General features: G+C 64.0%; 54 protein-coding genes, 1 tRNA gene and 1 pseudogene (1 of these 56 only partly in view). 28 read left to right on the top strand and 28 right to left on the bottom strand.

From position 1 onward, the window contains the following. Positions 1-383: glycosyltransferase (locus EOA49_RS04620; RefSeq protein WP_127243075.1), on the bottom strand; the 383-nt coding region annotated here is incomplete at its 3' end. 55 nt (positions 384-438) lie between these two features. Continuing rightward, positions 439-1,596: a nucleotidyltransferase family protein gene (locus EOA49_RS04625; protein ID WP_127239449.1), complete on the bottom strand. Its 1,158-nt coding sequence runs from the start codon at positions 1,594-1,596 to the stop codon at positions 439-441. Between EOA49_RS04625 and EOA49_RS04630 the strand changes: the two genes are divergently transcribed. The 7 genes from EOA49_RS04630 to EOA49_RS04660 all read left to right on the top strand — a co-directional run bounded on the left by EOA49_RS04630 (position 1,595) and on the right by EOA49_RS04660 (position 7,896). Continuing rightward, positions 1,595-1,807, top strand: coding sequence for a hypothetical protein (locus tag EOA49_RS04630; RefSeq protein WP_127215155.1), 213 nt, complete (start codon positions 1,595-1,597; stop codon positions 1,805-1,807). The genes EOA49_RS04625 and EOA49_RS04630 overlap by 2 nt on opposite strands. Before the next feature lie 291 nt (positions 1,808-2,098). Continuing rightward, positions 2,099-2,251, top strand: coding sequence for a lasso peptide (locus EOA49_RS04635; RefSeq protein ID WP_082953851.1), 153 nt, complete (start codon positions 2,099-2,101; stop codon positions 2,249-2,251). A 159-nt stretch (positions 2,252-2,410) separates the two neighbouring features. Then, a complete protein-coding gene (locus EOA49_RS04640) occupies positions 2,411-2,713 on the top strand; it encodes a PqqD family protein (RefSeq protein ID WP_127239450.1) in 303 nt (100 codons plus the stop codon). Next, entirely contained in the window at positions 2,697-3,113 is a 417-nt protein-coding gene (locus EOA49_RS04645; protein ID WP_095799205.1) for a lasso peptide biosynthesis B2 protein, read from the top strand. The genes EOA49_RS04640 and EOA49_RS04645 overlap by 17 nt, the downstream gene beginning before the upstream one ends. 3 nt (positions 3,114-3,116) lie before the next feature. Continuing rightward, entirely contained in the window at positions 3,117-5,036 is a 1,920-nt protein-coding gene (locus tag EOA49_RS04650) for a lasso peptide isopeptide bond-forming cyclase (RefSeq protein WP_127239451.1), read from the top strand. Then, positions 5,033-6,022 (top strand): serine kinase, encoded by a 990-nt coding sequence (locus tag EOA49_RS04655; protein ID WP_082953850.1) that lies wholly within the window; start codon positions 5,033-5,035, stop codon positions 6,020-6,022. Before EOA49_RS04650 ends, EOA49_RS04655 begins: the two co-directional genes overlap by 4 nt. 8 nt (positions 6,023-6,030) lie before the next feature. After that, entirely contained in the window at positions 6,031-7,896 is a 1,866-nt protein-coding gene (locus EOA49_RS04660; protein WP_127239452.1) for an ABC transporter ATP-binding protein, read from the top strand. A gap of 4 nt (positions 7,897-7,900) precedes the next feature. Here EOA49_RS04660 and EOA49_RS04665 read toward each other — a convergent pair whose 3' ends face one another. Further along, positions 7,901-8,167, bottom strand: a complete 267-nt coding sequence (locus EOA49_RS04665; RefSeq protein WP_067003432.1) for an exopolysaccharide production repressor exox — start codon at positions 8,165-8,167, stop codon at positions 7,901-7,903. Positions 8,168-8,773: 606 nt separating this feature from the next. Between EOA49_RS04665 and EOA49_RS04670 the strand changes: the two genes are divergently transcribed. From EOA49_RS04670 to EOA49_RS04680, 3 genes are all read left to right on the top strand, one after another. Further along, positions 8,774-9,451 (top strand): sugar transferase, encoded by a 678-nt coding sequence (locus EOA49_RS04670; protein WP_067003431.1) that lies wholly within the window; start codon positions 8,774-8,776, stop codon positions 9,449-9,451. Positions 9,452-9,626: 175 nt separating this feature from the next. Further along, the gene (locus EOA49_RS04675; protein ID WP_127239471.1) at positions 9,627-10,814 is read left to right on the top strand and encodes a polysaccharide biosynthesis/export family protein; all 1,188 of its coding nucleotides are present in this window, start codon (positions 9,627-9,629) and stop codon (positions 10,812-10,814) included. 106 nt (positions 10,815-10,920) lie between these two features. Beyond that, positions 10,921-12,015 (top strand): acyltransferase, encoded by a 1,095-nt coding sequence (locus tag EOA49_RS04680; RefSeq protein ID WP_095799199.1) that lies wholly within the window; start codon positions 10,921-10,923, stop codon positions 12,013-12,015. A gap of 111 nt (positions 12,016-12,126) precedes the next feature. Here EOA49_RS04680 and EOA49_RS04685 read toward each other — a convergent pair whose 3' ends face one another. Further along, on the bottom strand, positions 12,127-13,410 hold the full coding sequence (locus tag EOA49_RS04685; protein ID WP_127239453.1) for an O-antigen ligase: 1,284 nt from the start codon (positions 13,408-13,410) through the stop codon (positions 12,127-12,129). A 311-nt stretch (positions 13,411-13,721) separates the two neighbouring features. Further along, on the bottom strand, positions 13,722-13,955 hold the full coding sequence (locus EOA49_RS04690; protein ID WP_127239454.1) for a hypothetical protein: 234 nt from the start codon (positions 13,953-13,955) through the stop codon (positions 13,722-13,724). Positions 13,956-14,030: 75 nt separating this feature from the next. Here EOA49_RS04690 and EOA49_RS04695 point away from each other — a divergent pair, with 75 nt between their 5' ends. The 4 genes from EOA49_RS04695 to EOA49_RS04710 all read left to right on the top strand — a co-directional run bounded on the left by EOA49_RS04695 (position 14,031) and on the right by EOA49_RS04710 (position 19,442). Further along, complete coding sequence (locus EOA49_RS04695; protein ID WP_127239455.1) at positions 14,031-14,960, top strand: TIR domain-containing protein; 930 nt, start codon at positions 14,031-14,033, stop codon at positions 14,958-14,960. A gap of 101 nt (positions 14,961-15,061) precedes the next feature. Beyond that, the gene (locus EOA49_RS04700; protein WP_127239456.1) at positions 15,062-15,712 is read left to right on the top strand and encodes a bifunctional DNA primase/polymerase; all 651 of its coding nucleotides are present in this window, start codon (positions 15,062-15,064) and stop codon (positions 15,710-15,712) included. Then, positions 15,709-17,880 (top strand): glycosyltransferase, encoded by a 2,172-nt coding sequence (locus EOA49_RS04705; protein WP_127239457.1) that lies wholly within the window; start codon positions 15,709-15,711, stop codon positions 17,878-17,880. Before EOA49_RS04700 ends, EOA49_RS04705 begins: the two co-directional genes overlap by 4 nt. Next, positions 17,877-19,442, top strand: coding sequence for a glycosyltransferase (locus EOA49_RS04710; protein ID WP_127243076.1), 1,566 nt, complete (start codon positions 17,877-17,879; stop codon positions 19,440-19,442). The genes EOA49_RS04705 and EOA49_RS04710 overlap by 4 nt, the downstream gene beginning before the upstream one ends. A gap of 85 nt (positions 19,443-19,527) precedes the next feature. Here EOA49_RS04710 and EOA49_RS04715 read toward each other — a convergent pair whose 3' ends face one another. From EOA49_RS04715 to EOA49_RS04785, 14 genes and pseudogenes are all read right to left on the bottom strand, one after another. Continuing rightward, positions 19,528-20,109, bottom strand: a complete 582-nt coding sequence (locus EOA49_RS04715) for a DUF1349 domain-containing protein (protein WP_127239459.1) — start codon at positions 20,107-20,109, stop codon at positions 19,528-19,530. Positions 20,110-20,121: 12 nt separating this feature from the next. Beyond that, positions 20,122-21,561, bottom strand: coding sequence for an aldehyde dehydrogenase family protein (locus EOA49_RS04720; protein WP_127239460.1), 1,440 nt, complete (start codon positions 21,559-21,561; stop codon positions 20,122-20,124). 199 nt (positions 21,562-21,760) lie between these two features. Next, positions 21,761-22,246 (bottom strand): hypothetical protein, encoded by a 486-nt coding sequence (locus EOA49_RS04725; RefSeq protein ID WP_127239461.1) that lies wholly within the window; start codon positions 22,244-22,246, stop codon positions 21,761-21,763. A 102-nt stretch (positions 22,247-22,348) separates the two neighbouring features. Then, positions 22,349-22,506: pseudogene (locus EOA49_RS33340) on the bottom strand (sugar phosphate isomerase/epimerase); the annotation flags it as partial. A 131-nt stretch (positions 22,507-22,637) separates the two neighbouring features. Further along, positions 22,638-23,705, bottom strand: a complete 1,068-nt coding sequence (ugpC, locus tag EOA49_RS04740; protein WP_127243077.1) for a sn-glycerol-3-phosphate ABC transporter ATP-binding protein UgpC — start codon at positions 23,703-23,705, stop codon at positions 22,638-22,640. A gap of 3 nt (positions 23,706-23,708) precedes the next feature. Beyond that, positions 23,709-24,557 (bottom strand): carbohydrate ABC transporter permease, encoded by an 849-nt coding sequence (locus EOA49_RS04745; protein WP_127239462.1) that lies wholly within the window; start codon positions 24,555-24,557, stop codon positions 23,709-23,711. Continuing rightward, on the bottom strand, positions 24,557-25,480 hold the full coding sequence (locus EOA49_RS04750) for a sugar ABC transporter permease (protein WP_095777012.1): 924 nt from the start codon (positions 25,478-25,480) through the stop codon (positions 24,557-24,559). Before EOA49_RS04750 ends, EOA49_RS04745 begins: the two co-directional genes overlap by 1 nt. Positions 25,481-25,754: 274 nt before the next feature. Further along, complete coding sequence (locus EOA49_RS04755) at positions 25,755-27,032, bottom strand: sugar ABC transporter substrate-binding protein (protein WP_095824418.1); 1,278 nt, start codon at positions 27,030-27,032, stop codon at positions 25,755-25,757. Between the two features lie 25 nt (positions 27,033-27,057). After that, positions 27,058-28,260 carry a PLP-dependent transferase gene (locus EOA49_RS04760; protein ID WP_127239463.1) on the bottom strand — a complete coding sequence of 401 codons (1,203 nt, stop codon included), beginning with the start codon at positions 28,258-28,260 and terminating at the stop codon, positions 27,058-27,060. Beyond that, positions 28,257-28,988 (bottom strand): FadR/GntR family transcriptional regulator, encoded by a 732-nt coding sequence (locus EOA49_RS04765; protein WP_127239464.1) that lies wholly within the window; start codon positions 28,986-28,988, stop codon positions 28,257-28,259. The genes EOA49_RS04760 and EOA49_RS04765 overlap by 4 nt, the downstream gene beginning before the upstream one ends. Positions 28,989-29,118: 130 nt before the next feature. Beyond that, the gene (locus EOA49_RS04770) at positions 29,119-29,835 is read right to left on the bottom strand and encodes a DUF2161 family putative PD-(D/E)XK-type phosphodiesterase (protein ID WP_067324197.1); all 717 of its coding nucleotides are present in this window, start codon (positions 29,833-29,835) and stop codon (positions 29,119-29,121) included. Positions 29,836-29,897: 62 nt separating this feature from the next. Further along, complete coding sequence (locus tag EOA49_RS04775; RefSeq protein ID WP_245460529.1) at positions 29,898-30,248, bottom strand: hypothetical protein; 351 nt, start codon at positions 30,246-30,248, stop codon at positions 29,898-29,900. Positions 30,249-30,377: 129 nt separating this feature from the next. After that, positions 30,378-30,453: transfer RNA gene (locus tag EOA49_RS04780), tRNA-Ala, on the bottom strand. A 176-nt stretch (positions 30,454-30,629) separates the two neighbouring features. Then, complete coding sequence (locus EOA49_RS04785) at positions 30,630-31,025, bottom strand: TIGR02300 family protein (RefSeq protein ID WP_067003406.1); 396 nt, start codon at positions 31,023-31,025, stop codon at positions 30,630-30,632. A gap of 194 nt (positions 31,026-31,219) precedes the next feature. Between EOA49_RS04785 and aroA the strand changes: the two genes are divergently transcribed. Both aroA and cmk read left to right on the top strand, forming a co-directional pair. After that, positions 31,220-32,578, top strand: coding sequence for a 3-phosphoshikimate 1-carboxyvinyltransferase (gene aroA / locus EOA49_RS04790; RefSeq protein ID WP_127239465.1), 1,359 nt, complete (start codon positions 31,220-31,222; stop codon positions 32,576-32,578). A gap of 254 nt (positions 32,579-32,832) precedes the next feature. Further along, entirely contained in the window at positions 32,833-33,483 is a 651-nt protein-coding gene (gene cmk, locus EOA49_RS04800; protein ID WP_067003402.1) for a (d)CMP kinase, read from the top strand. Positions 33,484-33,492: 9 nt separating this feature from the next. Here cmk and EOA49_RS04805 read toward each other — a convergent pair whose 3' ends face one another. After that, a complete protein-coding gene (locus EOA49_RS04805) occupies positions 33,493-34,383 on the bottom strand; it encodes a bile acid:sodium symporter family protein (protein WP_127239466.1) in 891 nt (296 codons plus the stop codon). On the opposite strand from EOA49_RS04805, the gene EOA49_RS04810 reads away from it, so the two are divergent. Together EOA49_RS04810 and rpsA are read left to right on the top strand one after the other, a co-directional pair. Beyond that, the gene (locus EOA49_RS04810; protein WP_067003398.1) at positions 34,382-34,582 is read left to right on the top strand and encodes a hypothetical protein; all 201 of its coding nucleotides are present in this window, start codon (positions 34,382-34,384) and stop codon (positions 34,580-34,582) included. The two genes, EOA49_RS04805 and EOA49_RS04810, sit on opposite strands and share 2 nt — an antisense overlap. 203 nt (positions 34,583-34,785) lie before the next feature. Further along, the gene (gene rpsA / locus EOA49_RS04815) at positions 34,786-36,483 is read left to right on the top strand and encodes a 30S ribosomal protein S1 (protein WP_127239467.1); all 1,698 of its coding nucleotides are present in this window, start codon (positions 34,786-34,788) and stop codon (positions 36,481-36,483) included. Positions 36,484-36,560: 77 nt separating this feature from the next. Here rpsA and EOA49_RS04820 read toward each other — a convergent pair whose 3' ends face one another. The 4 genes from EOA49_RS04820 to EOA49_RS04835 all read right to left on the bottom strand — a co-directional run bounded on the left by EOA49_RS04820 (position 36,561) and on the right by EOA49_RS04835 (position 40,743). Further along, entirely contained in the window at positions 36,561-37,268 is a 708-nt protein-coding gene (locus tag EOA49_RS04820) for an SDR family NAD(P)-dependent oxidoreductase (protein ID WP_127239468.1), read from the bottom strand. A gap of 183 nt (positions 37,269-37,451) precedes the next feature. Then, the gene (locus tag EOA49_RS04825; RefSeq protein WP_127239469.1) at positions 37,452-39,032 is read right to left on the bottom strand and encodes a 5-guanidino-2-oxopentanoate decarboxylase; all 1,581 of its coding nucleotides are present in this window, start codon (positions 39,030-39,032) and stop codon (positions 37,452-37,454) included. 197 nt (positions 39,033-39,229) lie between these two features. Beyond that, positions 39,230-39,901, bottom strand: a complete 672-nt coding sequence (locus tag EOA49_RS04830) for a TetR family transcriptional regulator C-terminal domain-containing protein (RefSeq protein WP_127243078.1) — start codon at positions 39,899-39,901, stop codon at positions 39,230-39,232. Continuing rightward, on the bottom strand, positions 39,871-40,743 hold the full coding sequence (locus EOA49_RS04835; protein WP_127242073.1) for a dimethylarginine dimethylaminohydrolase family protein: 873 nt from the start codon (positions 40,741-40,743) through the stop codon (positions 39,871-39,873). The genes EOA49_RS04830 and EOA49_RS04835 overlap by 31 nt, the downstream gene beginning before the upstream one ends. A gap of 211 nt (positions 40,744-40,954) precedes the next feature. On the opposite strand from EOA49_RS04835, the gene EOA49_RS04840 reads away from it, so the two are divergent. The 7 genes from EOA49_RS04840 to EOA49_RS04870 all read left to right on the top strand — a co-directional run bounded on the left by EOA49_RS04840 (position 40,955) and on the right by EOA49_RS04870 (position 47,404). Beyond that, entirely contained in the window at positions 40,955-41,770 is an 816-nt protein-coding gene (locus tag EOA49_RS04840; RefSeq protein ID WP_095799183.1) for an ABC transporter ATP-binding protein, read from the top strand. Positions 41,771-41,825: 55 nt separating this feature from the next. Next, positions 41,826-42,620, top strand: coding sequence for a transporter substrate-binding domain-containing protein (locus tag EOA49_RS04845; protein WP_067324186.1), 795 nt, complete (start codon positions 41,826-41,828; stop codon positions 42,618-42,620). Positions 42,621-42,820: 200 nt separating this feature from the next. Further along, positions 42,821-43,486 (top strand): ABC transporter permease subunit, encoded by a 666-nt coding sequence (locus tag EOA49_RS04850; protein ID WP_127216003.1) that lies wholly within the window; start codon positions 42,821-42,823, stop codon positions 43,484-43,486. Next, positions 43,486-44,295 (top strand): ABC transporter permease, encoded by an 810-nt coding sequence (locus EOA49_RS04855; protein ID WP_127243079.1) that lies wholly within the window; start codon positions 43,486-43,488, stop codon positions 44,293-44,295. The genes EOA49_RS04850 and EOA49_RS04855 overlap by 1 nt, the downstream gene beginning before the upstream one ends. 133 nt (positions 44,296-44,428) lie before the next feature. After that, complete coding sequence (locus EOA49_RS04860; protein WP_095799181.1) at positions 44,429-45,430, top strand: Ldh family oxidoreductase; 1,002 nt, start codon at positions 44,429-44,431, stop codon at positions 45,428-45,430. 379 nt (positions 45,431-45,809) lie between these two features. Further along, on the top strand, positions 45,810-46,262 hold the full coding sequence (locus EOA49_RS04865; RefSeq protein WP_127240545.1) for a DoxX family protein: 453 nt from the start codon (positions 45,810-45,812) through the stop codon (positions 46,260-46,262). A gap of 158 nt (positions 46,263-46,420) precedes the next feature. Then, on the top strand, positions 46,421-47,404 hold the full coding sequence (locus tag EOA49_RS04870) for a complex I NDUFA9 subunit family protein (RefSeq protein ID WP_127240544.1): 984 nt from the start codon (positions 46,421-46,423) through the stop codon (positions 47,402-47,404). A 27-nt stretch (positions 47,405-47,431) separates the two neighbouring features. Here the strand turns inward: EOA49_RS04870 and EOA49_RS04875 are convergent, their stop codons facing one another. Continuing rightward, complete coding sequence (locus tag EOA49_RS04875; protein ID WP_127240543.1) at positions 47,432-48,802, bottom strand: cytochrome P450; 1,371 nt, start codon at positions 48,800-48,802, stop codon at positions 47,432-47,434. A gap of 180 nt (positions 48,803-48,982) precedes the next feature. Here EOA49_RS04875 and EOA49_RS04880 point away from each other — a divergent pair, with 180 nt between their 5' ends. The 3 genes from EOA49_RS04880 (at position 48,983) to EOA49_RS04890 (ending at position 53,417) form a co-directional block, all read left to right on the top strand. Beyond that, positions 48,983-49,564 (top strand): NADPH-dependent FMN reductase, encoded by a 582-nt coding sequence (locus tag EOA49_RS04880; RefSeq protein ID WP_127240542.1) that lies wholly within the window; start codon positions 48,983-48,985, stop codon positions 49,562-49,564. Positions 49,565-49,810: 246 nt separating this feature from the next. Continuing rightward, a complete protein-coding gene (gene gyrB, locus EOA49_RS04885; protein ID WP_067324174.1) occupies positions 49,811-52,282 on the top strand; it encodes a DNA topoisomerase (ATP-hydrolyzing) subunit B in 2,472 nt (823 codons plus the stop codon). Between the two features lie 217 nt (positions 52,283-52,499). Beyond that, positions 52,500-53,417, top strand: coding sequence for a hypothetical protein (locus EOA49_RS04890; protein WP_095776998.1), 918 nt, complete (start codon positions 52,500-52,502; stop codon positions 53,415-53,417). 76 nt (positions 53,418-53,493) lie between these two features. Here EOA49_RS04890 and EOA49_RS04895 read toward each other — a convergent pair whose 3' ends face one another. The 3 genes in view from EOA49_RS04895 to EOA49_RS04905 are tightly spaced (at most 1 nt apart) and all read right to left on the bottom strand, a layout consistent with a single transcriptional unit that may run on beyond the window. Further along, positions 53,494-54,891, bottom strand: a complete 1,398-nt coding sequence (locus tag EOA49_RS04895; protein WP_067324170.1) for an NAD(P)(+) transhydrogenase (Re/Si-specific) subunit beta — start codon at positions 54,889-54,891, stop codon at positions 53,494-53,496. A gap of 1 nt (position 54,892) precedes the next feature. Beyond that, complete coding sequence (locus EOA49_RS04900; protein WP_067003367.1) at positions 54,893-55,315, bottom strand: proton-translocating transhydrogenase family protein; 423 nt, start codon at positions 55,313-55,315, stop codon at positions 54,893-54,895. Then, positions 55,315-55,971, bottom strand: the 3' portion of a protein-coding gene (locus EOA49_RS04905) for a Re/Si-specific NAD(P)(+) transhydrogenase subunit alpha (RefSeq protein ID WP_127240541.1). It continues 612 nt past the right edge of the window; only the last 657 of its 1,269 coding nucleotides appear in the window; its start codon lies beyond the right edge, outside the window; it ends in the stop codon at positions 55,315-55,317. Before EOA49_RS04905 ends, EOA49_RS04900 begins: the two co-directional genes overlap by 1 nt.

Here is a 55,971-nt window from a genome sequence, read left to right on the forward strand (position 1 = left end):
GTCGCGGCATCGTCCCTGATCAGCATGATGTTGTCCGCCGCGAAATCCCAGTCGGGGCTGGCAAACAGCCGGCGGAAACGCCCTTCGAGGAAGAAATCGTCGGCGTCGAGGATGCTGATGAAAGGCGAAACGGAGGCTTTGATGGCGGCGTTGCGCGCAAAGGACGGCCCCCGGTTGACGTCGAGACGCATCACCTTGAGCCGGCCGCTGCCGTCATCGGCGGCGCGCGCCACGTTCTGTGTGTCGTCGGTGGAGGCGTCGTCGACCACGACGACTTCCGCCACCTCCGGCTCGCGCAGAGCCGAAGCGATGGCGACCGGTATGGTCCGCGCCGCGTTGCGGGCGGCGATGATGACGCAGACCCTTGGGGTCGTCACGGCCATGATTCACCTTTCGATTGCGTGAGTGACAGCCCGCCTATGAATGCAAAACCGATCTTCATGCGTTGCCCCGCACCGGCGCGGCCGCGGCCGGCCGCTCGAAGATCCGCCGGCTGAGATCGGCGGAAGCCGCCCAGCCGGCCTCCGCCAGATAGCGCACCGGCTCGCGACCGCAGAGCTCCCACAGCACCGTCCGCCGTTGCGGCCAGCGCAACGAGGAAAGCCAGGGCGCGATCACCATGTGGAAGAGGTCGGCATTGTCGATGCGCGCCAGGATCCGGGTGGCGCGGTCCGAAAGCAGCGTGCCAGTACCGCCAAGCAGAACATCGGCCGCGCGCAAAGCAAGTAGCAGCGTGTCGGCGAGGCCCTGCTCAGCGGCATGGTCGAGCAGTTTCTGCTGCTCGGCTTCGTTCAGCCGGCCGGCCGCGGCTCTGACGTCGCAGACATAGCCGGCGCAGGGCTCGCGGTTGAAGAAGGCTTTGGCGACGCTGATGCAGGACAAGAGCAACGTGTCGGACGCCGATATCAGGGGCATGGAGGCGCCCGCAACCTTGACCTCGCGCTTGCGGCGCAGGAAGCCGTCGATGTCGCGCGGGCTCGGCGAGCCCGGCTGCTGCAGCCGATAATGGAGATCGACCGTTGCGGCCCGCACGCCATCGTCGCGGACCATGTGCTGCTCGCCGAGGAAACGCACCCACCAGACGGACCGGGACTTGCCGGCGACCTCGTAGCCGGCCGAGCGAAGGGCCTCGCGGGCGGCAGCGAAGCCGGACGGGCAAACCAGAATATCGACGTCGCCGGACGGCTTCATGAAATGGTCGCCGTAGAGCAGTTGCTGCTGGAGCGGTCCCTTCAGGAAGACGAAGTCGATCTGCCTGTCCTGCAACACCTGATGGATGGCGATCGAATCGCCGATGCAGGCGGCATTCATCGACATGGTACGCCGGCGATAACCATCGAGCCATGCGAGCAATTCGGGAGGCGTCGCGCCGGTGGCCCCATGCGAGAGAGCCTTGAGCAAAAAGACCGCGACCTTGTTCAACCTCGCAATGTCGGTAACGTCGGCCACGCAGATTGCCGGAGCCGGCATACCGCCATGGTCGACTGCTCGCGCTGTTGGATTGAAGAACGGCCGCAGACAGGCCTGCACATAGGCGACTTCGTCGGCACTGCCGGCCGCGCGCAGCCTGTTGTAAGAAGCGTCCTGCACGGCCATGCCCGTTGTCGTCTCTCCGCAAAACCGCCCGCGGCGGCGTTTATACCGCAACTGCGAAGAAAAGCATCGCCAAAAAATCAGGAGCGCCATCCAGCGCCTTCCCAAGCCGCCTCGCGCCTGCAACCTGAGCGTTCATATTCGCTCATCGCCGATCACTTTTGAAGACAAATCCGGCGGCGGCGAAGTGAGCCGGCAATCTGCTATTTTCTGAAGTGTTTTCTTCGCAATTCCCACATAGCCACTTAAGCTTACGAACTTACCTCAATCAAATCATATGCTTACTTAGACGGCAAAAGGCGATGTTGAACGTTCGAGTGGTGTTCGCCCGAGATGCAAAAGCCGGCGGTGTCATCAACTGACGCGGGCCTGCGCAACCAAGAATTGATTACTGCCTGGTAAATCAGGCTTGACTCATAAATGTTGCCGTGCAGCAATTGCAATGCAGCATAGCAATATGCTGGCGGCATTCTGACGCCGCTTCCAGTCTTAATTGGAGAATAGAATGGAACAGAATGTTGAAAAGCAAGAGTACGAGACCCCAAGCCTGACGGTTCACGGTTCGATCGAAACGATCACGCAGGGTGCCTCCGGGACCACGGCGCTCGACGCGGCATTTCCCGCGCACACACCGGTCGGTGAGCTCACCTTCTCCTGAGCTTGTAGCGCCCGGAGTTGTCACAGTTGGGGCTCCGGGCGTTCCCTTTCTTCGAACACTGAGCCGGGGCCTCCTGCCCGGGCTACCTGGGCTCCCTGAGGATCGCAGGCAACCGATCCCGGTCGAGGTCACGCAAGCGTTCAACAATGAGGTTTTAGGATGCACTGGAACCCATCGAACAACCATGACCGCGTGGTCGCGAGCGGCGATGCCGTGGCTTGTGAATTCGGCAACGGACTGGCGCTGCTCCATCTCAAATCCAACATCTACTACAGCCTGAACGGCGTCGGCGCCTACATTTGGGAGCTGATCCAGGAGCCACGACCGATCCCCGACATAACAAGCGCGGTGCTCACCCGCTATGATGTCGATACAGAACGCTGCAAGGCCGATGTCGAGGGCTTGCTCAAGGGACTGATCGAAGCCGGGCTTGCGAGGTTCCACCATGAGGAACTGGCCTAGGGTCCTCTCGCTTAGCGGGCCGGAGGCGCTGTTTCTGGCGCGCTGCCTGGCAGTGGTCAGCCTCGTGCGGCTGGGGCTTACGCTTTCGTCCTATAATCGCATGCGCGCTCTGGTGACTCAACTGGAAGCGAGGAATGACGCTGCCATCGCCGATCTGCGGCGCGTCGCATGGGGCGTTGCCGCTGCTGCGCGATACGTGCCGGGCGCCAGCTGCCTTACCCAGGCGCTCGCCGGACAGTATCTGCTTGCCCGCCAGGGCAAGGCCTCCACGATCAGCATCGGCATCGCGCGCGACCCCGGCGCCGATCTCAAGGCGCATGCCTGGCTGATCAGCGGCGACCACATCGTGCTTGGCGGCTCCATCAACGGCTTTGCCCATCTTGTCGATCACGGACACTAGGCGATGAGCGGCGTCGCCGGAATTCTGCTCAGACAGGATGGCAGCCCAGCGGCGGCGGCCGACATCCAGCAGATGCTGGCGCGCATGCGCCACCGGGCGCGCGACGGCAGCTCATGGTGGACGGACAGACACGCAGCACTAGGTCATGCCTGGCTCAACACGACCGGCGAGCAGGGCCCTGGGCCGCTGACAATGGCCGGCGGCAAGCTCGCCATTACGGCCGATTGCCGGCTGGACAACCGCGAGGAGCTTCTGGCGCGGCTCGGTGTGCGCGACCGATCGGCCGCCGACGCCATACTGCTGATGCACGCCTATCTCAAATGGGGCGAGGCCTGTCCGACCTACCTGCAAGGCGATTTCGCCTTCGCGGTCTGGGACGCCGAGCGCCGGGCGCTGTTTTGCGCGCGCGACCATTTCGGCGTCAAACCTTTCTACTACCACTGCGCCGACAGGCGCTTTGCCTTCGCCTCGGAGATCGGCCCACTTCTGGCGCTGGATGGTGTCGGCAGGGCTCTCAGCGAGCATCAGATTTCCGGCTTTCTCGCCGGCCTGCCGGACGATCCACAATCCACGCTCTATGCCGAGATCTTTCGCTTGCCCGCTCGGCACAGCATGACGGTGACCAACAATCAGGTCGTGCTGAGCCGCTACTGGGAGGTTGAGCCGTCACAAAGGCCGCCGCGTTCGGATGCGGCGGACGAGTTCCTGCATCTTTTCGCGCGATCGGTTGAAAACCGGATGCGGGGCACTCCGTCCGTCGGTGCCATGCTGAGTGGTGGGCTCGATTCGTCCTCGATCGCCTGCATGGCCGGACTTCAAGCTGCGGCGACGCAGAAGCCGAAGCTCAAAACTTTCTCGCTGGTGTTCGAGAGGGGGTCTTCGATGGACGAGCGGCCCTTCATCGATGCAGTGCTGGAGCAATATGGGCTCGACGGCACGCTGATCGCGGTCGGCGACTATGCGCCCTTCGCCGAGTTTGATCGCATTCTGGAGGAACAGGAAGGGACCTTCCTGGCGCCCGGTCTGTCCTTGACCCGCAGCGTCTATCGCACCGCGAGCGCCAAGGGCGTCACAGTGCTTCTCGACGGCCACGGCGGTGACGAGGTCGTATCGCAAGGTCATGGGCATCTGCATGAGCTCGCCCATCGCGGCAGGTGGCTGGAGCTGTGGCGCGAGCTGCACAGTGCCGCCAACACCTATGGCGACGGGATGCTGCCTCTTTACTTCAAGTTCCTCGCCGCCTACGGGCCGGCCTGGCGGATTGCCAGGATGAGGGCGAAGGCCAGGCGCCTTCTCGGAAAACTGCGGCGCAGACGCTTCGATGCACCGCGCGCGGCGTGGGCAGGACTGGTCAATCCGGAGCTTGCCAGGCGTACCGATCTCGCCGAACGTTTCCATTGCGCGGCCTATATGCCCGCCTATGTCAGCACCAGCGAAGCGCTCACCCATCGCTGGCTTCTGTCCACCGGGCTGGTGCCCCATGCTTTCGAGGTTCTCGACAAGGCCGCCGCCAACTTCGCCATCGAACCGCGCTATCCGTTCTGGGACAAGCCGCTGGTCGAATTCTGCCTGGCACTGCCGGGCGAGGAAAAGCTGCGCAACGGCTTCGGCCGCCATGTGCTGCGCCGGGCGATGGAAGGCGTGCTGCCGCCGGCGGTGCAGTGGCGGCGCGACAAGATCGATTTCACCGCCAACCTGGTCAAAGGCATGATCGTCAACCATCGCGATCTCCTGGACCGGCTGCTGGTGTCGGACAACGACTTGATCGCGCCTTATGTCAATCTGCCCGAGGTGAACGCGGTCTATGCGCGCATGCTGCAGCGGCCCGAGCAGGCGACGCTGCCCGACGTCCAGCATATCTGGCGTTCGGCCTCACTGTCGCTATGGCTGCGGCAGGTCCAACAGCATGGAAGCCCTGCATGAACTCTCCAGCCGCTTCTCTTGCCGCGAGGCCCGGCTCCGCCATCGAAGCGGCCCCTCGAAACGGGCGTGCCCGTCGGTTCTACAAGGCGTACGGCCTGACGATCGGGTCGGAGGTGGCTTTGCCGGAACTGGAACCGACCGCGCCGGCAACACCGGACATCGAGATCGCTGTTGGGCCGATCGATTTTCCGGAGGCTGCATTGGCGAACGCCGCGGTCTTTCGCTTCGAGCCGACACGCCAGTACCTGTCCTGGCAAGCCGTCGGCACTTTCCTGATCAGCGATGCCTCCCGGATCGATGTCGATCCGGCGCCGGGCGTCGACGATCCGCTGCTTGCCTTCCCACTTTTGGGTCCGGTGCTGGCGCTCACGCTGCATCAGCGTGGCCTGCTCGTCCTCCACGCCAGCGCGATCGCCGTTGGCGGGCAAAGCGTGATCTTCATGGGCGACAAGGGTGCCGGCAAGTCGACCACGGCGGGCGCGATGATCCGCGCCGGTCATCTGCTGCTTACCGACGATGTCGTGGCGCTGGACCTGTCCGATCCTTCACGGCCGATGATCCTGCCCGGCTTTCCGCAGCTCAAGCTTGCAGCGGATGCCGCGAACGCCATCAGGATCGGCCGAGCGGAGGTGCGGCCGCAGGTGCATCCGCAGATCGAGAAGGCGCAGCATCGGCTGCGAGATGGATTCTCCGGCGAAGCCGTGCCGGCGGCCCGGATCTATGTGCTGGAGCGCGACGGGCAGGCGGCGATCACGCCGCTAAAGGGCACCGCCGCCCTGCCGGCGATCATCAAGTTCTCCTATGTCACTCGGTTCGGCCGGCAGGCGCTGGTCGGCGATTTCGCGTCCACGCATCTCGAACAAAGCGCGCAGCTGGCCGGCCGGATCGGCGTCAGCCGGCTCGAAGTGCCGGCAGGCCTGGAGCGGATCGACGAGGCCGTCGCCGTGATCGAGCGCGATCTAGCCGTCGGCGCGCGGGCAAAGTGAGCAGCAGCATGGCGTGGTCCTCGAAACTTCGCCTGACACTTTTGCGGGACGTGGCCGGCTTCGGTGGTGTCATGGCGCATATCGGCGGACAGCGCACGCTGACGGCGCTTGCTTTCCTGGTGCTCGGGAGTCTGACCGAGGGCCTTTCGATCCTGCTTTTGATCCCGCTCTTGCATCTGATCGGCAGTGCCGACCAGGATTTCGCCGTGCGCGTACCGGGCGCCTTGCGCTGGCTGGTGCCGGGCGGGACGCTCTCGCTGGCGACGGTGCTCTGCCTGCTCGTCGCTCTGGTGGCGCTGCAGGCTATGTTCAACCGCTTCAAGTCGCTCTACATGGCGCGGCTGCTCTACGACTTCGTCAACCGGGTGCGCATGAACCTGTTCGAGAGCATCGGCAAGGCGCGCTGGGGTGTCTTCACCCGCATGCGCAGCTCCGATCTCGACCACGCGCTGACCGGCGACATCGACCGCGTTCAGGCGGCAGCCTTCTCGCTGCTGATGCTCGCCCAGACGGCGCTGCTGCTTGCCGGCTATCTCGTGGTGTCGGTGTTCATCTCGCCGGTGATGACGTGCTTCGCGATCCTGATCGGCGTGCTCTTGTTCATCGCGCTGCAGCCCTTTCGCGCGCGCGCCACCGCCTACGGTCGCGTGCTGACCGGCAGCCGCCAGGACCAATACCGCACGGTCTCGGAGTTCCTCGGCGGCATCAAGGCGGCCAAGAGCCTGAATGTCGAGGCGAGCTATTTCGCGCAACTCCGCGCGACGCTGGACAAGATGAAGGCGGACAATGTCGCCTATGTCCGCAACAGCACCATCGGCACCGCGCTGTTCCAGGTCGCGAGCGTGATCGGGCTCAGCCTGTTCATCTATATCGCGCTGGTCCGCTTCCATCTCTCCCTTGCGGAAATCGTCGTGTTGCTCCTGGTCTTCATGCGGGTCGCGCCCCGCTTCATGGACATGCAGGTGCAGGCGCAGCAGATGCTGATCAACCTGCCGGCCTACACCGCCATGCAGGCCCTGCAGGCGCGTTTCGATGCCGCGCGCGAGATGGAGTCCGGCGATGCCGCGCAGAACGCAAGGCTGTCGCTCGACAGGGGCCTCGATATCCGCGACGTCTCGTTCGCCTATGGCGCCGGCGATGGAAGGCCGGTGGTGAGCGGCATTAGCTTCGGCCTTCCCGCCGGCGAGGTGACGGCGCTGATCGGCCCGTCCGGTTCGGGCAAGAGCACGATCGCCGACATGCTGCTTGGGCTGCTCGAGCCGAGCCAGGGCGAGATCCTGGCGGACGGTGACGAGATCACCGCGCAAAACCGCAGGGCCTGGCGCGGCCAGGTGGCCTATGTGCCGCAGGACGTGTTTCTGTTGCACGACACCATTGGCGCCAATCTGCGCCTGGCGGCGCCGCAGGCCGGCGACGAGGAGCTGTGGGCGGCGCTGCGCAAGGCTCATGCGGCCGACTTCGTCGAGCGGCTCGACGGGAGGCTCGAAACGGTGGTGGGCGATCGCGGCGTCAGGCTTTCCGGCGGCGAACGTCAGCGCATCGCGCTGGCACGGGCGCTGCTGCGCGAACCCTCGCTGCTCATCCTCGACGAGGCGACGAGCGCGCTCGACTGGCAGAATCAGTCGCTGATCGCTCAATCGATCGAGGAACTGCGCGGCAAGATGACTATCCTCACCATCGCGCATCGGCCGTCGATGATCGCCTTTGCCGACTGGGTCGTGGCCATCGAGGGCGGCCGCATCGTCGAGGTCGGGCAATATCAGCGGCTGAAAGCAAAGTCGGGCAGCCGGCTGGCCAGGATGCTCTACGGCGAACGGGCCGAACGGGAAACCGCAACATTGGCCGACAATACGCCGCCCCCGGGCGCCGGCTGAAAGATCAGCGGAGGCTGCCGCGCCGGGCGGTTAGCTTTTCGCCATCGGGCACCTTGATGCCACGGTCGGCCTGCCGCGCCTTGTCGGCGGGTATCGGCCCGCTCCTGGCGATCATGGCGAACACCAGAACGAAGTACCCCACCTGAATGACGACAGCGCAAATCACGGCGCGCATGATGATGGTGCCAAGCGATTCGCCGTCGAGCCAGGACCAGCCGACTACAACAGCGAGCGTGAATATCATCCCGACGATGAACTTTGGCAAAGACATGCTCGTCGGCCCGTCAACCGGCACGCGCATGCAGAGGCTGTGGCTTACCCACCCGCGTAACTCCCCGTTTCGCCAGAGAGCTATTTCTGGCTGCCCAATCCGACCGGTTGCTTCCGGCCTTTCCGACCCATCCAGACTATGACAGCAACAGTTTGCCACTCTATTAAGGCGAGACCTTTGCGGCAAGGCCAAATGCACATGAAGCCAAGGGTTTCGCGGCATTGACTCTGCCATGCTGCGGCGCACACCCCTGCATCGCCACCTATTCACTATAGCGAAATCCTCGACAGTAGAATCCGAAACATTAAGCAGTATTTGATGCGATGAACTTACCTGAGCGAGTGATTCTTACGACCTGCAACCGCCGTTCGTCTGCAGCAAAGAATGCATCGCCCAAAATCAGCCCGAAAGCTGTACTACATTTCCCAAAAAAACTCTCACGTTGTCATAAACATGCCACAAAGGCCAAAATTTGGGCACGGCAGGTTTATTATTTGGTCAATTCATGACGCGAACATTTCACGCGAATGGGAAATTGTGTGTTGCGCTGCAGCATTTTTTTGGTATCGTGCCGTAAACCATCCGTTCAACGTATGGAGCTTTTGCATGAGGGACGTCGCCAAGCCGGCTAATGCGGGTTTTTCGCAGGCCGGCATTGATTTTCCACCCCCCATCGGCGGTCTGCTCAAACGCAGTTTCGATATCGTCGGTTCCCTGGCGGGTCTGGTCCTGCTCAGCCCGCTCTTTCTGATGGTCGCCCTGCTGGTCAAGCTTTCCGACCGCGGCCCGATCTTCTACGGCCACAAGCGGATCGGTCGCGGCGGAAGGATTTTCGCCTGCCTCAAATTCCGCACCATGGTGCAGGATGGCGAGAAGGTGCTCGCCGCGCATCTGGCGGCCAATCCGGATGCCGCCGCCGAATGGGCGGCGACGCGCAAGCTGAAGGACGATCCGCGAGTGACGCGTGTCGGCGCGGTGCTGCGGAAGCTCAGCCTCGACGAGCTGCCGCAAATCATCAACATCCTGCAGGGCGACATGAGCCTGGTCGGGCCCCGCCCTGTCGTACGCGACGAGCTCGAGATCTACGGCAGCGCCGCAGTCTATTATCTGAAGTCGCGCCCGGGCCTCACCGGGCTGTGGCAGGTGAGCGGGCGCAACGACGTGTCCTACGACACGCGCGTCGCCTTCGATCGCCACTATGTCGAGAACTGGTCGATGGTCGAGGACATTCGCATCATCGTCAAAACCGTGCCTGCCGTGTGGATGGCGCGCGGCAGCTATTGACCGCCAGGCCTGTCCCGCCAATCTCGGGACAGGCGTCCGGCAGTAATCTCATCGGGCGGATGGGGCTAACGCGGATCGGAAACGTTCATTGAAAAACCACCCCCTCGGACTCCTTTCCAAGGCGCCCAGCCGGTTTGCGGCCGTGGCGCTTGCCCTGTCTCTTGCGATTCCCACCATGGCGGTGGCTGGAGACTATCGTCTCGGGCCGCAGGACAAGCTCAACATCCGCATCGCCGAGTGGCAGACGGTCGACGGCACGTTCCGCGACTGGTCATCCATCAACGGCGACTATTCGGTCGGCCCCGCCGGCACGCTCTCGGTACCGTTCGTCGGCGAGATGCAGGCGGCCGGCAAGACGACCTCGGAGATCGCTGCCGCGATCGGTCTCGCGCTGCAGCGCAAGCTGGCACTGCCCGACAAGCCTGAAGCCTCGGTCGAGATGGCGCAGTTCCGGCCATTCTACATTTCGGGCGAAGTGCAGAACCCTGGCCAGTTCCCCTACGTGCCGGACCTTACGGTACTGAAGGCGGTGAGCATCGCCGGCGGCATCCGGCGCAACGCCGATTACGGCCCTCAGCTCGGCAAGGACCTGGTCACCGCCAAGGGCAGTTTCGATATCTATGACGACCAGCGGCTGCGGTTGATCATAAAGCGTGCGCGCATCGACGCAGACCTTGCCGGCAAGACGAGCTTCGAGATTCCGAAGGAGGCCGTGGACGACCCGAGAACGCAGGCCATCGTTGCCGACGAAATGCAGATCCTCACGGCCGACCAGAAGGCGCTGAAGCTGAAGCTGGACGCGCTTGATGACCTGAAAGGCGTGCTCGAAGGCGAGATCGAATCGCTGCAGAAGAAAATCGCCAACCAGCAGCAGCAAGTGGATCTGGCGCAGCAGCAGCTCACCAGCATCGGTCCGCTGGCCCAGAAGGGCCTTGTCGCCAATGCGCGACTGCTCGATTCGAAACAGTCGGTGGCGGACTTGCAGGGCAAGATCCTGGACTATGAGACGGCCATCCTCACCGCCAAGCAATCGATCAGCAAAGCTGATCAGGACGCCATCGATGCCCGCAACACGCTCAATTCCAACCTGGCCGCGAGCCGGCAGCAGGCCGAGGCCGACCTGAACGAGGCGACGCTGAGGACTGCCATGCAGAAGGGCCTGATCGCCGCGGCCTCGGATCCCGCAATGGCGGCTGCCATAACAGGCGGCCAGGAACCGGCCCTGCTGTATTCGCTGGTGCGTGTTGCCGACGGCAAGACCAGCGAGATCGACGCCAAGGAAGACACGCCGGTGCTGCCGGGCGACGTCATCAAGGTGAAGCTGGCGCCGAGTGCCGGCGGCCCACCCATGGCCAGCCAGTAGCCGGGCGCCCGGGCCTCGCTCAGCGCGGTCCGCGGGAGGAACAAGTCAGGCTCGTTCGCGCCAAGGTGCGGGCGAGCAATCTGTTTGGACCGCTTGAAGGCATAGAATGCAGCCTGCCGCTCCGCGTCACGTCTACCTCAACCTCGACGCCATCCGCGGCGTGGCGGCGATCAGCGTGATGCTCTATCACTTCTCGCCCTTTCTGGCCGACGGCAAAGTGCTGCCGTCGAGCTATCTTGCGGTAGACCTGTTCTTCCTGCTCAGCGGCTTCGTCATCGCCCACGCTTACGACCGCAAGATCGAGAACGGCATGGGCTTCGGCACCTTCCTGGCCATCCGCCTGATACGCCTCTACCCGCTCTACCTCGTCGGCACGTTGCTCGGCTGCTTCTATCTGCTGATCAAGAACAGGCTGATTGCGACGGAATACATGCCGTTGTCGGAGATCGGCACGCAGCTCACGACAGGCATGCTCTTCATTCCGCTGGTCGGCGATGCCTACCATACGATCTTTCCGCTCAATCCCGCTTCGTGGTCGCTGTTCTTCGAGCTGATCGTCAACATCGCCTATGCCGCCGTCTTCTTCCTGCTGTCGAAACGTGTGCTGACGGTGCTGGTGGCTGTCAGCCTGGTGCTGCTGATCGTCGCCTCGGCACTTGCCGGCACGCTCGATTTCGGCATGACCGGCAAGACCATCATCAGCGGGCTGCCGCGCGTCTGGTTCTCCTTCTTCCTCGGCGTGCTGCTCTGCCGGTCGATGGCGCGCTACCAGGATGGCCTCGGCTTTCTGCGGCGCGGCTGGTGGGTCGAGGCCGCGATCCTGCTTACGCTGATCGTCTTCGCCATCGCGCCTGCGGGTGCTGCCGGGCGTGTCGCCTACGACCTCGCCTCTATCGCCGTCGTTTTCCCGCTCATGGTGGTGACCGGCGCGGTGGCGCCGACCGCGCCGCGACTGGCTAGCTTCTATGGCTGGCTGGGGCGGGTCTCCTACCCGATCTACATCATCCACACGCCGCTGCTGATGATCATCGCCGGGGCCGGCAAGGCCGCGTCGGTCGACCCGTTCGCGCATCATCCCTGGTTCGGCATCGTCATGGCCGCTGCGGTTATCGTCATCGCCGACATTGCCACCCGCATCTATGACGAGCCGGTGCGCCGCTTCCTGCAGCGGCAAATGCAGCGCTCGCGAGCCGTGGCCTAAAGCGCGTCGCAATCTTTCAGATTTGCTCCGCGCTCTTTTAGGTTTTGCTCTTACGCATGTCCTTGACCCGAAACCGGTTCTCGCTTTCGGGGGACTAGGCGAAAACCGCGATCAGACCGGCGCCGGCATGTGGCCGCTGGCAGATTTTTCATCCTGGACAGGAATGGCAACCCGCCGTCGCCGGGCAACCGGCAGCGGGTTCAGCTTGAACAGGCCATAATAGACGATGAAGGAGGCCATGAAGTAAGGGCCGAGGATCTCGACCTCGAAGAAGGAGCGGATCAGCATCAGCCCGACGGCGCCGGCGAGCACCACCGAATCGGCGCTCCAGACCCCGAACACCACCTTCGAGATATGGCCGTAGAAGGCGCGCAGGATGATCAGCGCCAGCATGGTGACGCCGACGAAGCCGATCTCGACCAGGGTCTCGATATAGGTGTTGTGGAAATGGAAGCCGGTGCGGGTCGTGATGTAGAACTCGGCCCACAACCGTTCCGGATCGGCGAACCCTTGCACCCAGTAGGCGGCATAGCCGTAGCCGAGCAGCGGGTGCAGCTGCGCCGCCTCCCAGCCCTGCTGCCAGAGATAGGTGCGGCCGGTCAGCGTCGAATCCTTGCCGAAGATGCCGAGCACGACGTCCAGCAGGCCAAGGTTCAGCGCGGCCACCACGCCGGCTACCAACGCGCCGCCGCCGACCACGAACAGCACGCGGCGGTAGCGCCGCGACAGGACCCTGCTCATGGTGAGCAAGATGACGATGCCGAGCACCGCCGGCAGCGAGGCGACGGATGTCGCCGAGTGGGAGATTGCCAGCATGTATGCCGACATCAGGATGATCGGCGCGGTCCAGAAGAAGCTCAGCCAGTTGCGCCGGTAAAACATCAGGAAGACGAAAGACAAAAAGATGCCGAACGACGAGAAGAACCCGACCTGGTTCTTGGAGGCGAAGGCGCCGACGAAATTGAAAGTGCCGTCCATTATGTCCAGCGCGTAAGCGTTGACTTTCAGCGAGTAGAGCAGGACGACGAATATCCCGATCAGCGATCCCAGGACCAGCGTCCGCACGCTGATGGTGCGGGCCGCGATATAGGCACAGACGATATGCGAGGAATATTGCACCGCCGCACGCGCGCTGATGCCGGCGGCCTGCGACCAGAAGACCGACAGGCAGACATAGGTCGCGAAGAGTATCGGCAGCCAAGCGTTCGAGAGCTTCCAGGTGAAACGCCGGTAGTCGACGAAGAACAGCGGCAGCCAGACCGCGTAATAGGCGAGGATCAGGACCTGACCGAAATTGCTGGAATAGGCAAAGGCAAGAACGGAAACCGCGACGGCAAACGCGCCATAGGCCTTGTTTGCCTCCGGATCGAGCAGAATGGATTTTGGAATCTTCATGCCGGATTTTTCGTCCGTTCAGCCTTGGAGCAATTCCAGGAAAAGTGTGTGACTGTCTTTCGTCGGGAATTGCGTAAACAACAGTTAGCGCGGTTCAGTGTCTGATAGCCGGCACGAGCCGACGTTCGGCCCTACCGGGTTCATTGTGCACTGCAGCATAATCTATCGCCCTATCGCCGGTGGCTCAACCGGAAATGTTGCCACGGGCAAAGAGGCGTTATCACAGGCATATTGCACAGCGAAAAGGCCGGAATGGGGCGGCCTGTTGCTCGTTGGCGGATGAATCCTTTCCGAAAATCGATTTCGATTGCTCATGCGAGAAGGTCCCCGAGCAAGATGTCCAGGCGGCCGCCGCGTTCTTCCGAGCGGAGGAAGCGTTGGCCTTTATTCTCCGGCGTCGTCGCCGACTTTGCAATCTTGAAGTGTTGTCCTGATCGGGGTGCAGTCTTGACGACCGAGAGGCGAAAGCTCGACATCACCACCGAGCGCGAGCTCTCCTGCAGTTCTTCCAGAACCGCGCGGAGGTGTAGCTGGAGGCCTGTCATGGTAATGCGGTCGTTGCAATGAGATAGGACAACCGCCTACGCTGTGAGGACTCTTATTGCGCTGGAGAGAAACGAATGGCCAAGCCGCGAATCTTCCTGGGCTCGTCAGGAAAACAGAAGAAGCTGTTGCAGGCGCTGCAGCGTGGCCTTGAAGATATTGCCAATGTCGAACCCTGGACGACATCCTTCAATCCCGGGACGACAACGCTGGGGCGTCTCCTGGAGCTGACGCGCGAGGTCGACTTCGCCGCTTTCGTGTTCGCCCAGGACGACTGGACGAGCGCGAGCCAGCCGGAATCGACCACCACTATTCCCGCCCAGGCTTCTCCGCGAGACAATGTGGTTTTCGAGGCCGGCCTGTTCGGCGGGGTTCTCGGCATGCGCCGGACCTTCATCCTGCACGCGAATGGTGCCAAGCTTCCCAGCGATCTGCTCGGCCTGACGTCGGTACGCTACGGCGAGGCAGCGACCGCCGCGGAGACCAGAGCAATCAATCAAAAACTGCGAAATGCCATCGAAAATGAGGGGCGAGTCGCCCGCATAGAGGGGTTTTGGTGGCAGTTCTCCCTGTCAGAGCGCACAGCAAGGGAGCCTTCCGCGGTCAGTCTGCTGAGGATCTCGCGGGACCGCAACGGCGCGCTGGAGCTGAACGGCCGCTCATGGCAAGAGAATGGCAGCCTGTCGGCCAGATACTGGAGCGAGGCGTCGAAGGAGAAAGGAGAGTCTTCGGGCATCTTCTACTATTGGAACGGGGAACGGCCGTTGGACGCGAACGCGCCGCAGCTGCACGGGACAGGCGAAATCCGGCTGGAATCCGCCGAGCGCGCGTCCGGATATTTCACGACACGTTCGGACACGAATCCGGAGGTGAATGCGCGAACGTCCGGCGTCTATCTGCGCGCCGATCCGCAGGACTTAATCATCCTGGACGGGAACGACAATCAGCGGCGCGTGGAGTTGATCGCAGAACGGCTAAGTCACTGGAAGTCGATCAAGAATGTCTGACGACAGTGCTGGCAGTCGCGGCGAAGGCGCCGGCGCTTGACGAACGGACCGTTCGGCTCAACAGATTGTCGGGAACGTCTCGATCCCGGAACATTTGGCGGATGCAGGCTGGGGCACTGACCGACTATACCATAAGGCTGTTCGAGCGCGGCTATATCTGCCTGCCGCTTCGTGCCGGCGGCAAGCATCTCGACCTCGCGGCCATGGAGTATGATCCGTTGCACCTGCGGACGTTGCGCAAGGACCTGAAGGAACTGGCGTTCACCTCCATCACCTTCCAACTGGCGCAGAAGCCGCCGGGCCGCAGCGACGTCGCGCGCTGGTTTGGCGACTTTGCCGGCAATGTCGGCATATTGGGCGGATTTGCGAACCTGATGATCCTCGATTTCGATGACGACGCCGGCTACCGTGCCTGGCGGTCCAGTCACAAGGCAATTGCGAACGGCACGCCAATAGCAAAATCGCCGAGCGGATTTCATGTCTATCTAAGAACGCGGGAACCGGTGGTCTCTTCCAGCCTCCATTTCGGCTTGCGCCGGGTGGGTCACGCGAAGGCGCTGGGCGGTTATGTCGTGGGCTGCCCATCGGAGCTGAAGGACGGCTCCTCCTACAGCTGGATCGAAGGCCAGTCGCCATTCGACATCGAACCTCAGGTGGTGGGCAATCTTGACAGTCTTTCGCTGCGCCCCGTGTCGGTGCTCAAGCATTGCTATGACCGCCTGCTCGAGCGTGGCTTCTTCGAACAGCAATGAGCGGCTCACCTGTGGCGGCTGACATTACCGTCGTTATCCCGGCAAGAAATGCGGCTGCAACCATCGAAGCGGCACTCGGCAGTCTGGCTTCCGACAGAGCGGTCATCCGCGAGATTCTCGTGATCGACGACGGGTCGAACGACCAGACAGCTGCGATGGCGAGGCAAAGCGCGCAACGTCACGGTTTGCCTCTGGAGGTGGTGAGCGTTCGACTGCGCAAAGCGGGCGCCGCACGCAATGTCGGACTCGAGCGGGCAAGCGGCACATCCATATTCTTTCTCGATGCCGACGACGAGGTGATGCCCGGCAGCCTGTCGCGGCTGAGCGCGGCGCTGGCAGGCCGGCCTCTCGCCGGCCTTGCCGTCGGGGCCAGCATACGGCGCACAAAAGGCCGGCCGGACAAGCTCAAGGCACCGCAGGGCTACGTCCCGGACCGGCGAGAGAATGTGCGGCGCTACCTTCGCAACGAAGTGTGGCCAATCGCGATGGGAAGCGCGCTGGTCGCCGACTGGGCGACCGCAAACCTCCGCTTTCCGGAAACGATCGGCCTCGATGAGGACACCTGCTACTGGACCGCCGTGCTGGCCCGTGCCGACGTGGTTACCGTCGAGACCCCGGTGCTGCTCTACCACCATGACGAGGAACGTATGGCGCGCCGCTTCATCACGGCACCGCGCAGGACCTTCCTTGCCATAGCGCTGGAACTGAACGGGCTGGCTGCCGTCGGGGTCGAACGGGAGGCGTTGCAGTGGCGGAAGGCCTGGATAGCTCAGCGGATCGCCCGACAGTTGATCAGGCACCGCAAGTTCGCCGATGCTGGCGGCATGATGCGCGCGGTCCGAGCGCATAAGGAGCTGGGCCGCAGTTGGAAGGCGATGCGATATCTGGCCAGGATCCGAATCGGGCGACTGACCGAGACTGAGGCTAGGATGTCGCCAATGCCCAATTCAGCGACCTCGCGCCGCACGCTGATCATATGCCACGACCCGCCGTTTCCGCCGAGGTCCGGCGCCGATCTCAGGAATTTCGGCAACGCCATGGCGGCAGCCGCGTTCGGCCCGGTCTGCCTGGCCTCGCTCCTGCCGCGAAGCAGCGACGTCCAACCTGCCGGGCCAGACATTCGCGTGACCGAGCTCATCAACAAGTCCGAACCGCGAGCGCCTTCGCTCGCCCGCTGGAGGGCCAAGGGCGAGAGCCGGATACCGCTCCCGGCGCTGGCGCGGCTCAAGGCGCTCGTGGCGGATTTTCGCCCGGATACTATTGTCGTCGAAGGCGTTGGTCTGTTCAGATTTCTCGCTCCGTTGCGGCCGATTGTCCGGCAACTCGTTCTGGACATGCACAATGTCGAATCGGATCTCGCCGGTCAGTTGCCGCGCAAGAAGCGTTGGCGGCCGTTTTCCTCAGACCTCAGGGCGCTTGAGAGAAAGGCGGCTGCCATCGTCGACCGTATCTGGGTGTGCTCGCAACGGGACCGTCAGCGGCTGGAGGCGTTTGTCCGGCCGCAAGTCCCCGTCCACATCGTGCCAAACGGCATCCCGCGAGCGGACGAGCTGCCGCGGCTACTGCCGCTGCAGCGAGCCGTCTCGGATGCGTTTCCGCTCATTCTCTATGTTGGGCATCTGAGCTATCAGCCGAACGTCGACGCCGCCGAGCGGCTGGGCCGCACGATCTTGCCCCGCATTCGCCAGACGTTGCCGACCGCGAAGCTCGTTCTTGCCGGCCGTTCGCCCGAGTCGCGCGTTCGCGCCCTGGCAGGACTGGACGGGGTCAGTCTGGTCGAGGATCCGAACGATATCAGACCTCTGTTGTCCGTTGCCGATCTCAGCATCGTCCCGCTTGCCATGGGCGGCGGCACGCGCATCAAGATCCTCGAAGCACTGGCCTGGGGGGTCCCGGTCATTGCAACGCCGCTGGGAGTCGAGGGTCTCGACCTGATCGAGGGCGACGAGGTGCTTCTGTCGAACACCGACGAGGGATTGGCCGACATGGCGGTCAGACTTTGTTCCGACCATGCGCGCATGGCCAGTCTTCGCGCCCGGGCCCACGACGCCGCGTGGTCGCGGTTCGGACCACAAGCGATCCGCGATGCCGTCGGTCAGGGGCTGGGCCTGGATGGCACGCCCCTCGACGCCGACTGTGACCAAGTTCAAGCCGTGAGCCGCGGATGATCCCGAAAATCCTGCACCAGACGTGGAAGACCGACATCGTCCCGGCCCGTTTCCAAGGCTATGTCGAGAGCTGGAAGCGGCATCATCCGGGCTGGACGATGATGTTCTGGAACGATCGGACTTTGCTTGAGTTCGTGGCCGCACATTATCCCGGCTTCCTGCCGACCTTTTGCAGCTACGAATATGGCATTCTGCGCGCCGACGCGGGTCGCTATCTGCTTCTCCACCATTTCGGCGGCGTCTATGCCGATATCGATTGCGAATGCGTGGCGCCGTTCGATCCGCTCCTGTGCGAGGATCGGATCGTGTTCTGCACGGAGCCGGACGCCCACGCACGCGTGCAGGCGGACTTTCGCGGATTGCCTTACCTTCTGTTCAACGGGACTATGGCCAGCCCGCCGGGGCACCCGTTCTGGCTTCATTTGCTGTCGTTCCTGCCCGGGCTCGTCCGCGCAAAACAGGCGATCGACGCCACCGGGCCTTGCGTGCTTACCTCCGCGCAACTCGGCTATCCAGACCAGACGGCGTTTGCGATCCATCCGGCCGAGTTGTACTCGCCTCTCGATTCGTCGGGAAAGCGGGCGGGCAGCGGCGGCATGACGTTGTCGATCCACCACTGGGCGGGCACATGGTGGACGCCGGAGAAGCCCGCCCGGTTGCGGCATAGGCTGCGCAAGTTGATCTACCAGGCCCGGCACCGCCTGACGCGCGGGACTGTTTCCGATGAGCAAGCCGCCCGGCAAAGCGTCAGCCAAGCGGCCGTCGCGGCGCCGCCGCCATTGGGATCCAACCTCGCCGTGCTGGTGCCGCTGCGCGATGCGGCCCAACACATAGAGCCATTCCTCGCCGCGTTGCGGCAGCTCGACTTCCCAAAAGACAAGATGAAGCTCGTCTTTTGCGAAGGCGACAGTTCAGATGGCAGCTGGGAGCGGTTGCAAGGCGCCACTGCGGCCCTGGGCAAGGACTATCGCGATGTCGTGCTGCTGCGGAAAAAACTCGGCACCGAGCTTGACCGCGACAAGCGAGCGAACCGGCAGCTGCAACGCTTCAGGCGCAGCGGCATCGCCAAGGTGCGTAACCATCTGATCGATCATGGGCTGAGAGACGAGGACGACTGGGCGCTGTGGATCGACATCGATGTCTGGCGTTTTCCAGCGGACGTCGTGACCCGGCTGATTGCAAGGGGGCACCGCATCGTCGCGCCGCACTGCGTGAAAGTCCCAGGCGGCGACAGCTTCGACCTCAACAGTTTCGTCACGGTGCGGCACAACAGAGATCATAACTACTTCCGCCATGTTCACGACGGTCTCTATCAGCCTCCGCGGCACACCCATGCAAGGCTGCATATGAGCGATGTCCGCCACCTCGACAGCATCGGCCTGGACGGTGTCGGCGGCACCATGCTCTTGGTCGATGCCGCCTTGCATCGCGGCGGCCTTCGCTTTCCGGAGATCCCCTATCGCGACCTGATCGAGACCGAGGGTTTCGGTGCCCTGGCGAACGATCTCGGCATCAGGCCGATCGGACTGCCGCGGCTGGAGATACAGCACGTCCCTTGGTGAGGCCCGTCTTTCCCAGTTTCCTTCCAGAAACGGCCGGCCGCGGAGGGCAGCGTCGCAGGTGCGCGCGGGCAGCGCCGCGCCACCATCAATCGTGCAACTCTCTCGCGATTGGCGGGCCAACGCTGAAGCCCGAGAACATCACCTCGAAGCCTTCGCGCTGCGGCGAGCAGCACATCATGCCGACGTTGACGCTCCGCGAGACCGGGAAATGGGCCAGCCGCACCGGTTTCCAGCGGCCGTCCGCGGCTTCGAGGTACTGAACGCGAATGGCTTCGGCGTGGCGGGTCAGACGAATCCGTACGCCGTCGGGGTCGGTCGGAATGCTGACCAGCGACCAGTCGGAGGCGTCGTTGGTGACGACAACGGAAAAATAGGCGAGGCCGTCCGTGTATTCGATACCGGCCTTGATCCAGTGCGTTTCGCTGAGCCGCAGCATCAGGCCGGCCTGATCGTAGAGCGCCTTGTATTCGCCCTTGACGGTGACCTCGGCGCTGAAGTCGCCCGCCACGGGACGATAGAGGAAATGGCCATTGTCGCGGCGGAAGCCGTAGAAGGTCTCGCGCCAAAAATCCGTCTCCTTGCCGGTGCGGACATGAAGCGTCCCGTCGCCGAACACATGGTGCGGCGGCGGGTTGAGCCAGGCCATTCCGGCGAAGTCGGACGTCATGACGCCTGCCCGTCAGCCGGCGAACGTATAGGCCGTCTTGACAGTGGTGTAGAACTCCACGGCGTAGCGGCCCTGCTCGCGCGGGCCGTAGCTCGAGCCCTTGCGGCCGCCGAACGGCACATGGAAGTCGACGCCCGCCGTCGGCAGGTTGACCATTACCATGCCGGCTTCGGAGTTGCGCTTGAAATGCGTCGCGTGCTTCAGGCTTGTCGTGCAGATGCCGGAGGTCAAGCCGAACGGCGTGTCGTTGGCCACAGTCAGCGCCTCATCATAATCCTTGACGCGGATGACATTGGCGACCGGGCCGAAGATTTCTTCGCGCGAGATGCGCATGGCGTTGGTGGCGCCGGTAAACAGCGCCGGCCTGAGATAGAAGCCGGGAGTCTCGCGCTCCAGCCGCTCGCCGCCGAAGGCGAGCTCGGCGCCTTCCTGGCGGCCGATGGCGATATAGTCCTCATCCTGCTTGAGCTGGGTCTGGTCGACGACCGGGCCGATCTGGGTCTTGGCGTCCAGCGCGTCGCCGATGACCAGCTTGTCCAGGCGCTCCTTCATGGCGTCGACGAAGCGGTCGTGGATGCCTGCGGTGACGATGAGGCGCGAGGACGCGGTGCAACGCTGGCCGGTCGAGAAATAGGCGCCGTTGACGGCGCAATCGACGGCCACCGCAAGGTCCGCATCGTCGAGCACGACGAGCGGGTTCTTGCCGCCCATCTCGAGCTGGAACTTGCGCATATGCTCCACACTCGCCGCGGCGACACGCTTGCCTGTGCCGACCGAGCCGGTGAAGGAGATGGCGTTGACGTCCGGGCTGTCGAGCATTGCCTGGCCGACGACAGAGCCCTTGCCCATGACGAGGTTGAGCACGCCCTTGGGCAGCCCGGCACGATGCAGGATGTCGACGATGGTCCAGGCGCTTTCGGGAACCAGTTCCGCCGGCTTGAAGACGATGGTGTTGCCGTAGGCCAGCGCCGGCGCAATCTTCCAGGCGGGAATGGCGATCGGGAAGTTCCACGGCGTGATGATGCCGACGACGCCCACGCCTTCGCGGGTCATCTCGACGCCGACGCCGGGCCTGACGCTCGGCACCATCTCGCCCGACAGTCGCAGCGTCTCGCCGGCGAAGAAGTCGAAGATCTGCGCGGCGCGGATCGTTTCGCCGACGCCTTCGGCCAGGGTCTTGCCTTCTTCACGGGCGAGAGACCGGCCGATCTCGTCCTTGCGTGCCATGATCTCGTCGGAAGTCTTCTTCAGCACGGCATGGCGTGCCAGGGGGCCGGAGCGCGACCAGCCCGGGAAGGCCGCCTTGGCGGCCGCGATGGCCTGCTTGGCCTCCTCCGGCCCGGCCGAGGCGTATTCGCCGACCACATCGTTGGTGTTCGATGGGTTGATGTTGCGCGAGCCGGCCTCGCCCAGCCACTCGCCGTCGATCAGGTTCTTGCGGAGCACGGTCATCTTCATTCCTTCGAGATTGGCTTGTTTCTTCGAGATTGGCTGGCGTGGCAAAGCGCCGGTCATTTGTCAGACAAATGATATAGCCATGGTCTGCGGAAACGTCTACCCGAGAAGCTTTCGATAAAGGTAGGCGCGCGGCGGTGGAAGTCCACCGGCTTCGTCCGCGCCCCATGTCACGACAAAGGCCTGACGGCCTCCTTCAGACGGAGAACGACCATAACAGGCAGGCGAGCGTGACCGCGGCGAAGATGACGAAGAACAGGCTTCTGAGCAGGATGTTGCGGCGAAGCTCATTCATGGCGAGATGCGCGCCGACGATCGCCGGGACGAACAGGAATCGCCAGTTGAGAAGGGTCCAAGGCACCTCACGCTGGCCGAGCGCCCATCGGGCGAGAAGCGAACCGACAATGGCGGCGAACAGCACGATCGTTGCCCAGAAGATCGCGTCGGCGGCATGCGTAAGCACAACCCCGGCGGCGCGGATGGGCAGGATCATCATCAACAGCGCGCTGAAGAAATAAATGGCGGCGATGGCCAGGAACGAACCCGCGTCGGCAATGCCGTCGAGGCGCTTAACGCCGAAGGCGCCTTGAGGGTAGCCGTGCTTGGCGACCGCCAGCGACAGCGCCATCAGCAAGGCGCTCAGAACCGTGACCAATGCGAATGCGCCGAGAGCCTTGCTCATGCCGTTCCCTGTCGAGACGAATCACGGGAGTCTAGCAGAGCGCGGCTGCCGAAAACCGCAATTCACCTCGCGGCAGTATCGAAGCGTCAGGGCTCTTGCCGAGGCCGAGTGGAGTTCGGCCTTGCGCCGGGCGGTCTCCAGGCCGACGTCGATGAAGCGGCGCGCATGGCGGGCCAATTCCATGTTGTCGGTCCACAATTGCGCCAGATCGCCGTCTTCCTCAAGAGGTTCTCGCCGACGATCTCGGAGGAGAAGGATTCGCGTCGGGCACGACAGCGCAGGCGGGGCCGGTGCAGGCGTGGCGACGACGCTGGTCTTGTCCGGGATATTGGCCGATCTAGGCGACCTGACCGGCCCGATTACACATTGGACGCCTTCCGCCGGCGCTGACCTATCCGATGCGAGCGCCGCTTGCCGGATCGAACAGATGCAGCGCCGCTGGGTCGGCGGCGAGGCGGACCGCGTCGCCCGGTTTGACATTGCTGCGGCCCATGACGAAGACGCAGATCTGCTGGTTGGCCAGCCTGACATAGAATTGCGTCGACAGGCCGAGCGGCTCGACGACCTCGACCTGACCTTTCAGCGGGCCGTCGTCGGCCAGCCGGATGTGTTCCGGCCGCAGCCCGACGGTCAGCGCATCGCCATCCTTCAGCGGCAATCCGTCCGGCAGCCTCAGCTTCTGGCCGTCGGCCAGCACGGCATCGACCTTGCCGCCCTTGGCGACCTTTGCCGGCAAAAAATTCATGCCGGGCGAGCCGATGAACCCGGCGACGAAAGTGTTGGCGGGACGATCGTAGAGCTCCAGCGGATGGCCGACCTGCTGCACATAGCCGTCATGCATGACGACGATGCGGTCGGCCATGGTCATCGCCTCGACCTGGTCGTGCGTGACATAGACCGAGGTCGTCTTCAGCTGCTGGTGCAGCGCCTTGATCTCGGCGCGCATGTGGACGCGGAGCTTGGCGTCGAGGTTCGACAGCGGCTCGTCGAACAGGAAGACTTTGGGATCGCGCACGATGGCGCGGCCCATGGCGACGCGCTGGCGCTGACCGCCGGAGAGCTGGCGCGGCAGGCGGCCGAGAAACGTCTCCAGACCGAGGCGCTTGGCGGCGGCGCCCACCCTGCTGTCGATCGTCGTCTTCTCGGCCTTCTTCAGCATCAGGCTGAAGCCCATGTTCGAGGAGACGTCCATATGCGGGTAGAGCGCATAGGACTGAAACACCATAGCGATGTCGCGGTCCTTCGGCGCCACATCGTTGACCAGCCGCTCGCCGATTCGGATCTCGCCGCCGGTGACCTCCTCCAGGCCGGCGATCATGCGCAGCAGCGTTGACTTGCCACAGCCGGACGGGCCGACCAGCACGACGAACTCGCCGTCGGCGATCTCGAGATCGACGCCGTGCAGGATGCGCAGCGCTCCATAGTCCTTCTCGACATGTTGCAGGGTGACGGAAGCCATCGATTATCCTTTGACAGCGCCGGCGGTAAGGCCGGTGACGAGATAGCGTTGCAGGAAGGCGAAGAAGATGCAGACCGGGATCAGCGCCAGGATGGAGGCCGCCATCATCTGCCCCCAGTCGACGGCGAACTTGCCGATGAAGGTGAGCAGGCCGACGGCAAAGGTCTTCTGCTCGTCGCTGGAGATCAGCATCAGCGCGAACAGCAATTCGCTCCAAGCGGCGGTGAAGACGAAGCCGAGCGTCGCCCCCATGCCGGGCAAGGTGAGCGGCACGATCACCCGGCGCATGGCCTGGGCGCGCGTGCAGCCGTCGATCATCGCCGCCTCCTCCAGATCCTTCGGAATGCTGTCGAAGAAGGACTGCATGAGGAAGGTGGCGAAGGCGGTGTTGAAGGCGGTGTAGATGATGATCAGCCCGGTCAGGCTGTTGGTCAGGCCGAGATCGCCCATGATGCGGTAGATCGGCGGGATGACCATGACCAGCGGGAAAGTCTGGGTCAGCAGAAGCAGGATCGCTAAAGTCGCCTTGCCGCGGAAGGTAAAGCGCGACATCGCATAGCCGGCAAGCGTGGCGATGACGGTGACCAGTGCGGCCGTCGACACCGAGACGATGACGCTGTTCAGAAAGTAGCGCGGGAAGTCGGAAGCCTCCAGCACGGTGTCGAAGTTCTTGAGCGTCATTTCCGATGGCCAGAAGGTTATGCCTTCGGAATAGAGCAGCCGCTCCGGCGTCACAGAGATCTTCAGCGTCCAGAAGATCGGGAACAGCGCGAAGACGACATAGGAGGCGATCGCGGCGTAGAGGCCGATGCCGCCGGCGATGCGCGAGGAGGTGGAGCGGCCGGCGATCATCAGACATGCCTCACAAGCGTGCGGCGGATGGCGATCAGGCCAACCGCATAGGCAATGAGCAGCACCAGCAGCAGAACCGCGACTGCGGACGCATAGCCTTTGTCCAGCGACTTGAAGGCGCTGACATAGATGTAGACCGGCACCGTGCTGGTCGAGCCTGCCGGTCCGCCCTCGGTCATGACGAAGATCAGGTCGGCGAAGGTCGCGATCCAGATGGTGCGCAGCATGACGGTGATGACGATGGTCGGCGCCAGGAACGGCAGCGTCACCTTGGTGAAGCGCTGCCAGGGCGAGGCGCCGTCGATGGCTGCCGCCTCATGCAGTTCCGACGGGATCGACTTCAACGCCGCAAGCAGCGTGATGGCGAAGAAGGGAATGCCGAACCAGATGTTGGCGACGATCGGCCCCCACATGGCTGTGGCCGGATCGGAAAGCACGTTGGTCGGCTCGGCCTTCAGGCCGAGCGCGAAAAGCCAGTGCGGCAGCGGGCCGATGATCGGGTTGAACAGCCAGGCCCAGGTAAGGCCGGAAAGAAAGGACGGCACCGCCCAGGGCAGGAACACCACGGCCTGCACAACCTTGCGGCCATAAAAGGGCTTGTCGAGCAGCAGCGCCAGACCAAGCCCGAGGAAGAACTGGAAGAACAGGCTGGCGGCCGTCCACCAAAGCGTGTTGACCAGCGCCTGGCCGAGCACCGCGTCGGAGAGCATCGCCTGGTACTGGCCGAGCCCGACATATTCCGATTTGAAGGCGGAGAATTTGCGGAAGGAATAGCTGATGCCGATGATCAGCGGCACCAGGAGCACGACGACCAGCAGGACGATAGCCGGCGAAAGATAGAGCCAGGGCTCGATCGCGGCCTTGCTCAGCCGCTTCTTGCGCGGCCGGCCGGTCGATCGGATTTCGGACACTGCGTAGGTCATCGATTTGGCTCTACGGGTGATGGTGAGGCCAGCGTGGCGACAGCGTCCTTCTCCCCATTCACGGGGAGAAGACGCCGGTTCACCCTCCGTAGCTGCAGCGCAGCTGCTGCGGAGGAGGGCAGGCAGATGAGGAGCGGAGGCGACTTTCAGGATTCGGCGCTGCCCTCATCCGTCACTTGTCCGTGAATGTCGTTCTCCCAAAACCGCTTCGCACTTTTGGGCGACATTCATCGGGTGACACCTTCTCCCCGCAAGCGGGGAGAAGGAAGAAAGGTCACTTCTTGTTCTTGGCTAGCCAGGCCTGCTGCTCCTTGGTCAGGAACGCCGCCCACTCGTCGGCCACCTGCTTGGCCGGCTTCTGGCCAAGCAGCACTTCCTGGAAGTTCTTGATCGCCACCTGGTCGACGAAGTTGCCGAGGTTTTCCAGATGGGTCGGCGGCGTCACCATTTCATATTTCGAGCTGTCGTTGAGCTCGGTGAACCAGCCCTTGAACTGCTCGGTCTTGAAGTGGGCGTCCTGATCGGCGCCGTTGTGGATCGGGACGACGCCGACTTCCTTGGCCCATTCCAGATTGTCCTTGGGCGACAGCAGCGTCGCCATCAGCTTCCAGGCTTCGTCCTTGTGCTGCGAATTGGCGAACATCGCCCAGCCGGCATAGCCCAGCGTCGGATAGGATTTGCCGCTCGGGCCGACCGGCAGCGGCGCGACCGCAAAGTCGTCGGCGCTCATCTTGTCGGCGATGCCGAGCAGCGCGTCCGGATCCTGGTTGAGCATGGCGCAGGTGCCGGAATAGAAGCCGGTCACCGTCTCGTTGAAGCCCCAGCTCACGGAATCCTTCGGCGCCAGGCCGTTCTTGTACATGTCGGCCAGCATCTGCAGCCCCTTGACCGAGCCCTCCTCGTTGATGGTCGAAGTGCCGTCCTCGGTGAAGTAGCCCCCCTTGCCGTTGGCGATGTTCATGAACATGTGCATGCCGTTGAAGGCGCCGGGCCCGCCGCGCAGGCAATAGCCGTATTTGCCGGGGATGGCGGAGATCTTCTTGGAGAACTCGACGAACTCGTCGAGGTTTTCCGGCGGACGGTCAAGACCCGCTTCCTTGAACAGCTTCTTGTTCCAGAACAGCGCGTTCACATAGTAGCCGTAAGGGATCATGAACTGGGTGTTGTTGACTGTCGAGCCGAACTGCTTGGCCCGGTCGCCGAGCGTCTTGGCGTCGTCCCATTTGGCCATGTAGGGGCCGAGATCCTCGAGCTGGCCGTTGTTGGCATAGAGGCCCATCCAGCGCTCCGGCATCTCGACCACGTCGGGCGTGTCGCCGGCCTGAACCATGGTGAGAAACTTCTCGAACGCCTGGCCCCAGGGCAGCGAGACGAGCTCGACCTTGATCCCGGGATTGGCCTGCTCGAATTCGGCGATCTGCTTCTTCAGGAATTCGGTGCGCGGCGGGCTGGTGATGACCTCGACCATCTTGATGGTGGTGTCGGCCAGCGCGGCCCCGGCGGAAATCGCGAGGCCGGCAGCGGCGGCAAGCAGGATTGTCAGTCTTTTCATGTTCGGAACTCCCATTTTGAACACCTTATTTTTTTGCCTTGTCGAAGGCCTGGGCGATGTCGGCCCAAAGATCCTCGACATTCTCCAATCCGACGTTGAAGCGGATGGTTCGGGGGCTGACGCCGAAGCGCGCCATCGAATTGAGACCCGGCGTCTGCTCGAGCGAGGCCTTGGCGGGCACGACCAGGCTTTCATGGCCGCCCCAGCTGACGCCGATGCGGAACAGCTTCAGCGCGTCGATGAAAGCCGGAATGTCGACATCCTCCGCGACCTCGAAAGAGAACAGCCCGGCATAGCCGGCAAGCGTCTTCTTGCCGGGATGATTGGAGTAGGCGGGATGGTTGACCCGCTCGACCTTGCCATGCGCCTTCAGCCGCTCGGCGAGCGTGAGACCGCTCTTCATATGATGCGGCAACCGCAGCGGCAGCGTGCGCAGGCCGCGCAGCAGAAGCCAGCCCTCGAAAGGCGACAGCTTGCCGCCAAGCGATGAATAGGTCTGCTCGTTAATGTGCTTGATATGCGCGGCCGAGCCCGCCACCACCCCGGCGACGGTGTCGCTGTGGCCGCCGAGATATTTCGAGGCCGAGTGCAGCACCAGATCGACACCATGCGAAATCGGCTTCTGGAAGACGGGCGTCGCCCAGGAATTGTCGATGGTGGTGACGATGCCCTCACCCTTTGCCAGCCGCGTCAGGTGCTCAATGTCCTGCAGCTCGAACATCATCGAGGTCGGGCTTTCGAGGTAGAGCAGCTTGGCGCCGGGAAGTGCTGCCGCCACCGCATCGGGGTCCGAGCCGTCGACATAGTCGACCTTGATTTGCAAGCGCGGGAACAGGCGCTCGAACAGGCGGTAAGCGTCGCCATAGCAGTTGCGTACGGCAACGATCCGCTCGCCGGCGCCGACGAAGGCGAGCACGGTGGCGCTGATAGCCGCCATGCCGCTGGAGAAGCCCCGCGCGGCTTCCGCGCCTTCCAAGGCCGCAACACGCGCCTCGAATTCCATCACCGTTGGGTTGTCGCCGCGCGAATAGATCGGCTGCCTTCTCCTGCCGGCAAAGGTGTCGGCCATGTCGGCGTAATTGTCGAAGGTGAAGAGCGATGTCTGGTAGATCGGCGGCACCACAGCGCCGCCGGGGAACGGATCGTCATGCGCGAGAAGAGTCGCCGCCTCGCCGAGATAGTCGCTGGCCAAAGAAGCCGGGTCGAACCCTGTGGGATGCTCGTTCATTTGCGGTCCAAAAGCTTGAGGTTGGCGGCGCCGCGCTTGAGGTCGTTTTCGACAGTAGCGATGAGCTTCAGCGCTTCGGCCCGGGCTCCCTCCGGGTCGTGCGCGGCGATGCGGTCGAAGATGGTGCGGTGATAGGGAAAGCTGGCATGGCCGAAATCGCGCACGCCGAGCGGATGCTCCCAGAAGCGGTGGAACAGCTCGTGCATGGCGCTGATGATCTGCTCGAACAGCGGATTGCCGGAGGCGCGGTAGACCGACTGGTGGAACTCCCAGTCTTCCTCCGACGACATGCCGGCGCGGCTGTGGAAGGCTTCTTCCATGATGTCGAGCTTGCTTTCGATCTCGGCGACCTCAGCCTTGCCGGCGCGGACGGCGCAAAGAGCGGCGGCCTCGGCCTCCAGCGCGCGGCGGATCTCCAGGGTGCGCATCAGGCCGGCAAAGTCGTTGCCGCCGGCAAGGGTCAGCGGCATGTGCAGCATGTCGGGCGAAACCGCCGCCTTGAGGTAAGTGCCGCTGCCCTGGCGCCGCTCTACGAGGCCCAGCCCCTCCCAGCGGGTGAGTGCCTCGCGAACCGTGTTGCGGCTGACCTTAAGGCGCTCGGCCAGGATGCGCTCGGTCGGCAGTTTTTCACCGGGACCCAACGCCTCCTGCCGCACGAAGCCGGCCAACGCCTTCAGGACCGCATCATCGCGGGCCGTCGTCTGGATCGGCGGGAGAGGGTCGGTCACGCTGGTGAATTCCGAAAGTGGTTCAATGGTCCAACCAATTTCTGCATGAACGAAGAGGTGAGTCAACCACGCATGGTGCGATTCGACGATTTCGATCGGTAGCCGACACTGGGCGAGCGGCGTCAGCCGCTCACGCGCCGAGCTTCGCTCCAAGTTGCTCGACTTGAAACGGAGCGACCTGCGGCGGACCGTCGAGGACCCCTTGCGACTGCAAGGCAGCCTGCCCGAGTTCGGTCAGAGCGTAGATGCCGCGCTCGGCCCTGGCGAACCAGCCATAATAGTTGTGCAGCAGGATGCTGGCCGCGCGGGGGGCAACGAGTTTCAAATCGCGCGGCCGCTTCGGGCCGTCGGCCATGGCGGCGGCGCAGGCAATTGCTTCCTGGCGGTATGCGGTCATGATCGGCTTTTGCCGCGTGCTGCCGCCGATGGACGGATCGCCCTTGCGGCGGTGATGCTCCTCGACCAGCCGCGAGCGCCGCCTCGGGTCGCGCCGCGGCGGCACGGCGGCCGGGCTGAGCAGCAACTCGACCTTGCCTTTCCCATCGACCGCGAGCAGGCCGAAGCCGAGCCGGCGGCAGAGCGCGCGAAAACGTCGATCGTGCTCGCGGCCCTTGCCGCGCGCCGACATCCGCGCGGCGAGCCAGACCTCGTCGCAGGCCGCCGCCCGATCGACGCCTTGCAAAACGAGCTCGAGATTGAACTGCAGCTTCAGCTCGCAGATGACGACCACGGGCGGCTCGCCTTCGCGCAACCCGACGATGTCGCAGCCGCCGACCTCGCCTTTGACGGTGAAGTCGAGGCTCTCGAGGAACCGCTTCACCGGTGCATAGAGGGACGTTTCCTGCATGGGAGAGGCATAGCCGATTCGAGCCCGGCCGACACGGCAGAAGGCGACGCGACCGCCCGCCGCTATTGCTTGGCGAACTGGCCCCTATAGGTCTGGCCGGCAAGCGTGTAGGTGCCGGCAAGCGTTCCGTCAGGCTGCATCGTAAACGTGATGTCTGCGCCGTTCGGCAGGCGTCCAAGCTTTAATGTGTTCCCGGCGATCCTGCCGGCGCCGTCGGCGATCCCCGGCTTGTTGTCGGCCATATCGCCCCACGCGTAGCTGACCGTCACCTGCCCGGCCGGTGAAACGGTCAGCACGGCCAGCTTGCCTTCAAAGGTGCCATCCAGCTGTCCCGCCCAAATGCCTGAGAACGCCGCATACCGGGCGGGGACACTCTTGCCCGGAGGCGTGATCGCCACGGTTTGGTCGAGCACCGCAGTGTCCGGGACAGCGGGAGCCGCGACAGCAGCCGGGGCAGGTTGAGGAGGAGGCGGGGCCTCGGATACCGATTCACAAGCGACAAGCGCCAATGCCGCGAAACCGAGCATCACAGAAAGACTGTTTGGTGGAGCCAATCGGAATCGAACCGACGACCTCTTGAATGCCATTCAAGCGCTCTCCCAACTGAGCTATGGCCCCACTCCCGGCAGTCAGCCGGCGCCGTTTCCGGCGAAGAGATCCGGCGCAGTTGGGCACCGCGCCGTCGTTTAGTGCTGGCGGCTTCTAGCGCCGCCTTCGGTCAAGATCAAGCCTTGAAAAGCCGCTTTTTCGTCACAGGTCAAAATGGCCGGCAAACAATCGCGCCGGGGCCGAAATCAGACCTCGTCCTCGTCGTCGCCGACGCCGATCATATCGGAAACGTCGTCGTCCTCTTCTTCCTCGTCGGCAAGGAAGGTGTCATCGTCATCGTCACCGAGATCGACATCATCCTCGTCGTCGCCGAGATCGGGCAGATCGTCGCCGCCGCCCTTGGTCTCCTCGTCCGCATCTTCGAGCGAGACGATTTCGGCGCCTTCTTCCTCCTCGGAGTCGACTTCCTTGTCGGCGACGTCCTCATCGTCCTCGATCGCGGAAATCTTGCCTTCCTCGAAATAGGAGCGCGGATAGCTCTTGCCGGTGTAGGGCGAGACGATCGGGTCCTTGTTCAGATCGTAGAATTTCCGCCCCGTTTCGGGGTCGACACGTTTTGTGCCAAGTTCAGGTTTTGCCACAGCAAGCCTCGTCAAAAAAAGAATGGTCCCCTTAACCGCAGTTTTCCGCGCTGTCAAAGCCAAAAGCCGGCATCGCAAAACCTTGCATTCGAAGGCCCGCGTGAGGGGATGACCATTGCGGCGTGCCGTGATACGAGACCGCCGCAACACGACGAATTGAGCCGGCCCGCCGGCGCCCGCATTTGGAACAGACAATGTCTCACGCTGCCGCCCCGAAGCCGGCTACGGCCCGCAAATCCCCTGCCCTTGCCGGCACGGCGCGGGTGCCCGGCGACAAGTCGATCTCGCACCGCTCCTTCATGTTCGGCGGCCTGGCTTCCGGCGAGACGCGCATCACCGGCCTGCTGGAAGGCGAGGACGTGATGCGCACGGGCGCGGCCATGAAGGCGATGGGCGCGCATATCGAAAAGAAGGGCGCCGAATGGGTGATCCGCGGCACCGGCAACGGCGCGCTGCTCGAGCCGGAAGGCCCGCTCGATTTCGGCAATGCCGGCACCGGCTCGCGGCTCACCATGGGCCTGGTCGGCACCTACGACATGGAGACGACCTTCATCGGCGACGCCTCGCTCTCCGGCCGGCCGATGGGCCGGGTGCTGGAGCCGCTGCGGCAGATGGGCGTGCAGGTGCTGAAGGCGGCGCCCGGCGACCGCATGCCGATCACGCTGCGCGGCCCCAAGCATGCCGCGCCGATAACCTATCGCGTGCCGATGGCGTCCGCCCAGGTGAAGTCGGCGGTGTTGCTTGCCGGGCTCAACACGCCCGGCATCACCACCGTGATCGAGCCGGTGATGACGCGCGATCACACCGAAAAGATGCTGAAAGGCTTCGGCGCCAACCTGACCGTCGAGACCGACGAGCGCGGCGTGCGCCACATCTTCATCGAAGGCCAGGGCAAGCTGACGGGGCAGACCATCGCCGTGCCCGGCGACCCCTCCTCCGCCGGCTTCCCGCTGGTGGCGGCGCTCATCGTGCCGGGCTCGGATATCGTGATCGAGAACGTGCTGATGAACCCGACCCGCACCGGGCTGCTCCTCACATTGCAGGAGATGGGCGGCCGCATCGACATCCTCAACCCCCGCAATGCCGGCGGCGAGGACGTGGCGGACCTGCGCGTGCGCTCCTCCGACCTCAAAGGTGTCGTGGTGCCGCCGGAGCGGGCGCCGTCGATGATCGACGAATATCCGGTGCTGGCGGTTGCCGCTGTTTTCGCCGAAGGCGAGACGCTGATGCAGGGTCTGGAGGAATTGCGCGTCAAGGAATCCGACCGGTTGTCGGCGGTGGCCAACGGGCTGAAGCTCAACGGCGTCGACTGCAGCGAGGGCGAAGCCTCGCTCGCCGTGCGCGGCAAGCCCGGCGGCAAGGGCCTGGGCGCTCATCCCAACGGGCCGGACACGGCGGTGAAGACGCATCTCGACCACCGCATCGCCATGAGTTTCCTGGTGATGGGGCTGGCGACGGAAAAGCCGGTGACCATCGACGACGCCAACATGATCGCGACGAGCTTTCCGGAATTCATGGGGCTGATGAAGGGGCTCGGCGCCGAGATCGAGTGACGGGCGATGGGTTGGAGCCGAACCGAGATGCAAGCGGAACAGCACCCCGCTTTGTCCTGCCGGACATCTCCCCCGCAAGGGGGGAGATTGGCGGCTCCGGCGCTCCGCTCAATCCTGCAACATAGACAATTGGCGCAAGCCGCGATGACGGCTGATCTCCCCCCAAGCGGGGGAGATGTCCGGCAGGACAGAGGGGCGCGCGAAGGATCGCGGCGCTCATCTTGCTCATTGCGCCTATCGTTCGAGGCGAGCCGATGAGCACCCCCTTCACCATCGCAATCGACGGCCCCGCGGGCGCCGGCAAGGGCACACTCGCTCGCCGGCTCGCCGATCATTACCGGCTGAACCTGCTCGATACCGGCCTCACCTATCGCGCCGTCGCCCATAAGCTGCTCGAGCTCGGTCTGCCGCTCGACAACGTCTCGGCGGCGGAAACCGCGGCTCGCCAAGTCGATCTTTCGAACCTCGACCGCACGGTGCTTTCGGCGCATGCGGTGGGCGAGGCCGCCTCAAAGGTCGCCGTCATTCCGTCGGTCCGGCGCATCCTGGTCGATAAGCAGCGCGAGTTCGCCAAGGCGCCGCCAGGCGCGGTGCTCGACGGACGCGACATCGGCACGGTCGTGTGTCCCGACGCCGATATCAAGCTCTATGTCACAGCGAGTGCGGAAGTGCGGGCAAGGCGCCGGCTGGCCGAGATCGAGAGCATGGGCGGCAGCGCCGATTTTGCCACGATTCTCGCCGACATCGAGCGCCGCGACGAGCGCGATATGGGCCGTGCCGACTCCCCGCTCAAGCCGGCGGCGGACGCGCACTTGCTCGACACCAGCGACATGGCAATCGAGGCCGCGTTTCTGGCGGCCATGGCAATCGTCGACCGCGCCATGGCCGCGAAAGACCTCGCCTGAGCTTGGCTGTCACGACCGGATCGTGCCTTCGATCGCATGTCTGCCTGACCTGCTCAGGACGGCTCCGAAAACCGCCGCGGTGACATAGGCAATCAAGGCATAAAGCGCTGGCGGGATCGCCATTTCGGCGTTGTTGAGGAGATATTCGCTAAGCGCCAGGGCTATGACGAACGCGGCGTTGTGGATGGCCGTTGCCATGGTGATGGCGACCGCCTGCCGCCTTTCCAGGCGCAGCAGCGACGGAACGGCGTAGCCGAGCGCCATGCTCACCACGTTGAAGGCAAAGGCGGCAAAGCCGACAATGGGCCCCCAGGTCACGATAACCTGCCGCTGATCGACGACGGCAAAAATAACGACCGCCGCAAGAAAAAGCGTCGCCAGTAGCTTGACGGGCCCCTCCAAGCGCTCGGCCAAGGCCGTGTAGCGGTGCCGGACGGCAACTCCGATCGAAACCGGGACAAGCACAACGGCAAAGAACTGCAGGAATTTCTCGATCGGCAGCGGGATGACGTGCCCGGCGCCATAGAAATGCAGCAGCGAAAAATTGGTGATCAATGGCACCGACACCAGCGCCACCATTGAGCTGATCGCCGTCAGCGTCAGGCTGAGCGCCGTATCGCCCTTGGCAAGGTGAGTGAAGAGGACCGCGGACGGGGCGCCGGGACTGGCCGCGAGCAGCATCATGCCGACCGCCATGGCAGGCGGCAAAGCCGAAACCGACACGATGCCGAAGCAAAGGACGGGAAGAACCAGTATCTGCACGATAAGAGCCACCAGGAGGGCCTTCGGTCGCAGCACCACCTGCAAGAAGTCCTGGAGCTTGAGCGACAGGCCAAGCCCCAGCATGATGATGACGAGGGCAACCGGCAGGAAGATGTTGAAAGTGGCGCTTGACTGCATGGTGATGCTCCCCGTGACAATCCATGTCGGCAAAAAAGAACTGCAACCGCGAACGCGTAATCGCAAAAACATTCGGGCGGAGCACGCGCACCGCCGCGACGCGCACTTGCCTGACACCGGCGAAGTGTCTATAGAGACCGCGTTTCTGGCGGCCATGGCTAACCATCAAAGACTGCTGGCCAAGAGAAACAAGGCCTGATGCGGGTTTTCCTCGTGTTTTCCGTTGCCGGAGGCGATGAAAATACCCATATCGGGCACGAACCAGCCTGCCAGCATTCTCTATGCGCCGGACTTGCCGCTTAAGCGGCCGAGGGCTCTTCAGCCCGGAACGCCGGCAGGCTCACGCAACGCTAACCCACGGCGCCCGCTTCGCTTGTTGTGCGAAGCATTCCAGGAGAAACAATGTCAGCTGCAAATCCCACTCGCGATGATTTCGCGAGCATGCTCGAAGAATCATTCACCGCCGGCCATTCCGGCGAGGGTCAGGTTGTCCGGGGCACGATCACCGCGATCGAAAAGGACATGGCCATCATCGATGTCGGCCTCAAGGTCGAAGGCCGCGTGCCGCTGAAGGAATTCGGCGCCAAGGGCAAGGATTCCTCCCTCAAGGTCGGCGACACCGTCGAGGTCTATGTCGAGCGCATCGAGAACGCGCTTGGCGAGGCCATGCTGTCGCGCGAGAAGGCCCGCCGCGAGGAGAGCTGGGTGCGCCTCGAAGAGAAGTTCACCAAGGGTGAGCGCGTCGAAGGCGTCATCTTCAACCAGGTCAAGGGCGGCTTCACCGTCGATCTCGACGGCGCCGTGGCGTTCCTGCCGCGCAGCCAGGTCGACATCCGTCCGATCCGCGACGTCTCGCCGCTGATGCACAACCCGCAGCCCTTCGAGATCCTCAAGATGGATCGCCGCCGCGGCAACATCGTGGTGTCGCGCCGCACCGTGCTCGAGGAGAGCCGCGCCGAACAGCGTTCGGAAATCGTGCAGAACCTCGAGGAGGGCCAGGTTGTCGAGGGCGTGGTCAAGAACATCACCGACTACGGTGCGTTCGTCGACCTCGGCGGCATCGACGGCCTGCTGCATGTCACCGACATGGCATGGCGCCGCGTCAACCATCCGACCGAGATCCTCAACATCGGCCAGACGGTCAAGGTGCAGATCATCCGCATCAACCAGGAAACCCATCGCATCTCGCTCGGCATGAAGCAGCTCGAGAGCGATCCGTGGTCGGATATCGGCACCAAGTTCCCGATCGGCAAGAAGATCAAGGGCACCGTCACCAACATCACCGACTACGGCGCGTTCGTCGAGCTGGAGCCGGGCATCGAGGGCCTCATCCACGTTTCGGAAATGTCGTGGACGAAGAAGAACGTGCATCCCGGCAAGATCCTGTCGACGACGCAGGAAGTCGACGTGGTGGTGCTCGAGGTCGATCCGGCCAAGCGCCGCATCTCGCTCGGTCTCAAGCAGACGCTGGAGAACCCGTGGGAAGCCTTCGCGCGCAACCATCCGGTCGGCAGCCAGGTCGAGGGCGAGGTCAAGAACAAGACCGAGTTCGGCCTGTTCATCGGCCTGGAAGGCGACGTGGACGGCATGGTGCACCTCTCCGACCTCGACTGGACACGTCCGGGCGAGCAGGTGATCGAAGAGTACAATCGCGGCGACATGGTCAAGGCGCAGGTGCTCGACGTCGACATCGAGAAGGAGCGCATCTCGCTCGGCATCAAGCAGCTGGCCCGCGACACGGTCGGCGAGGCGGCGAGCAGCGGCGAGCTGCGCAAGAACGCCGTCGTTACCTGCGAGGTCACCGCGGTGAAGGATGGCGGTCTGGAAGTACGGCTGGTCGACAGCGGCCTCGATACCTTCATCAAGCGTTCGGACCTTTCCCGTGACCGCGACGAGCAGCGCCCCGAGCGCTTCACCGTCGGCCAGAAGGTCGACGCCCGCGTCATCGCCTTCGACAAGAAGACCCGCAAGCTGCAGGTCTCGATCAAGGCGCTGGAAATCGCCGAGGAGAAGGAAGCGGTCGCCCAGTACGGCTCGACCGACTCCGGCGCCTCGCTGGGAGATATCCTGGGCGCGGCGCTGAAGAAGCAGGGCACCTAAGCTCCTTCCTCTACCGAAAGCAAAAACCCCGCCGGAGCGATCCGGCGGGGTTTTTCATTGCACTTTGATCTGTGAGCTCAGGCTCGCCCGTAGAGCGGCACCAGCGTGCCGCTCATCGCCTGATTGGCGGGCGAGGCGAGATAGGCGATCGCCTCGGCGGCGGCCTCGAGGCTGACCCATTTGGTGAAATCGGCGTCGGGCATGTCGCCGCGGGTGGCGGGCGTGTCGAGCGTCGAGGGCGCGACCGCATTGACCAGGATGCCCTTGTGCTTCAGCTCCTCGGCCATCGCCTGGGTCATCGCGGCGACCGCCGCCTTGCTCGCGGCATAGGCGACCATTCCTGCGCCGCGCCTGGGATCAAGCCCGGCACGCGCGCTGACGTTGACGATGCGCCCCGCGGTGCCCGACGTCAGCATCGAGCGCACCGCGGCCCGGCTGCAAAGGAAGGTGGTCCGGGCATTGGTGTCCATCATCTCGGCAAAGGATGCCGTCTCGATCTTTTCGACCGGCGCCATGGTGAAACCGCCGGCAAGATGGATCGAAGCCCAAAGCTCCGGAACCTGATGGTAGAAGGCCTCGACCTTGGCGGAGTCCGACAGGTCGACATTGTGCGCCAGATGGACGCTGGCGTGAGCCGCGTAGGGAAAATGCGGCGGAGCCGCGGCATGCGCATTGGGCACGTGGCAAATCGCGCCCTGCTCCAGCAACCTGCCGACAACCGCGCCGCCGAGCGCCCCGGTGCCGCCCGTCACCACGACATGCCTGCCGTTAAGCGTTTCCGTCATATTTCGACTGCTCCTGTCGTATTCTTATGGTTATGCCGCCCCAGCCTCGAACGTCGCGCCTTTCGCGTTGTCACTCAATTGAAATATCGACATGGCAGGCGTCCCGTCTTTGCATGCGTCGACACGCAGCCGCGTAACGTGACGCGGCTGCGTCTCGGCCGGATGGGACGGTCGCCAGGACCTTCAATCGACGGTGATTTCTATAACCCGCGGCTTGCCGGCAGTTCGCGCGCGCTTCAGCGCACCGGCCAGGTCACCGACCCCTGTCAGCCGCTCGGCTTCGATGCCGTAGGCCTCGGCGAGCTTGCAGAAATCCGGCGGCGCCGGCGACACGCCGACCGGCTCGACGCCGACATCAAGCATCGAGGTCTCGATCTCGCGATAACCGCGATTGTTCCAGACGACGAAGATCACCGGCGCCTCGGCGTCGAGCGCCGCGCCGAGCTCCGGCAAGGTGAACTGGAAGCCGCCGTCGCCGGTGAGGCACACGACCGGCGCTTCGGGCACGGCAAGGGCGGCACCGATCGCCGCCGGCGGACCGTAGCCCAGCGCGCCGAAACCGGTCGCGGCATTGAACCAGCCAGCCGCACGGTCGTGGTCGTAATAGAGATTGGCGGCGTAGATCGGCTGCGTCGAGTCGCCGACGATGATGGCGCCGGGCAGCGCGTCGCGGATCGTCTCCACCGCGCGCAGTTGCGCCAGATAGTCTGGCCGCAGCTCCGCCAGCGCGGCCTCTCGCCCTGCGGCAGCGCGGGCTTCGCCGTCTTTCGCGGCGACATGAGCGGCGCCGAGTGCAGCCAGCAGGGCAGAAAGCGCCTCGGCACAATCGGCGTGGATGCCAACCGTCACCGGACGGCGCGCGAGTTGGTCGGCGCCGATATCGATGCGGATGAGGCTCGGCGGCAGCACGAAGCCGCCATCGCCATAACCGTCATAGTCGGTGGGCCCGAATTCGGTGCCGGCGGCGATCACCAGATCGGCATCCGCCATCAGCGCGCGCACCGCCTTGAGGCTGGGGCTTGCCGGCACCAAGAGGGGGTGGCCATGCAGCAGGCCGCGCGCATTGGCGGTCTCGACCACCGGCGCGCCGAGCGCTTCGGCGAAACGCGTCAGCGCCGCGTCGGCTTTCTTGGCACCGCCACCGGCAAGAATCAGCGGACGGCGAGCCGCCTTGATCAACCTCGCAGCCTCGGCAACAGCCGCCGCGTCCGGAGCGGGCGGCGCGGCGTTGCCGAGCACCGGCGCGAGCCCCTCGGCGGGCTTCACCATGACGTTTGTCGGGATCTCGATGTGAACCGGACCCGGCCGCGACGAGGAGAAGACGGCGAAGGCTCGGGCGAGCGCACCCGGCAGTTCCTCGGCCTCGGTGACACGCTCAGAAGACAGCGCCACCTTCTCCATCATGCCGCGCTGGTCCGGCAGTTCGTGCAGGAAGCCCAAACCCTTGCCGAGCGTATCGGTGGCATTGACACCGGAGATCACCAGCATCGGCACCGAATCGGCGCGCGCCTGGCCCATCGCGGTGATGGTGTTGGTGAGGCCGGGTCCGGTGATGACGAAAGCCACGCCCGGCCGGCCGCCGGCGCGGGCGTAGCCGTCGGCCATGAAGCCGGCGCCCTGCTCGTGGCGCGGCGTGATGTGGCGGATCTTCGAACGCGCCAGGCCGCGATAAAGCTCGACCGTATGCACGCCCGGAATGCCGAATACGGTGTCGACGCCATGCGCCTCGAGCAAGGTGATGAGCGCTTCGCCGAGCGTGGTCATTGGTTTTCTCCCTTTGGAGCGGATCACCGTTTAACGGAAACAGTGATTTGCTCTATCTCTTTGTTTGTTACGCAATCCCGGACGGGAAACCGCTTTTCACCTTTTCCTGGAATTGCTCTGGACCGTGATGGCGTTTCGTTGAATTGCCATCCCGATCTAACCTTTGTTGAGCATGATCTTTCTCCGAAAACCGGGTCCTACTTTTCGGGATCATGCTTCAGCGATGCGAGGCCGAGTTCGGCCTCGACAGCCTTGATGCCAATCGCCGCCAACTCGCCTGGCGAGAACATCTCACCGGCCAGGCAGCCTTCGATCCAAAGCCCGTCGATGATCGCATTGATGGCGATGGCATGACGGCGCAGCTGACTTGCGTCCGGTTCGCGCTGTTCGGCGGCGAGCACCTCGACGACGACCGCTTCCACCTCGTTACGAAAGCCAAGATAGCCTTCGCGGTGAGCACGGGCGAGCGTCGGATCCGCACCGGCACGGCCGATGAAGGTCGCCCAGAGCGAAAACACCCGCTGGTCGATGATCGGCGCGCTGAGATTGGCGGTGACGAAAGCTGCAAGGCGTTGGCGAGGCGACGCCTCTTCCATGACCAATGCTGCTTTCGCCTGCTCGGTCATGCGGCCGACCAGCGCCGTATAGGCCCCCTGCAGCAATTCTTCCTTGCCGGGGAAATAGTGCCGGATCAGGCCGGCGGTGACGCCGGCACGCAATGCGATGGTGCGCAAAGTGGCGCCCTGCAGGCCATATTCCGCCACGCAGTCCAGAGTCGCTTCGATCAGATCCTGCCGCCGCCGCTCCTCGCCCTCGCGACGGAACTTGCGGCGCGCAGTCATCGGCGCAGGATCGGCCGTGTCAGGCATGTCGGCCCGCCTTCACAGGCGATACAGAGCGCGTCCGCCTCGAAAATCTCAACCGTGCAGCCGGCGGCCTCCATCGCGGCTTTGGTCTTGGGAAAGCCCGCAACGGCAATGACCTTGTGCGGGCTGGTCGGCAGCACGTTCAGGCTGAGGCCGTTGGAAGCGGCGAATTCTCCGGCGTCGCCTTCGACCAGCCTGATGCCGCGCGCCTTCAGCATCTGATAGAACGGGGCCGGCAAAAGCGGCGAATAGACCAGCGCGAGATCGTCGGCCAGCGGGCTGATCACCGACATCAGATGCAGGCACGACTCTTCACCCTGCCACAGCGGCAGATCAAAACCGTAGACGGAAATTCCCAGCGGCGTCAGCAGGTTCGAAACCTGCTGGATGCCTTCCTGGGTGGAGCGGACCCCGCGCCCGATCGCCAGCGTGCGGGCATCCACCCATACGCAATCACCGCCTTCGACCTGGCCAGGAGCCTCGACGCGGCCGAGGATCGGAATGCCCAGCCCTCTATAGGTTTCCTCATGCAGGGAGGGCTCCCTGGCGCGCAATGGCTTGCCCATCGAGAGGATCAGCGCACCGCGGTCGGTCATCAGCGATGGGTCGTGCGTGAACACCGAATCCGAAAGGCCGTCCGCCTTGTCCTCGATCCATTCGATTTCGGCGCCGGAAGCGGCTACCAGTTCAGCAAGGGCCGCATGCTGCGACGCTGCCTTCGCCGGGTTGAACCCGGGGCCATAGTGCCATTGAGCTCTGTCGGCGTCGCGCATCGCGTTCGCCGCCGACCGCATGAGCACGCGCCGCAGTGGCGCCGCCATGGATTGTGATCCGAAAGCGCTCATCAATGCCCTTTTAAGATGAAAAAAACCGAAAAAATTTCATGAACGGCTATTTATACACTTGCGCAACAAGGTCGCAAGTGCCGTAATGAACGGGATTGACGGGCTCGCGCTGCCGGGTCCATGCTGAAGTGAGGAGCGGGACAGTACAGCGTATGTTGATGAGCCGGATGGACGTTCGACGAACTGCCGTCGCCCCTATAGAGGTTACCCGGTGAGCGCGGTGGAAGCCGCCGCAGTCCCAGCCGGCCAAGCGCAGAGCGGCGCCGCCGAAGCCATCCATGTCGAGAACCTGCACAAGAAGTTCGGCCAGTTGCATGTGCTGAAGGGCGTTTCGCTGTCGGCGCGCGACGGCGAGGTGATCGCCATCATCGGCGGCTCGGGCTCCGGCAAGTCGACGCTGCTGCGCTGCATCAACTGCCTGGAAAACCCGACCAGCGGCATCATCCGTGTCAATGGCGAGGAGATCAAGCTGAAGGCCGACAGCCACGGCCATACGGTTCCTGCCGACCGCAAGCAGATCGAGCGCATCCGCTCGAGACTCGGCATGGTGTTCCAAAACTTCAACCTGTGGAGCCACATGACGCTGATCGAGAACGTCATCGAGGTTCCGGTGCACGTGCTCGGCGTCAAGCGCGACGAGGCGATCGCCCAGGCCGAGAAGCTGCTCGCCCGGGTCGGGCTGGCGGAGAAGCGCGACGTCTACCCGGCATTCCTGTCGGGCGGCCAGCAGCAGCGCGCCGCAATCGCCAGGGCACTGGCGATCAATCCGCGCGTCATGCTGTTCGACGAACCGACCTCCGCGCTCGATCCGGAGCTGGTCGGCGAGGTTCTGAAGGTGATCGGCGACCTGGCGCGCGAGGGGCGCACCATGGTGCTGGTGACGCATGAAATGAAATTCGCCCGCGAGGTCGCGACCCATGTCGTCTACCTCTACAACGGGCTGGTCGAGGAAGAAGGCTCGCCGGAACAGCTGTTCGGCGCCCCGAAATCCGAAAGGCTCAAGCAATTCCTCCGCAATGTCGGCTAGGGCCGGCGTCAAGCGGAGCGAAAACCGGGAACGACAACAAACTGGGAGTCCTGAAATGAAGACTGTTCTCAAGACCTTCGCCGCGGCGCTGCTGTTCGGCGTCGCCGCGATGGGCGTGGCCAAGGCCGATCAGGTCAAGATCGGCGTCGCCGCCGAGCCCTATCCGCCGTTCACCTCGCCGGACGCGACGGGCAAGTGGGTCGGCTGGGAGATCGATTTCATCGACGCCGTCTGCGCCGAGGAGAAGCTCGACTGCGTCATCACGCCCGTTGCCTGGGACGGCATCATTCCGGCGCTCACCACCAAGAAGATCGACCTCATCGTCTCCTCGATGTCGATCACCGACGAGCGCAAGAAGACGATCGACTTCTCGGATAAGTATTACAACACGCCGACAGCAATCATCGGACCGAAGGATCAGAAGTTCGGCGCCACGCCGGACGATCTTAAAGGCAAGGTGATCGGCGTTCAGGTGTCGACCGTACATGCCGTCTACGCCAAGAAGCACTTCACCGGCGCGCAGGAGATCAAGGAATACCAGACGCAGGACGAGGCCAACAACGATCTCGCCGCCGGCCGTCTCGATGCGGTGCAGGCCGACTCCATCGCGCTCGGCGAATTCCTCAAGACGGACCAGGGCAAGGCCTGCTGCGATCTGAAGGGCATGGTCGCGCCGGACGACGAGGTGCTCGGACCGGGCGTCGGCGCCGGCGTGCGCAAGGAAGACACCGCGCTCAAGGAAAAGATCAACGCCGGCATCAAGGCCATCCGCGCCAACGGTAAGTACGATGAGATCTCGAAGAAATACTTCGACTTCGACATCTATGGCGGCGCCACGCAGTCGAACTGACGCCTCCTTTTGATGTTGGGGGCATGGCCAGCGCCATGCCCCTTGGCCCAAACCTTGCCACGCATGCCCGCCGCTGAACGCTGCGGTCGGCGGCTGCCAGCAATTCGGGGGCGAAGCTGATCAATGCCTTTCTTCCGGCCTCGGCGGCCGGCATCATCGAGCTCCTGTCGCCCGTGCCGCCCGGCTGGGGCGGCACCCTGCTGGTCGGATTGCTGCATTCGATCGAGATCGCCATCGGCGCCACCTGCCTTGGCCTTTTGATCGGCACCGGCGGCGCCTGGGGCAAGCTCTACGGCGGACCGGTGGCGCGCGATCTGCTCGCCGTCTACACCACGGTGGTGCGCGCCGTGCCGGAACTGGTGCTGATCCTGCTGCTCTATTACGCCGGCACCGATCTCATCAATCAGCTGCTGACCGCGATGGGTTACCAGCGCGTCGACATCAGCGGGCTGGCCGCCGGCATCTTTGTCCTTGGCGTCGTGCAGGGCGCCTATTCGACGGAAGTCATCCGCGGCGCCATCCTGTCCATCCCACAAGGCCAGATCGAGGCCGCCCGCGCCTATGGCATGCCGCCCGGCCTGATGTTGAGGCGCATAACATTGCCGGCAATGCTGCCTTTCGCCATTCCCGGCCTTGCCAATCTCTGGCTGATCGCCACCAAGGACACCGCGTTGCTTGCCGTCGTTGGCTTCTTCGAACTGACGCTGGCGACGCGTCAGGCGGCCGGCGTCACCAAGGCCTATCTGGTCTTCTATCTTGCTGCCGGCGCGCTTTATCTGGCGCTGACGCTGTTTTCCAACGTGATCATCGGCCGCGTCGAGGCCTGGTCGCGGCGCGGCATGCCTTCCGTCAAGGAGGCGCGCTGATGTCGGCCGAAGCGACCGCGATCAACATGGCGGCGCGTGCCTCGCTCTGGCTGAAGCCGCACCGCATCGTGCTGATCCTAATCGCGCTGGGATTGGTCCTCTGCGCGGCCTTCTTCATGCGCTGGGACTGGCTGCCGCAATATTGGCAGATGGGGCTGCTCGGCATCTGGCGGTCGCTGTGGATCCTCGTCGCGACCTGCGCGCTGGGCTTTATACTGGCCGTACCGCTTGGGCTGGCGCAGGCCGGTGGGCCGTTCTGGCTCGCCGCACCGGCCAAGATCTTCTGCACCATCATCCGCGGTACGCCGCTGCTGCTGCAACTGTGGCTGCTCTACTACGGGCTGGGATCGCTTTTTCCGCAATATCCATGGATCCGCGAGTCCTGGATGTGGCCCTATCTCAGGCAAGCCTGGCCCTACGGCGTATTGGCGTTGACCTTGTCATTTGCAGGCTATGAAGGCGAGGTGATGCGCGGCGCCTTCGCCGGCGTGCCGAAAGGGCAGCTGGAAGCCGCGCGCGCCTTCGGCATGAGCCGCTTCAAGATCTTCCGCCGCATCTGGCTGCCGCAGGCCTTCTTCCGCGCGCTTCCGACACTGACCGGCGAAACCGTGCTGCAGCTCAAGTCGACGCCGCTGGTGGCGACGATCAGCGTCATCGATATCTTCGCCGTCTCGTCCAAGGTGCGGCAGGACACTTATCTCACCTACGAGCCCTTGCTGCTGCTGGCGCTGATCTACATGACCATCACCGGCATCCTGGTTCTCATCTTCAGCCGCATCGAGGCCCGGATTCCGGTCAAGATCGGTTAGTAGGGGAATAGGGGAATAGGGGAATAGGGGAGTGTTCAGCCACGATCCGCATTCACATTTCCATCCCCATTCGCTATTTGCTCCACAATTTCCCCCTACTCCCTTATTCCCTTACTCCCTCAGGACGGCTCCGATGCAACTCACTCTCGACCAGGCAACAGGGCTCTGCCGCATGGCGGCATTGGGCGCCGGCGCCAATGAAGAAGCGACGCAGTCGCTGGTTGCCTCGATCATCGCGGCGGAAGCAGAAGGCCTGTCGGCGGTCGGCCTGTCGCATTTCATCGACTATCTGGAGGCGATCGAGGACGGCCGCATCGACGGCAATGCCGATCCGGTCGTCACCCGGCCGGCGCTGGCCGCCTACCTCTCCGATGCGCGCGGCGGACTTGCCCATACCGGCTTCGACCGCACTATCGATGACCTCGTCAAGGCGGCGAGGCTGTTCGGCGTCGCCATCTTCTCGCAAAGGAACGCCTATACCTGCGGCGCGCTCGGCTATTTCACCGGACGGCTGGCAGCGCAGGGGCTGGTCTCGTTCGCCGCCACCAACGGGCCGGCGGTGCTTGCAGGCTCGGGCTCGGTCAAGCCGGTCTACTGCACCAACCCGATGTCCTTTGCCGCGCCTGCCGCGGACGGGCCGCCGTTGGTGATCGACCAATCGTCGAGCGCCACCGCCTTCGTCAACATCCGCAAGGCGGCGGAAGACGGCAGGAAGATCCCCGAGGGCTGGGCACTGGATGCCAGCGGCAATCCGACCACCGATCCAGCGGCGGCGATGAAGGGCGCGATGCTCGCCTTCGGCGGCCAGCGCGGCGCCAACATCGCGCTTATGGTCGAGGTGCTGGCGGCGGGGATTTCCGGCGCCAACTGGTCGCTCGACGCACCCTGGTTCTCAGGCGGGCCGGACAGCCCCGGAACCGGGCTCTTCGTGCTCGCTATCGAGCCCAAATTGGTCGATCCGGATTTTGAACAGCGCATGAAGGACCAGCTTGACCGGCTGCGGCGGCGCTACGGCGTGCACATCCCCGGCCGCGCCCGGGCAGAGGCCGCTGAAAAGGCGACGGCGCGTGGAGTCGATATCCCGAAGGCGGTCGTGCAGCGCATTTCCGAATTCGCCGAACGCTACTCGGCCTGATCGGGGCATCGCCCGGCAACAAGGCGCGCATTTGCTTCGCGCCCTTTGAACCTTTTCTTAGCCCGGCAGCGACCATCAGCGGCACCCCACATAGCAAGCCGCAAAAGGGTGGCTTGGGTCGCGGCTTGCGATTGGCGGCCGTCGCGCCGGGCGTCCAGGGCCGGGGCGGGCGTGCTTGCTTCACGCCGCCTTGATACCGTCTCAGGTCAGGCCGCCTCGTTGGACCCTGTTTCGGTGCGCTCACTGCCCGGAAAACCCCGCCTCGGCGGGGTTTTCTGTTTCTCACTGCGGCAATAAAACATGCGAAAGTTCGTCAGGTTTATCCTATTTGACGGAGCGGACGCCTTTGCGTCCGTCAAATCAGCAAAAAGGAGACCGCATGTTCGCCAGCACCGACACGTCCAGACCAAGGCTTATCGTTCCGGCCCTAGGCGGACTCTATGCGACGCTGAACAATGCGGCCGAAACGCTGCTGCGCGCCGTTGCCGGGGTCTTCCTCGCCATTCATGGCTCGCAGAAGATCGTCAATCCATTTGGCGCCACGGAAATGGTCGAAGGTCTGGGCTTCTATCCTGGCGTCTTCTGGTCGCCGCTGCTCGCCTGCACCGAATTCTTCGGCGGCATTTTGATTGCCATCGGCCTCGTCACCCGCCCGGCCGCTTTCGCCGGCCTGATCGTGCTTCTGGTCACAGTATGGTTCCACTGGGTCACCATGGGCCAGGGCTTTTCGGGCGCGGAAAAGTCGCTGCTCTGGGCGGCAATCCTCGCCTTCTTCGTCATCCGAGGCGGCAACCGGCATTCGGTCGACGCGCGCATCGGCCGGGCGTTCTGAGCGGCTTTTACCCTGACGCAATTCGGCACGGAAAACCGCTCCACACTTTCCTGGAATTACTAAAAAACAAGGCGGCGGCGACCTCCGGTCGCTCTTTGCCTTTGACGCGAAACGGATTAAGAAGCGGCTCAGCCAAGCTTTTGCGCGCGGAGCCAGCCATGACCGAAATCCTGCAGACCCCCAAGCTCGTCGTCGTGTTCGGCGGCTCGGGATTCGTCGGCCGTCATGTCGTTCGCGCGCTCGCCAAGCGCGGCTATCGCATCCGGGTCGCCTGCCGGCGGCCCGACCTTGCCGGCCATGTGCAGCCGCTCGGCAATGTCGGCCAGATCCAGCCGGTGCAGGCCAATGTGCGCGTGCGCTGGTCGGTCGACCGCGCCGTTCAGGGCGCCGACCACGTCGTCAACCTCGTCGCCATACTGCATGAGAGCGGCCGGCAGAAATTCGGCTCCGTGCACGGGTTCGGCGCGCGCGCCGTCGCCGAGGCCGCGCGATCGGTCGGCGCCGGCCTCACCCATATATCGGCGCTCGGCGCCGACCTCAACTCGCCGTCGGGATATGCCCGCACCAAGGCTCTCGGCGAGAAAGCAGTGTTCGAGACGGTGCCCGACGCCGTCGTCTTGCGGCCCTCGATCAATTTCGGACCCGAGGACGCCTTCTTCAACCGCTTCGCCAACATGGCGCGCTTCTCGCCCGTGCTGCCGCTGATCGGCGGCGGGGAGACGAAATTCCAGCCGATCTATGTCGGCGACGTTGCCGAGGCGGTGGCACGCTCGGTCGACGGCAAGGTCGAGCGTGGCCAGACCTATGAGCTCGGCGGCCCGCAGGTGTTGACCTTCAAGGAATGCATGCAGGAGCTGCTCGCCGTTATCGACCGCAGACGCCTCCTGGTGCCGGTGCCGTGGTGGGTGGCCAATATCCAAGCCTCGATCCTGCAGCTGTTGCCCAATCCGCTGCTGACCAAGGACCAGGTGCTGCAGCTGCGCGAGCACAACGTCGTCTCCGAAGCCGCCGCCAAGGCGAACAGAACGATCAATGGCCTCGGCATCCAGCCGCAGGCGATCGCCGCGATCCTGCCGAGCTATCTCTGGCGCTTCCGCGCCGCTGGCCAGTTCCAGCAGCGCCGGCCGATCGCCGACCGGTAGACTGTTCCCGATCGGGACCCGTTCCAATCAGGCGCGGCGGGAAATCTGCATCGGCAGGCCGCCCTGCGGCTGCGTGGTCAGCTTCTGCACCGGCCATGGCCGAGTTTGTGACGTTACGTCGAAACGGAAGCGCGACAACAGGATGGCCAAAGCAATGATCGCCTCCTGCATGGCGAAGCTGGCGCCGATGCAGACGCGCGGCCCGGCGCCGAAAGGCAGATACTGGAAGCGGTCGATCCGTTCGCGGTTCTCCGGATGGAAGCGCTCCGGCATGAAGGCGTCCGGCCTGTCCCATAGCTTGCGATGGCGATGCACCACCCAGGGCATCACCAGCACGGCGGCGTATCTCGGGATATAGAGGCCGTTCCAGGTCTCCGGCTCGATCGGCTCGCGATTGATCGAGGGCGCCGGCGGATAAAGCCTCAGCGCTTCCTCGAAGGCGGCGCGGGTGAGCGGCATGGCGTCCAGCCACCTTGTCGGATCGGGCTCGCGCGCCAACACCGCATCGATCTCCTGCTCGACCTTGTCGCGCTCCCAAGGCGCTTCGGCGAGACAGTAGATCGTCCAGCCGAGCGCGCGCGCCGTGGTCTCGTGCCCGGCGCCGATGAAGGTGATGATGTTGTCCTCGACTTCGGCGCGGGTCAGGCCGTCCGGCCCCTCGGCTTTCAGGAGAAGTGTCAGGAAATCCTGCGGCACGCCGTCGGGATCGCGCTTCAGCCGCTGCTCGCGCATTTTCACCGTGTTGGCAACGATGTTGCGGAAATAAGCCATGGTCTTGCGGCCGCGGATGCGCGTCAGCCGCGGCAGCCATTGTGGCGCGCGCAACAGGTCGAGCGGATCGACCCGGCCCATGGTCTCGAACAGGCGGTCGATCTCCTTGGCGAAGCTGCCGGGCTCGCCGGCGATCTCGCCCGAAAACAGCGTCTCGGCGAGGATATCATAGGTGAGCATCGTCATGTCGCGGGCGACGTCGGTCGTACCGCCGGCCTCGTAGCGGGTGGCGAATTCCAGCGTGCGCTTCAGCATCGGCTCGGCGAAACCGAAGATGTGGCGCGGCGTGAACACCGGCGCCATCGCCTTGCGGGAGCGCTTCCACACCTCGCCCTCGGCGGTGAGCAAGCCGTCTCGCAGGATCGGGCGCAGGATCAGCTGGCGCACCGTCGCCATCTTGTAGTTCCTGGCGTTGTCGATCAGCACGTGGCGGATGAGGCCGGGATCGTTGGCGATGACCAGCGGCCCGCCGATACCGGTCACCGAGATCCAGGGCTCGTTGTAGGTATGCTCGCCCCACAGCTCGAGCGGGTTGCGGTAGACGATGCGCATCATCTCCAGCGTCGAGGGCGGCTGGGTGCGCGGCTTCGGCGCAGGCGGCACGAAGGGGGCGGGCTTTGTGTCCATCGGATGCTCCGCTACGACGGCAAATGTAATGCGCGGCAAAGCGGGCGTCCATGTGACCGAACGGAAAGCCCATGGAGAGACCGCCTCGCCTGAATGTGAACGGCGCCCTTCGATGGCTGCTTGTTGACGGTGACCGGTTCCTTTAGTCGCCAACGGATACCGTCAATCGAGGAGCCACCCGTGAAGCACCAGTTGAGCATCATCATCGGCAGCACGCGACCGGGACGCGCCGGACCGATCTTCGCCGAGTGGCTGGAGGGGTTCGCGCGCGAGCAAGGCAAGTTCGAGCCGGCGCTCGCCGACATTGCCGCCTTCAAGCTGCCGCTGCTCGACGAGCCGCATCATCCGCGCCTGCGCAAATACGAGAACGACCACACCAAGGCCTGGTCGAAGGCGATCGACGCCGCCGACGCCTTCGTGTTCGTGGCGCCGGAATACAATTATTTCGCCGCTCCGGCGATTGTTAACGCCGTCGACTATCTGCTCAAGGAGTGGCGCTACAAGCCCGCCGCCATCTTCAGCTATGGCGGGGTGTCCGGCGGCCTGCGCGCGGCACAGGCGCTGAAGCCGCTGCTGACCTCGGTCGGCGTCATGCCGATCCCGGAAGGCGTGGCGCTGCCTTCCTACAGGACCTTGCTCGACAAGGAGGGCGCGTATCATCCGAGCGAGCAGGTGCTGGGCGGCGCCAAGACCATGCTGGACGAGTTGTTCCGCTGGAGCGAGGCGCTGAAGGCGCTGCGCGCCGGCCTCCGGGCGGAATAGCAGACGTCCCGATATGACTGCTGCAACGCCGCGCTCGGGCGAGGCTTTCGCGCCGGCATAGCCCGCTGCCCGCCCCGCGCTTCCCGGAGTATCGCGCCCGGCCTGCCAACGGCCGCTCGCCAAGCCGGCAAAACGCCTGCAAACCTTGGAAAAACGGCCATTTGCGCCTATATCAAGGACATCAAAACGGCGCGATTCGGGACCATTTTCCGCGCCGGATCAGCGACATCAATCAGACAGGTATTTATGAGCGATCAGACCGAAAGCGCCATTGGCGCGGAAGCCGAGTATGGCGCCGATTCCATCAAAGTTTTGAAGGGGTTGGACGCTGTCCGCAAGCGGCCGGGCATGTATATCGGCGACACCGACGACGGCTCGGGCCTGCATCACATGGTCTATGAGGTGGTGGACAACGCCATCGACGAGGCGCTGGCCGGGCATGCCGACCTCGTCTCGGTGACGCTCAACCCCGACGGCTCGGTGACCGTCATCGACAATGGCCGCGGGATTCCGACCGATATCCATCCCAGCGAGGGCGTCTCGGCGGCCGAAGTGATCATGACCCAGCTGCATGCCGGCGGCAAATTCGACCAGAACTCCTACAAGGTTTCGGGCGGCCTGCACGGCGTTGGCGTCTCGGTGGTCAACGCTCTTTCGGCATGGCTCAAGCTCAAGATCCGTCGCAACGGCGAAATCTTCGAGATGAGCTTCACGCACGGCAATGCCGACGCTCCGCTGAAGGTGACCGGCACCTACGAGCAGGACAAGCGACCGGGGACCTATGAAGGCCGCAGCGGCAGCGAGATCACCTTCTTCCCGTCAGCCGAAACCTTCACCATGGTCGAATTCGACTACAACACGCTCGAGCACCGGCTGCGCGAGCTCGCCTTCCTCAATTCCGGCGTGCGCATCGTGCTGACCGACGCGCGCCATGCCGACCTCGTGCGCCACGAATTGCATTATGACGGCGGCCTAGAGGAATTCGTCAAGTATCTCGACCGGGTGAAGAAGCCGCTGATCGAGAAGCCGATCGCCATTCGCGCCGAGCGCGACGGCATCACCGTCGAGGTGGCGATGTGGTGGAACGACAGCTACCACGAGAACGTGCTGGCCTTCACCAACAACATCCCGCAGCGCGACGGCGGCACGCATCTGGCCGGATTCCGCGCCGCGCTGACCAGGCAGATCACCGGCTATGGCGAGTCCTCCGGCCAGACCAAGAAGGAAAAGGTTTCGCTCACCGGCGACGACTGCCGCGAAGGCCTGACGGCCGTTCTGTCGGTCAAGGTTCCGGATCCGAAATTCTCCTCGCAGACCAAGGACAAGCTGGTCTCCTCGGAAGTCCGGCCGGTGGTGGAAAGCCTGGTCAACGAGGCGCTGGGCACCTGGCTGGAAGAGCATCCAAGCGAAGGCAAGGTGGTGGTGGAGAAGGTGATCCAGGCGGCCGCCGCGCGCGAAGCCGCGCGCAAGGCGCGCGACATAACCCGCAAGAGCACGCTCGGCGTCACCTCGCTGCCCGGCAAGCTTGCCGACTGCCAAGAGCGCGATCCCGCGAAATCGGAAATCTTCATCGTTGAGGGCGACTCGGCCGGCGGCTCGGCCAAGGGCGGGCGCTCGCGCCAGAACCAGGCGATCCTGCCGCTGCGGGGCAAGATCCTGAATGTCGAGCGGGCGCGCTTCGACCGTATGCTCAGCTCCGACATGATCGGCACGCTGATCACGGCGCTCGGCACCTCGATCGGCAAGGACGAGTTCAACGCCGACAAGCTGCGCTACCACAAGATCATCCTGATGACGGACGCCGACGTCGACGGCGCTCACATCCGCACGCTGCTGCTCACCTTCTTCTTCCGGCAGATGCCGGAGCTGATCGAGCGCGGCCATCTCTACATCGCCCAGCCGCCGCTCTACAAAGTGACGCGGGGCAAGAGCTCGCAATATCTCAAGGACGAAAGCGCCTATGAGGAATATCTGATCGAGTCCGGGCTGGAAGAGGCTTCACTGACGCTCGCCTCCGGCGAGGTGCGGACCGGACAGGACCTGCGCGGCGCGGTCGACGACGCCTTGGCGGTGCGGCACCTGATCAACGGGCTGCACACGCGCTACAACCGCAGTGTCGTCGAGCAGGCGGCGATCGCCGGCGCGCTCAACGCCGACGTGCTCGCCGATCTCGGCCGCGCCACCGCCATGGCCGAACACGTCGCCAGGCGGCTCGACATGATCGCCGAGGAGACCGAGCGCGGCTGGAGCGGACGGCTGTCGACCTCCAATGACGGGTCGGGCGGCTATGTCTTCGAACGCACCGTGCGCGGCGTCAAGGACGCGGTCCAGCTCGATGCCGGGCTGATCAATTCGGCCGATGCGCGCCAGCTGGACCGCTATGCAGCGCGCCTGGCGGAAGTCTATGGCGAGCAGCCGGCGCTGCGCCGCAAGGAGACTTCCGAGCTCCTTTCCGGGCCGCTGGCGCTGCTCAACGCGGTGTTCGCGGCTGGCCGCAAGGGACTGACCATGCAGCGCTACAAGGGCCTTGGCGAGATGAACGCCGAACAGCTCTGGGAAACCACGCTGGATCCGAATGTGCGCTCGCTGCTTCAGGTCAAGGTGGCCGACGCGACCGACGCCGACAGCCTGTTCTCACGGCTGATGGGCGACGAGGTGGAGCCGCGGCGCGAGTTCATCCAGGACAATGCGCTGTCGGTGGCCAATCTGGATATTTGAGGACCGTGCCATCGGGCCTCTCAGCCTGCCGTCGGTCCGCCGTCCGTGGCGGATGGGGTGATCCGACCGGAACAGAAGGTCTCCTGAAACATTGTGACAGATCGATCACAACTTGTTTCAGGAGGTTTCGATGGGCCGCGGTATCTTGCTCTGGTTGCTCGGGGTTCCGATTCCGATCATCATTCTCATCATGCTTTTTGCCCGCTAGGAGGCTTCGATGCAGCCCACCCTATCGGCAACCGATGCTCCCGGTACGCTAGAATCCTCCGCCACCGCCGTCAGTTGGGGGCCGATCATCGCTGGCGCTTTCGCAGCCTCGGCTTTGACTCTCATCCTTACCTTGCTCGGCTCCGGACTCGGGCTGACGATGGTTTCGCCCTGGTCCGCGTCGAATCCTTCGGTCACCACCTTCGCGGCTACCACCGGCGCCTGGTTAATCGTCGTGCAATGGCTGTCGGCGGGCCTAGGCGGTTATCTTGCCGGGCGGTTGCGGACCAAATGGGTTGGCGTCCACACTGACGAGGTCTATTTCCGCGACACCACCCACGGCTTCCTTGCCTGGGCGCTGGCCACGTTGCTTGTCGCCGGTGTTCTCGGCTCGGTCCTGTCGGCTGCAGTTGGGACGGGCGTGCAGGCGGCATCCACTGTCGCGTCGGGCGCCGCGATGGGTGCCTCGGCAGGCGCGTCGGCAAACGCCAACGGCGCCTCGGTCGACAATGCGACATCGTATTTCGTCGACACGCTGTTCCGTCCGGCGGATGCGAGCAAGCTTGCAGCCGCCAATCCGCAAAACGACGCGGCGACCACGGCGCAAGCGTCTCGCATCCTGGTCGCAAGTGCCGCCTCCGGTGAGGTGTCGGCCGACGACAAGACCTACCTGGCGCAGCTTGTGACTGCCCGCACAGGCCTTCCGGAAGCCGACGCAAAGGCCCGTGTCGATGCGGTGCTTGCAAAGGTGGAGGAGGCTAAGACCAAGGCCAAGCAGGCGGCAGACACGGCCAGGAAGGCAACGGCCTCATTTGCCCTGATCGGCGCCTTGGCGTTGGTCATCGGCGCATTCATCGCCAGCGCTGCCGCAGCTCTCGGCGGCAAGCAGCGCGACGAAGACGAGGCGCTTTTCCTGTCCAAAGGCTAGACTGAACCATCCGGTGATTGAAAGACAAAGCCCGGCTCACGGCCGGGCTTTTCGGTCTTTGAGATGGCAAGCCGGATCAGTGATCGAAGGCCTTGACGATTTCCTCGGTCATCTTCTTGGCGTCGCCGAGCAGCATCATGGTGCCGTCCTTGTAGAACAGCGTGTTGTCGATGCCGGCATAGCCCGAACCCAGCGAGCGCTTGACGAACAGGCAGGTGCGGGCCTTGTCGACGTCGAGGATCGGCATGCCGTAGATCGGGCTGCTCTTGTCATCTCGCGCGGACGGGTTGGTGACGTCGTTGGCGCCGATGACATAGGCGACATCGGCCTGGGCGAATTCGGAGTTGATGTCCTCCAACTCGAACACCTCGTCATAGGGCACATTGGCCTCGGCGAGCAGCACGTTCATGTGGCCGGGCATGCGGCCGGCGACCGGATGGATGGCGTATTTGACCTCGACGCCGTTGGCCTTGAGCTTGTCGGCCATCTCGCGCAGCGCATGCTGCGCCTGCGCGACCGCCATGCCGTAGCCGGGCACGATGATGACCTTCTGCGCGTTCATCATCAGATAGGCGGCGTCGTCGGCCGAGCCCTGCTTGACGGTGCGCTCGATGCCGTCGTCGGCAGCCGCAGCCGTCTCGCCGCCGAAGCCGCCGAGAATGACGGAGATGAAGGAGCGGTTCATGCCCTTGCACATGATGTAGGACAGGATCGCACCGGAAGAACCGACCAGCGCACCGGTGATGATCAGCGCCAGATTGCCGAGCGTGAAGCCGAGCGCCGCTGCCGCCCAACCGGAATAGGAATTCAGCATCGACACCACGACCGGCATGTCGGCGCCGCCGATCGGGATGATCAGAAGCACGCCGAGCACCAGCGAAGCGGCGACGATCAGCCAGAAGATTAGCTTGGATTCGGTGGTGACGAGCAGCACGATCAGCACCACGAGGGCTACGCCGAGCGCGATGTTGATCAGGTGGCGGCCGCCGATCATGATCGGCTTGCCGGACATGCGGCCGTCGAGCTTGAGGAAGGCGATGACCGAGCCGGTGAAGGTGATGGCACCGATCGCGACGCCGAGGCTCATCTCGATGAGCGCCTGGGCATGGATGTCGCCGGCCGTGCCGATGCCGAAGCTTTCCGGCGCGTAGATTGCTGCCGCCGCCACCATGACGGCGGCGAAACCGACGAGCGAGTGGAAGGCGGCGACCAGCTGCGGCATCGAGGTCATGGCGATGCGGCGCGCCACATAAGCGCCGACGCCGCCGCCGATGGCAAGCCCGAGCACGATCAGGCCGAAGCGGCCAGCCGAGGGCAGCGCCAGCGCCAGCGTGGTGGCGATGGCAATGCCCATGCCGATCATGCCGTAGAGATTGCCCTGGCGGCTGGTGGTCGGATGCGACAGGCCGCGCAGCGCCAGGATGAACAGGATGCCGGAGACCAGATAGAGGAAGGAAGCGAGATTGACGGTCACGTCACTTTTCCTTCTTCTTGTACATGGCGAGCATGCGCTGGGTGACGAGGAAGCCGCCGAAGATGTTGACCGAGACCAGCACCAGGGCGATGAAGCCGAAGCCCGCCGCAAGGCCGGAGGCGGCGATGCCGACGGCAAGCAGCGCGCCGACGACGATGACCGAGGAGATGGCGTTGGTGACGGCCATCAGCGGCGTGTGCAGCGCCGGCGTCACCGACCAGACGACATAATAGCCGACGAAGATCGCCAGCACGAAGATGGCGAAGCGGAAGACAAAGGGATCGATGGCGCCGCCCGAGAGCGCGTGCGCGGCGTTGCCGGCAGCCTCGGCGCCGGCGGGCGCATTGGCGAGATCCTGCACCGCGAGGCGTACGGCAGCGGTCGCCTGATCGAGCTGGTCGAGGGCTTTCTGCAGCTGTTCCATCACGCGGTCCCTTCTGGCTTAGGCGAGGGTGACTTGGCTGCGGCCCTCCTCCTGGGCGCCGGTTTCTTGTCGGCGGCATCCGCGACCAGGACCGTGGCCGGGATCGCAGCCGGCTCGGTGCGCGGCTGCCCGGCGGCCTTGGCGAAACTGGGGTGCACGATTTGGCCGGCATCGGTCAGCATCGTCGCCTTGACCAGCTCGTCATCGCGCTTGATGGCAAGGGTCTTCGTCACCTTGTCGACCATTGTCTCGAGGAAGGCGTAGAGGTTCTTGGCATAGAGCAGCGAGGCGGATGCCGCGACACGACCGGGCACATTGAGATGGCCGACGATCTTGACGCCGTTTTCCGTCGTCACGACCCTGCCGGGTTGAGCGCCTTCGACATTGCCGCCGCGTTCGACCGCAAGGTCGACGATCACCGAGCCCGGCTTCATCGAGGCGACCATGGCGGCCGACACCAGCTTCGGCGCCGGACGTCCAGGGATCAGCGCCGTGGTGATGACGATATCCTGCTTGGCGATGTGCTCTGCGGTCAGGGCCGCCTGCTTGGCCTGATATTCCTTCGACATTTCCTTGGCGTAGCCGCCGGCGGTCTCCGCCGCCTTGAACTCCTCGTCCTCGACCGCCAGGAACTTTGCGCCGAGCGACTGCACCTG

Source organism: Mesorhizobium sp. M1A.F.Ca.IN.020.04.1.1 (assembly GCF_003997315.1).
Lineage (GTDB): Bacteria > Pseudomonadota > Alphaproteobacteria > Rhizobiales > Rhizobiaceae > Mesorhizobium.

Excerpts from the sequence above, each read along its gene's own strand:
- aroA (WP_127239465.1), top strand. The coding sequence starts at position 31,220 with ATGTCTCACGCTGCCGCCCCGAAGCCGGCTACGGCCCGCAAATCCCCT.
- EOA49_RS04860 (WP_095799181.1), top strand. The coding sequence starts at position 44,429 with ATGCAACTCACTCTCGACCAGGCAACAGGGCTCTGCCGCATGGCGGCA.
- EOA49_RS04830 (WP_127243078.1), bottom strand. The coding sequence starts at position 39,901 with ATGCCTGACACGGCCGATCCTGCGCCGATGACTGCGCGCCGCAAGTTC.
- EOA49_RS04625 (WP_127239449.1), bottom strand. The coding sequence starts at position 1,596 with ATGGCCGTGCAGGACGCTTCTTACAACAGGCTGCGCGCGGCCGGCAGT.
- EOA49_RS04810 (WP_067003398.1), top strand. The coding sequence starts at position 34,382 with ATGGTGATGCTCCCCGTGACAATCCATGTCGGCAAAAAAGAACTGCAA.
- gyrB (WP_067324174.1), top strand. The coding sequence starts at position 49,811 with ATGAGCGATCAGACCGAAAGCGCCATTGGCGCGGAAGCCGAGTATGGC.
- EOA49_RS04890 (WP_095776998.1), top strand. The coding sequence starts at position 52,500 with ATGCAGCCCACCCTATCGGCAACCGATGCTCCCGGTACGCTAGAATCC.
- EOA49_RS04805 (WP_127239466.1), bottom strand. The coding sequence starts at position 34,383 with ATGCAGTCAAGCGCCACTTTCAACATCTTCCTGCCGGTTGCCCTCGTC.
- EOA49_RS04680 (WP_095799199.1), top strand. The coding sequence starts at position 10,921 with ATGCAGCCTGCCGCTCCGCGTCACGTCTACCTCAACCTCGACGCCATC.
- EOA49_RS04660 (WP_127239452.1), top strand. The coding sequence starts at position 6,031 with ATGGCGTGGTCCTCGAAACTTCGCCTGACACTTTTGCGGGACGTGGCC.
- EOA49_RS04835 (WP_127242073.1), bottom strand. The coding sequence starts at position 40,743 with ATGAGCGCTTTCGGATCACAATCCATGGCGGCGCCACTGCGGCGCGTG.
- cmk (WP_067003402.1), top strand. The coding sequence starts at position 32,833 with ATGAGCACCCCCTTCACCATCGCAATCGACGGCCCCGCGGGCGCCGGC.
- EOA49_RS04855 (WP_127243079.1), top strand. The coding sequence starts at position 43,486 with ATGTCGGCCGAAGCGACCGCGATCAACATGGCGGCGCGTGCCTCGCTC.
- EOA49_RS04670 (WP_067003431.1), top strand. The coding sequence starts at position 8,774 with ATGAGGGACGTCGCCAAGCCGGCTAATGCGGGTTTTTCGCAGGCCGGC.
- EOA49_RS04710 (WP_127243076.1), top strand. The coding sequence starts at position 17,877 with ATGATCCCGAAAATCCTGCACCAGACGTGGAAGACCGACATCGTCCCG.
- EOA49_RS04690 (WP_127239454.1), bottom strand. The coding sequence starts at position 13,955 with ATGACAGGCCTCCAGCTACACCTCCGCGCGGTTCTGGAAGAACTGCAG.
- EOA49_RS04635 (WP_082953851.1), top strand. The coding sequence starts at position 2,099 with ATGGAACAGAATGTTGAAAAGCAAGAGTACGAGACCCCAAGCCTGACG.
- EOA49_RS04715 (WP_127239459.1), bottom strand. The coding sequence starts at position 20,109 with ATGACGTCCGACTTCGCCGGAATGGCCTGGCTCAACCCGCCGCCGCAC.
- EOA49_RS04655 (WP_082953850.1), top strand. The coding sequence starts at position 5,033 with ATGAACTCTCCAGCCGCTTCTCTTGCCGCGAGGCCCGGCTCCGCCATC.
- EOA49_RS04705 (WP_127239457.1), top strand. The coding sequence starts at position 15,709 with ATGAGCGGCTCACCTGTGGCGGCTGACATTACCGTCGTTATCCCGGCA.
- EOA49_RS04695 (WP_127239455.1), top strand. The coding sequence starts at position 14,031 with ATGGCCAAGCCGCGAATCTTCCTGGGCTCGTCAGGAAAACAGAAGAAG.
- EOA49_RS04750 (WP_095777012.1), bottom strand. The coding sequence starts at position 25,480 with ATGACCTACGCAGTGTCCGAAATCCGATCGACCGGCCGGCCGCGCAAG.
- EOA49_RS04825 (WP_127239469.1), bottom strand. The coding sequence starts at position 39,032 with ATGACCACGCTCGGCGAAGCGCTCATCACCTTGCTCGAGGCGCATGGC.
- EOA49_RS04720 (WP_127239460.1), bottom strand. The coding sequence starts at position 21,561 with ATGACCGTGCTCCGCAAGAACCTGATCGACGGCGAGTGGCTGGGCGAG.
- EOA49_RS04640 (WP_127239450.1), top strand. The coding sequence starts at position 2,411 with ATGCACTGGAACCCATCGAACAACCATGACCGCGTGGTCGCGAGCGGC.
- EOA49_RS04630 (WP_127215155.1), top strand. The coding sequence starts at position 1,595 with ATGCCCGTTGTCGTCTCTCCGCAAAACCGCCCGCGGCGGCGTTTATAC.
- EOA49_RS04875 (WP_127240543.1), bottom strand. The coding sequence starts at position 48,802 with ATGGACACAAAGCCCGCCCCCTTCGTGCCGCCTGCGCCGAAGCCGCGC.
- EOA49_RS04645 (WP_095799205.1), top strand. The coding sequence starts at position 2,697 with ATGAGGAACTGGCCTAGGGTCCTCTCGCTTAGCGGGCCGGAGGCGCTG.
- EOA49_RS04845 (WP_067324186.1), top strand. The coding sequence starts at position 41,826 with ATGAAGACTGTTCTCAAGACCTTCGCCGCGGCGCTGCTGTTCGGCGTC.
- EOA49_RS04700 (WP_127239456.1), top strand. The coding sequence starts at position 15,062 with ATGCAGGCTGGGGCACTGACCGACTATACCATAAGGCTGTTCGAGCGC.
- EOA49_RS04665 (WP_067003432.1), bottom strand. The coding sequence starts at position 8,167 with ATGTCTTTGCCAAAGTTCATCGTCGGGATGATATTCACGCTCGCTGTT.
- EOA49_RS04820 (WP_127239468.1), bottom strand. The coding sequence starts at position 37,268 with ATGACGGAAACGCTTAACGGCAGGCATGTCGTGGTGACGGGCGGCACC.
- rpsA (WP_127239467.1), top strand. The coding sequence starts at position 34,786 with ATGTCAGCTGCAAATCCCACTCGCGATGATTTCGCGAGCATGCTCGAA.
- EOA49_RS04770 (WP_067324197.1), bottom strand. The coding sequence starts at position 29,835 with ATGCAGGAAACGTCCCTCTATGCACCGGTGAAGCGGTTCCTCGAGAGC.
- EOA49_RS04725 (WP_127239461.1), bottom strand. The coding sequence starts at position 22,246 with ATGAGCAAGGCTCTCGGCGCATTCGCATTGGTCACGGTTCTGAGCGCC.
- EOA49_RS04865 (WP_127240545.1), top strand. The coding sequence starts at position 45,810 with ATGTTCGCCAGCACCGACACGTCCAGACCAAGGCTTATCGTTCCGGCC.
- EOA49_RS04870 (WP_127240544.1), top strand. The coding sequence starts at position 46,421 with ATGACCGAAATCCTGCAGACCCCCAAGCTCGTCGTCGTGTTCGGCGGC.
- EOA49_RS04685 (WP_127239453.1), bottom strand. The coding sequence starts at position 13,410 with ATGAAGATTCCAAAATCCATTCTGCTCGATCCGGAGGCAAACAAGGCC.
- EOA49_RS04650 (WP_127239451.1), top strand. The coding sequence starts at position 3,117 with ATGAGCGGCGTCGCCGGAATTCTGCTCAGACAGGATGGCAGCCCAGCG.
- EOA49_RS04900 (WP_067003367.1), bottom strand. The coding sequence starts at position 55,315 with ATGGAACAGCTGCAGAAAGCCCTCGACCAGCTCGATCAGGCGACCGCT.
- EOA49_RS04675 (WP_127239471.1), top strand. The coding sequence starts at position 9,627 with ATGGCGGTGGCTGGAGACTATCGTCTCGGGCCGCAGGACAAGCTCAAC.
- EOA49_RS04760 (WP_127239463.1), bottom strand. The coding sequence starts at position 28,260 with ATGAACGAGCATCCCACAGGGTTCGACCCGGCTTCTTTGGCCAGCGAC.
- EOA49_RS04755 (WP_095824418.1), bottom strand. The coding sequence starts at position 27,032 with ATGAAAAGACTGACAATCCTGCTTGCCGCCGCTGCCGGCCTCGCGATT.
- EOA49_RS04745 (WP_127239462.1), bottom strand. The coding sequence starts at position 24,557 with ATGATCGCCGGCCGCTCCACCTCCTCGCGCATCGCCGGCGGCATCGGC.
- ugpC (WP_127243077.1), bottom strand. The coding sequence starts at position 23,705 with ATGGCTTCCGTCACCCTGCAACATGTCGAGAAGGACTATGGAGCGCTG.